The 57,671-nt window shown below is 39.4% G+C and carries 51 protein-coding genes (2 of these 51 cut by a window edge); 27 read left to right on the forward strand and 24 right to left on the reverse strand.

The window, feature by feature from the left end; all coding sequences use genetic code 11:
• The 3 genes from MusilaSJ_RS04960 to MusilaSJ_RS04970 all read left to right on the forward strand — a co-directional run.
• On the forward strand, positions 1-790 hold the 3' portion of the coding sequence (locus MusilaSJ_RS04960; RefSeq protein ID WP_274988948.1) for an MBL fold metallo-hydrolase. Its footprint begins 14 nt before the window's first position; the window shows 790 of its 804 coding nt (coding positions 15-804); its start codon lies beyond the left edge, outside the window; it ends in the stop codon at positions 788-790.
• A 207-nt stretch (positions 791-997) separates the two neighbouring features.
• A complete protein-coding gene (locus MusilaSJ_RS04965) occupies positions 998-2,614 on the forward strand; it encodes a carboxylesterase/lipase family protein (RefSeq protein WP_274988949.1) in 1,617 nt (538 codons plus the stop codon).
• Positions 2,615-2,618: 4 nt separating this feature from the next.
• On the forward strand, positions 2,619-3,482 hold the full coding sequence (locus MusilaSJ_RS04970; protein ID WP_274988950.1) for an alpha/beta hydrolase: 864 nt from the start codon (positions 2,619-2,621) through the stop codon (positions 3,480-3,482).
• Between the two features lie 65 nt (positions 3,483-3,547).
• Here the strand turns inward: MusilaSJ_RS04970 and MusilaSJ_RS04975 are convergent, their stop codons facing one another.
• From MusilaSJ_RS04975 to MusilaSJ_RS05000, 6 genes are all read right to left on the reverse strand, one after another.
• Entirely contained in the window at positions 3,548-4,315 is a 768-nt protein-coding gene (locus tag MusilaSJ_RS04975; RefSeq protein WP_274988951.1) for a hypothetical protein, read from the reverse strand.
• Positions 4,316-4,825: 510 nt separating this feature from the next.
• On the reverse strand, positions 4,826-6,202 hold the full coding sequence (locus MusilaSJ_RS04980; RefSeq protein WP_274988952.1) for an OmpA family protein: 1,377 nt from the start codon (positions 6,200-6,202) through the stop codon (positions 4,826-4,828).
• 309 nt (positions 6,203-6,511) lie between these two features.
• The gene (locus MusilaSJ_RS04985; protein WP_274988953.1) at positions 6,512-7,351 is read right to left on the reverse strand and encodes a maleylpyruvate isomerase N-terminal domain-containing protein; all 840 of its coding nucleotides are present in this window, start codon (positions 7,349-7,351) and stop codon (positions 6,512-6,514) included.
• Positions 7,352-7,378: 27 nt separating this feature from the next.
• A complete protein-coding gene (locus MusilaSJ_RS04990) occupies positions 7,379-7,807 on the reverse strand; it encodes an OsmC family protein (protein ID WP_274988954.1) in 429 nt (142 codons plus the stop codon).
• A 91-nt stretch (positions 7,808-7,898) separates the two neighbouring features.
• Positions 7,899-8,315 (reverse strand): DUF3052 domain-containing protein, encoded by a 417-nt coding sequence (locus MusilaSJ_RS04995; RefSeq protein WP_274988955.1) that lies wholly within the window; start codon positions 8,313-8,315, stop codon positions 7,899-7,901.
• Positions 8,315-8,749: a DinB family protein gene (locus tag MusilaSJ_RS05000; RefSeq protein ID WP_274988956.1), complete on the reverse strand. Its 435-nt coding sequence runs from the start codon at positions 8,747-8,749 to the stop codon at positions 8,315-8,317. Before MusilaSJ_RS05000 ends, MusilaSJ_RS04995 begins: the two co-directional genes overlap by 1 nt.
• 83 nt (positions 8,750-8,832) lie before the next feature.
• Between MusilaSJ_RS05000 and MusilaSJ_RS05005 the strand changes: the two genes are divergently transcribed.
• The 3 genes from MusilaSJ_RS05005 (at position 8,833) to MusilaSJ_RS05015 (ending at position 11,112) form a co-directional block, all read left to right on the forward strand.
• Entirely contained in the window at positions 8,833-10,080 is a 1,248-nt protein-coding gene (locus tag MusilaSJ_RS05005; RefSeq protein WP_274988957.1) for a spore maturation protein, read from the forward strand.
• 71 nt (positions 10,081-10,151) lie between these two features.
• A complete protein-coding gene (locus tag MusilaSJ_RS05010) occupies positions 10,152-10,571 on the forward strand; it encodes a hypothetical protein (protein ID WP_274988958.1) in 420 nt (139 codons plus the stop codon).
• 127 nt (positions 10,572-10,698) lie between these two features.
• Positions 10,699-11,112, forward strand: a complete 414-nt coding sequence (locus MusilaSJ_RS05015) for an OsmC family protein (protein ID WP_274988959.1) — start codon at positions 10,699-10,701, stop codon at positions 11,110-11,112.
• Positions 11,113-11,332: 220 nt separating this feature from the next.
• Here MusilaSJ_RS05015 and MusilaSJ_RS05020 read toward each other — a convergent pair whose 3' ends face one another.
• Positions 11,333-11,950 carry a TetR/AcrR family transcriptional regulator gene (locus MusilaSJ_RS05020; RefSeq protein WP_274988960.1) on the reverse strand — a complete coding sequence of 206 codons (618 nt, stop codon included), beginning with the start codon at positions 11,948-11,950 and terminating at the stop codon, positions 11,333-11,335.
• 178 nt (positions 11,951-12,128) lie between these two features.
• On the opposite strand from MusilaSJ_RS05020, the gene MusilaSJ_RS05025 reads away from it, so the two are divergent.
• Entirely contained in the window at positions 12,129-13,256 is a 1,128-nt protein-coding gene (locus MusilaSJ_RS05025; protein WP_274988961.1) for a mechanosensitive ion channel family protein, read from the forward strand.
• Here the strand turns inward: MusilaSJ_RS05025 and MusilaSJ_RS05030 are convergent.
• The 5 genes from MusilaSJ_RS05030 to MusilaSJ_RS05050 all read right to left on the reverse strand — a co-directional run bounded on the left by MusilaSJ_RS05030 (position 13,235) and on the right by MusilaSJ_RS05050 (position 20,493).
• The gene (locus MusilaSJ_RS05030; protein WP_274988962.1) at positions 13,235-13,738 is read right to left on the reverse strand and encodes a DUF4126 family protein; all 504 of its coding nucleotides are present in this window, start codon (positions 13,736-13,738) and stop codon (positions 13,235-13,237) included. The genes MusilaSJ_RS05025 and MusilaSJ_RS05030 overlap by 22 nt on opposite strands.
• Before the next feature lie 128 nt (positions 13,739-13,866).
• Positions 13,867-17,289, reverse strand: a complete 3,423-nt coding sequence (locus MusilaSJ_RS05035; RefSeq protein ID WP_274988963.1) for an efflux RND transporter permease subunit — start codon at positions 17,287-17,289, stop codon at positions 13,867-13,869.
• A gap of 25 nt (positions 17,290-17,314) precedes the next feature.
• Positions 17,315-18,418, reverse strand: a complete 1,104-nt coding sequence (locus MusilaSJ_RS05040; protein ID WP_274988964.1) for an efflux RND transporter periplasmic adaptor subunit — start codon at positions 18,416-18,418, stop codon at positions 17,315-17,317.
• A gap of 33 nt (positions 18,419-18,451) precedes the next feature.
• Positions 18,452-19,801, reverse strand: a complete 1,350-nt coding sequence (locus MusilaSJ_RS05045; RefSeq protein WP_274988965.1) for a TolC family protein — start codon at positions 19,799-19,801, stop codon at positions 18,452-18,454.
• An 80-nt stretch (positions 19,802-19,881) separates the two neighbouring features.
• Positions 19,882-20,493, reverse strand: coding sequence for a TetR/AcrR family transcriptional regulator (locus MusilaSJ_RS05050; RefSeq protein ID WP_274988966.1), 612 nt, complete (start codon positions 20,491-20,493; stop codon positions 19,882-19,884).
• A gap of 205 nt (positions 20,494-20,698) precedes the next feature.
• Here MusilaSJ_RS05050 and purB point away from each other — a divergent pair, with 205 nt between their 5' ends.
• Both purB and MusilaSJ_RS05060 read left to right on the forward strand, forming a co-directional pair.
• Entirely contained in the window at positions 20,699-22,042 is a 1,344-nt protein-coding gene (gene purB, locus MusilaSJ_RS05055; RefSeq protein ID WP_274988967.1) for an adenylosuccinate lyase, read from the forward strand.
• A gap of 185 nt (positions 22,043-22,227) precedes the next feature.
• Entirely contained in the window at positions 22,228-22,779 is a 552-nt protein-coding gene (locus MusilaSJ_RS05060; RefSeq protein ID WP_188831840.1) for a NifU family protein, read from the forward strand.
• Between the two features lie 208 nt (positions 22,780-22,987).
• Here MusilaSJ_RS05060 and MusilaSJ_RS05065 read toward each other — a convergent pair whose 3' ends face one another.
• From MusilaSJ_RS05065 to MusilaSJ_RS05085, 5 genes are all read right to left on the reverse strand, one after another.
• Positions 22,988-23,779: an inositol monophosphatase family protein gene (locus tag MusilaSJ_RS05065; RefSeq protein ID WP_274988968.1), complete on the reverse strand. Its 792-nt coding sequence runs from the start codon at positions 23,777-23,779 to the stop codon at positions 22,988-22,990.
• Positions 23,745-24,233: a GtrA family protein gene (locus MusilaSJ_RS05070; RefSeq protein WP_090525262.1), complete on the reverse strand. Its 489-nt coding sequence runs from the start codon at positions 24,231-24,233 to the stop codon at positions 23,745-23,747. The genes MusilaSJ_RS05065 and MusilaSJ_RS05070 overlap by 35 nt, the downstream gene beginning before the upstream one ends.
• Complete coding sequence (locus MusilaSJ_RS05075) at positions 24,226-25,395, reverse strand: prolipoprotein diacylglyceryl transferase (RefSeq protein WP_274988969.1); 1,170 nt, start codon at positions 25,393-25,395, stop codon at positions 24,226-24,228. The genes MusilaSJ_RS05070 and MusilaSJ_RS05075 overlap by 8 nt, the downstream gene beginning before the upstream one ends.
• A gap of 27 nt (positions 25,396-25,422) precedes the next feature.
• Entirely contained in the window at positions 25,423-26,742 is a 1,320-nt protein-coding gene (gene mtaB, locus MusilaSJ_RS05080; RefSeq protein ID WP_274988970.1) for a tRNA (N(6)-L-threonylcarbamoyladenosine(37)-C(2))-methylthiotransferase MtaB, read from the reverse strand.
• 202 nt (positions 26,743-26,944) lie between these two features.
• Positions 26,945-27,130 carry a hypothetical protein gene (locus MusilaSJ_RS05085; protein WP_274988971.1) on the reverse strand — a complete coding sequence of 62 codons (186 nt, stop codon included), beginning with the start codon at positions 27,128-27,130 and terminating at the stop codon, positions 26,945-26,947.
• Between the two features lie 115 nt (positions 27,131-27,245).
• Here MusilaSJ_RS05085 and MusilaSJ_RS05090 point away from each other — a divergent pair, with 115 nt between their 5' ends.
• Both MusilaSJ_RS05090 and MusilaSJ_RS05095 read left to right on the forward strand, forming a co-directional pair.
• Positions 27,246-27,854 (forward strand): hypothetical protein, encoded by a 609-nt coding sequence (locus tag MusilaSJ_RS05090; RefSeq protein WP_274988972.1) that lies wholly within the window; start codon positions 27,246-27,248, stop codon positions 27,852-27,854.
• A gap of 3 nt (positions 27,855-27,857) precedes the next feature.
• Positions 27,858-28,964: a hypothetical protein gene (locus MusilaSJ_RS05095; RefSeq protein WP_274988973.1), complete on the forward strand. Its 1,107-nt coding sequence runs from the start codon at positions 27,858-27,860 to the stop codon at positions 28,962-28,964.
• 549 nt (positions 28,965-29,513) lie between these two features.
• Here the strand turns inward: MusilaSJ_RS05095 and MusilaSJ_RS05100 are convergent.
• On the reverse strand, positions 29,514-30,242 hold the full coding sequence (locus MusilaSJ_RS05100; RefSeq protein WP_274988974.1) for a (Fe-S)-binding protein: 729 nt from the start codon (positions 30,240-30,242) through the stop codon (positions 29,514-29,516).
• A 13-nt stretch (positions 30,243-30,255) separates the two neighbouring features.
• Positions 30,256-31,578 (reverse strand): MFS transporter, encoded by a 1,323-nt coding sequence (locus MusilaSJ_RS05105; protein WP_274988975.1) that lies wholly within the window; start codon positions 31,576-31,578, stop codon positions 30,256-30,258.
• 236 nt (positions 31,579-31,814) lie between these two features.
• On the opposite strand from MusilaSJ_RS05105, the gene MusilaSJ_RS05110 reads away from it, so the two are divergent.
• Positions 31,815-32,855 (forward strand): KilA-N domain-containing protein, encoded by a 1,041-nt coding sequence (locus MusilaSJ_RS05110; RefSeq protein ID WP_274988976.1) that lies wholly within the window; start codon positions 31,815-31,817, stop codon positions 32,853-32,855.
• A 106-nt stretch (positions 32,856-32,961) separates the two neighbouring features.
• Here MusilaSJ_RS05110 and MusilaSJ_RS05115 read toward each other — a convergent pair whose 3' ends face one another.
• The 5 genes from MusilaSJ_RS05115 to MusilaSJ_RS05135 form a co-directional block, all read right to left on the reverse strand.
• Entirely contained in the window at positions 32,962-33,486 is a 525-nt protein-coding gene (locus MusilaSJ_RS05115; protein ID WP_274988977.1) for a DinB family protein, read from the reverse strand.
• Between the two features lie 86 nt (positions 33,487-33,572).
• Positions 33,573-33,917 carry a hypothetical protein gene (locus MusilaSJ_RS05120; protein ID WP_274988978.1) on the reverse strand — a complete coding sequence of 115 codons (345 nt, stop codon included), beginning with the start codon at positions 33,915-33,917 and terminating at the stop codon, positions 33,573-33,575.
• A 47-nt stretch (positions 33,918-33,964) separates the two neighbouring features.
• Positions 33,965-35,293: an MFS transporter gene (locus tag MusilaSJ_RS05125; RefSeq protein WP_274988979.1), complete on the reverse strand. Its 1,329-nt coding sequence runs from the start codon at positions 35,291-35,293 to the stop codon at positions 33,965-33,967.
• A gap of 203 nt (positions 35,294-35,496) precedes the next feature.
• On the reverse strand, positions 35,497-37,236 hold the full coding sequence (locus tag MusilaSJ_RS05130; RefSeq protein WP_274988980.1) for a thiamine pyrophosphate-dependent enzyme: 1,740 nt from the start codon (positions 37,234-37,236) through the stop codon (positions 35,497-35,499).
• 290 nt (positions 37,237-37,526) lie between these two features.
• Positions 37,527-38,261, reverse strand: a complete 735-nt coding sequence (locus tag MusilaSJ_RS05135; protein ID WP_274988981.1) for a helix-turn-helix domain-containing protein — start codon at positions 38,259-38,261, stop codon at positions 37,527-37,529.
• Between the two features lie 277 nt (positions 38,262-38,538).
• Between MusilaSJ_RS05135 and MusilaSJ_RS05140 the strand changes: the two genes are divergently transcribed.
• From MusilaSJ_RS05140 to MusilaSJ_RS05210, 15 genes are all read left to right on the forward strand, one after another.
• Entirely contained in the window at positions 38,539-39,969 is a 1,431-nt protein-coding gene (locus MusilaSJ_RS05140) for a DUF3500 domain-containing protein (RefSeq protein ID WP_274988982.1), read from the forward strand.
• A gap of 17 nt (positions 39,970-39,986) precedes the next feature.
• Positions 39,987-41,333, forward strand: coding sequence for a HupE/UreJ family protein (locus tag MusilaSJ_RS05145; RefSeq protein ID WP_274988983.1), 1,347 nt, complete (start codon positions 39,987-39,989; stop codon positions 41,331-41,333).
• Between the two features lie 478 nt (positions 41,334-41,811).
• Positions 41,812-43,485, forward strand: a complete 1,674-nt coding sequence (locus tag MusilaSJ_RS05150; RefSeq protein WP_274988984.1) for a capsule assembly Wzi family protein — start codon at positions 41,812-41,814, stop codon at positions 43,483-43,485.
• A gap of 159 nt (positions 43,486-43,644) precedes the next feature.
• Entirely contained in the window at positions 43,645-46,128 is a 2,484-nt protein-coding gene (locus MusilaSJ_RS05155; RefSeq protein ID WP_274988985.1) for an SLBB domain-containing protein, read from the forward strand.
• A gap of 37 nt (positions 46,129-46,165) precedes the next feature.
• Entirely contained in the window at positions 46,166-47,251 is a 1,086-nt protein-coding gene (locus MusilaSJ_RS05160) for a GumC domain-containing protein (RefSeq protein WP_274988986.1), read from the forward strand.
• Positions 47,252-47,303: 52 nt separating this feature from the next.
• Positions 47,304-48,644 (forward strand): MATE family efflux transporter, encoded by a 1,341-nt coding sequence (locus MusilaSJ_RS05165; protein WP_274988987.1) that lies wholly within the window; start codon positions 47,304-47,306, stop codon positions 48,642-48,644.
• A 10-nt stretch (positions 48,645-48,654) separates the two neighbouring features.
• Positions 48,655-49,230, forward strand: coding sequence for an acyltransferase (locus MusilaSJ_RS05170; RefSeq protein WP_274988988.1), 576 nt, complete (start codon positions 48,655-48,657; stop codon positions 49,228-49,230).
• A complete protein-coding gene (locus MusilaSJ_RS05175; RefSeq protein ID WP_274988989.1) occupies positions 49,217-50,422 on the forward strand; it encodes a glycosyltransferase family protein in 1,206 nt (401 codons plus the stop codon). Before MusilaSJ_RS05170 ends, MusilaSJ_RS05175 begins: the two co-directional genes overlap by 14 nt.
• The gene (locus tag MusilaSJ_RS05180) at positions 50,412-51,395 is read left to right on the forward strand and encodes a glycosyltransferase family 4 protein (protein ID WP_274988990.1); all 984 of its coding nucleotides are present in this window, start codon (positions 50,412-50,414) and stop codon (positions 51,393-51,395) included. The genes MusilaSJ_RS05175 and MusilaSJ_RS05180 overlap by 11 nt, the downstream gene beginning before the upstream one ends.
• 33 nt (positions 51,396-51,428) lie before the next feature.
• Positions 51,429-52,190: a glycosyltransferase family 2 protein gene (locus MusilaSJ_RS05185; protein ID WP_274988991.1), complete on the forward strand. Its 762-nt coding sequence runs from the start codon at positions 51,429-51,431 to the stop codon at positions 52,188-52,190.
• 544 nt (positions 52,191-52,734) lie between these two features.
• Entirely contained in the window at positions 52,735-53,427 is a 693-nt protein-coding gene (locus tag MusilaSJ_RS05190) for an O-antigen ligase family protein (RefSeq protein WP_274988992.1), read from the forward strand.
• A gap of 37 nt (positions 53,428-53,464) precedes the next feature.
• Positions 53,465-54,091 carry an LbetaH domain-containing protein gene (locus MusilaSJ_RS05195; protein ID WP_274988993.1) on the forward strand — a complete coding sequence of 209 codons (627 nt, stop codon included), beginning with the start codon at positions 53,465-53,467 and terminating at the stop codon, positions 54,089-54,091.
• Entirely contained in the window at positions 54,073-55,185 is a 1,113-nt protein-coding gene (locus MusilaSJ_RS05200; protein WP_274988994.1) for a glycosyltransferase, read from the forward strand. The genes MusilaSJ_RS05195 and MusilaSJ_RS05200 overlap by 19 nt, the downstream gene beginning before the upstream one ends.
• Positions 55,186-55,256: 71 nt before the next feature.
• Positions 55,257-56,177, forward strand: coding sequence for a glycosyltransferase family 2 protein (locus tag MusilaSJ_RS05205; RefSeq protein ID WP_274988995.1), 921 nt, complete (start codon positions 55,257-55,259; stop codon positions 56,175-56,177).
• A 304-nt stretch (positions 56,178-56,481) separates the two neighbouring features.
• On the forward strand, positions 56,482-57,671 hold the 5' portion of the coding sequence (locus MusilaSJ_RS05210) for a sugar transferase (protein ID WP_274988996.1). The gene runs 154 nt beyond the window's last position; only the first 1,190 of its 1,344 coding nucleotides appear in the window; it begins with the start codon at positions 56,482-56,484; its stop codon lies off the right edge, out of view.

The following is a 57,671-nucleotide window of genomic DNA, read 5'->3' on the forward strand; positions in this document are numbered from 1 at the left end:
CATATGCAGCACATGCGGCACCCAGTTTTTAGCCAATCCCGGCGTGCCGGAGTTTTGCCCGATCTGTACAGATGACCGCCAGTATGTTCCTGAAAGCGGCCAGTTATGGACGGAAACAATTGAACTTAAAAACCGCAACATAAAAATAACCCAGTTAAATGAGCAATTATACGCCCTGAAAATAACACCTGAATTTGCCATAGCTCAAAGGGCGTTATTGCTTGTTTCACCCAACGGCAATATTTTGTGGGATTGCATTCCCTATTTGGATAAACCTACAATTGATTTTATAAACAACCTTGGTGGCTTAAAGGCCATAGCATTTTCACATCCTCACTATTACAGCAACATGAATGACTGGGCGTCCGAATTTGACTGCCCCATTTACATCCACCAAAATGATGCAGAATGGGTACCATTTAAAACCCGGCACACCCGGCTGTGGGATGGTAATAGCATGCAACTTTGGGACGGGATCAACATAGTACACATCGGCGGACATTTTGCCGGTAGTTGTGTACTGCATGTTCCGGAACTAACCACCAAGGGCGCCATGCTTTGCGGCGATACTTTTAATATAGGCAGGAGCAAGCAGCATATCGCTATCATGTACAGCTATCCTAATATAATCATGCTGCCGCGCGATGAATTTGAAAAGGCTTACAAAAAAGCATCCCATATTGATTTTGATACCATTTACGGCGCATTTGAAAACCAGGATATTGAGGGCAATGCAAAGGAAATATTTGAAACTTCGATGCAGCGGTACAAGGATAGCTATGCATTATAATTATAAAAACTAACTCCGTTTTAGCTGATTTTTTTTAAAGTAAAAAGTATGATATAGTTGTATTTGGCGAATCCATTGTGTTATATTTACACAATAGCTATTGCCAGTGGATAAAGATCCTCGCCAATTATTGGTAATTAACTATCTTTCAATTCCGGAAGCCAGTTTCGGATCGCGAAGTGTAAACCAATTTAACCAAATACAATTATGAAAAAAAACAGTACCCTCATGCTGCTTTTACTCATTTGCTTTTTACCCGTAACGGCGTTTTGCCAAAGCAACAACGAACCGGTTGTTGCCGGGAGCGGTATTGCTGTAACATCAACCGAAAGCGGAAAAGTAAAAGGCTATCTTCACAATGGCATTTTTACATTTAAAGGTATCCCCTACGCCAAAGCCGATCGCTTTATGGCGCCCGAAAAACCTGCGCCATGGACAGATGTACGCAGTTCAAAAACTTACGGTCCGGTATGTCCTACCGATCCAACCACAACTGTTAACGACGAATTTGAATTTGCCTTTCAGCATGATCTGGGTTATTCAAATGAACACTGCCAGTCGCTCAATGTATGGACACAGAAACTGAACGATGGCAAAAAACGCCCGGTAATGGTTTGGCTGCATGGCGGCGGCTTTACTGCCGGCTCATCAATTGAGCTTCCGTCATATGATGGTGAAAACCTGGCTAAAAAAGGCGATGTGGTGTTGGTATCGGTAAATCACAGGTTAAACATTTTGGGTTTTCTTGATCTTTCGGCCTATGGCGATAAATATAAAAGTTCTGCAAACGCGGGCCTGCTTGATTTGAAATTGGCCCTGGAATGGGTAAAACAAAATATAACCCAGTTTGGCGGCGATCCTGATAATGTGACCATCTTTGGACAGTCGGGCGGCGGCGGTAAGGTTACCTGTTTGATGAACGCGCCGTCAGTAAAAGGTTTATTTAAAAACGCCATTGTTGAAAGCGGCAGCTATATTACCAATTTTAACGAAAAACCGGTTACCCAAAAAGTTGCCGCTGCATTATTGGAAGAACTTCACCTGCAGCCTTCACAGGTTGATTCCCTTCAAAAACTGCCTTATGATGTATTAAATGAGGCGGGAAAAAAAGCCATGCGTAGGGTTTCGGCCGATTTGAAAAAAGAGGGCAAAACCATGAACGGCTGGGGGCCTGCTTTAGACGGCGATTTTCTTCCTTATCAACCATCAGACCCGGCAGCTAAAGAACTATCGAAAAATATCCCGCTGCTGGTAGGTACTACCAAAAACGAATTCGCTCCATTTATACCTGGCCCTAAAAGCCAAACTATGGATGAGTTAAAGGCCAGTCTCCAAAAGAAGTATGGCGATAAAACAGATGCTTACATCGCCGCCGCGCAAAAAGCATATCCCACAATTTCAAAACCATCAGAATATACCGATATTGAATTTAACTTCCGCTCATTAGCTATTAAACAAGCCAATGAAAAGGCTGTTAGCGGTGCTGCCCCTGTGTATATGTACTTGTTTACCTGGCAATCGCCCGTAAATGGAGGCATGTATAAAGCTATGCACTGTATGGATATTGCTTTCCAGTTTAACAATATAGCGCGCTGCCAGGAAATGACCGGCGGCGGTAAGGAAGCATATGCCCTTGCCGATAAAATAAGCAGCGCTTGGATAAATTTTGCCAAAACCGGCACCCCCAATACATCGTCGTTACCTAAATGGCCTGCATACACTGCCGAAAATGGTGCAACTATGATACTGGATAACCAATGCACAGTTAAAAACCACCCTGATGATGAATTATTAAAAATAGTAGCCTCAGCACCAAAACCATAAGTAAATGAGAAGAGTAGTTTTAATATTTACCCTGCTGTTTTGCAGTGCCTGCGTTTTTGCAGCTAAAGTTGATACGGTGCAGATCCCAAGCGTGGCAATGAACAAAACTTATAAAGCGGCTATTGCATTCCCTAAAACATATGGAAAAAGCAAAGCCAATTTTCCGGTGTTGTACTTGCTGCACGGAGGCTATGGCCATTTTGATGACTGGCTGCTGAAAACACCGGATAAATCGTTGGTAAAAGACCTTGCTGACCAATACAACATCATTATTGTAATGCCTGAAGGTGAAATCTTTAGTTATTATGTTGATAGCCCGATTGATCCTAACAGCAAATTTGAAACTTATATCATTAAAGAAGTCATTCCTTTTATCGATAGCAAATACCGCACCGTTAATGATAAAAAAGGCAGGTTTATCACCGGCTTATCTATGGGAGGATTTGGCTCGTTGTATCTTTCAACCAGGCATCCGGAACTTTTTGCAGCAGCGGGGAGTATGAGCGGAGCCCTCGACCCAAATATGACCACCTGGAAACTTCCTCCCGATAGGTTTGAGATGCTTACCAAAATGCTTGATAAGATTTGGGGGCCTATGACGCCCGATACTTACCTGCAATATTCCGTTGTGAACATGGCCGATCAGATCCGAAAAAACGGATTGCCATTGGTTATTAATATCGGAGTTGATGACTTTTTGCTTGAGCCCAACCGTGAATTACACCGCAGATTAGTTTATAACCATACCCCACATGATTATTCCGAACAGCCAGGAGGCCATACCTGGGAATTTTGGCAAAACGCGTTGCCGGGGCATTTATTGTTTTTCAGCAAAATACTGAAAACAAATGGTGTTTATGTTTTATAAAAAGCTAAGTTGAATATATAAAGGGAAGATCGATCACAGTATCTTCCCTTTATATTGTGCTATTTTTAGCATGGAAAGATAAGCGCCGGTAGGTGGGCATGTTCTTCATTCTCCATATTCTCCCAATCCCACAGCCCGTTTAATTGAGAGCTGCGATTGCTCAATACAAAAAAATCAACCCGCATTATATTGGCCAGCACATCAACGGTTTTCATGATATCCCGCTCTTTAATATTCACAAGGTTCAGTCTTGAACCAGAGAACAATTGCCTGAACACAGCATCAGCATAATCACTATGCATGTGGGGTAATCCCAATTCAGTTATATTAAAAAGCGATGCCTTTACACCCATTGCTTCACTCATTTTATTTAAAAAACTTACAATATCCTTTTGGGCATAACGAAGATCGGCAAGGTATCCCATATTTGTAATATTGAATGACGCACCTTCCGGAACGGCCAGCAAGGGGCAGCACGAATGATTTAAAACAGGCACAAGCTGTTCATTAATTTCTTTTGCGGTTCCGCTAACCCCTTTGATAATTAAACCTATATCATATTTAGCTGTAATTGCGTGGAGCGACATCCCCAAAGTATCCAGATAGTTAAGGAAAACTATATTTTCGGTGCCTTTATTTTGATCTTTAAAACTAAAATCCTCATTATCAAATATATCCTGCATGATAGTATCAGATAACTGGACACTCATCGGTTCGGGTACCGTGTTCATAACAATTACTTTGGTTTTTAATTTATTGCCTAAATTACTGGCGTAAGTAAGTGCATAATTGCTTTCTTTTCTGAGATTGTGAACTACCAGGATTGCTTTCATAGCTAATTTATATAATAATGAGATGTATGATTTGAACAAGTGATAACAAGAGCTGTTTCTTAATTTGTAATTAAAAAAGTCATAAAAAAGTCAGTTTGACACGCTCATGAGTTGCTGGCTGTATATAAACTTTAACCTTTAACTGAAAAGCGGATATTATTCACCACCTGTTGCAATAAACGGTTATGTTAGGTAATCTTTAAAATGACTTTGTTTTAATTTACACTGATATTAAATAACGTTGCTTATTGATGTCACGGATAAATAAAAACAGATCAATTTGCAATAAAAATGACCGCTCATGCTAAACACTTGATCACTATTGACGATTTCCTGGTAGCACCACCATTACCCGCTCCTGCTATAGGAAATTAAACAGGATGATGGTATTGGCGAACTGATCAAAATCCTGGCTATTCAAACAATCACCTGGTTTGGTTGCTAAATATGAAAGCAAAAAAGCCACTCAATTGAGCAGCTTTTTACTTATATAAGGTTTAACAACCTTTGTTAATACAAGGTAAATTCAACCCTGCGATTAGCCTGACGGCCTGCAGCTGTTTTGTTTGTAGCTATTGGCTGTGTTTGACCATAGCCGGTTGCTTCAATACGCGATGGATTTGCACCTTTGCTTGCGAGGTATGATTTAACCGATTCAGCACGATCTTTTGATAAACGCATGTTTAAATCAGCCGAACCTGTGTTGTCAGTATGGCCAGCAAGTTTTAGGCTAAAGTTTTTATCAACCAATAACTGTGCTACCCTATCCAAACTTGGATATGAATGCGCACGAATGGTAGCTTTACCCAAATCAAACTCAAGATTTTTGATAGCGTCTTTAACCACTTTCTTATCTTCTTCGGTAACATACACTACTGGTTTAGCCAAAGGACAGCCTGAACCATCAACCTTTTGCCCCGCAGGTGTATTAGGGCATTTATCGTTTACGTCCACAACACCGTCACCGTCGCTGTCGGTAGTTAATTTGGCGAGGTTGGCGTTGGTTGTTGCAAGGTCGCTGGCCAGCTGCGCGTTTTTAGCTTTTTCAGCGTCTATCTGTTGCTGTAATTCGGCACGGGTACGCTGGTTTTCCCATTGGTACTCTGTACGCATTGATGACACCGGGTTATGGGTTGCCATCTGGTGTTTTTTCTTGCTGCCAAGGGCAAATTCCAAACCAATATGCGCGTATGAAAACCTGTCATCACCCGCGCCCTGGTTGTATCCGTCAAGATTATCGGCCTGTACAAAGTTAACCTGGTAACCTAAATCAAGGTTTATACCCGGTGCAAGATCAAATTTCAAACCTAAGCCAACGGGGATAAACAATTCATTGATGTGGCCATTATCGGTTTTCTTAAAATTTTCCTGTTGACCGCCAACCGGGGTGATCCTTGGTGTGAAGTTCATATTACCAACGCCCGCGGTTAAGTAAGGCTGAATAAACGGCTTTTCATGACGCCAGTTGATGTTAGCCAACGTAATGTTAGCGCTTAAAGCTGCCGACCAGTTAAATTTAGTAGAGTATGAATCATAAGGAGAAGTACCTATTGCGTTGGGCTGACTGTTTGATGAAGTTAATTTACCGCGAAGGAAGTCGGCTTGCAAGCCTAAAGATGGCAATATTTGTTTTTTAATGTACCCGCCGTAGCCAAACTGTTCGGTTGGGCTGGTAAAATCCTGTCTGTTGTTGCGTCCAAATATGGTAAAAGGGGTTAACAAACCGCCATGTACACCTATTGACCAGGTGCGCAGTTCACCACCACCCGAAAAGGGTCTCACGTAATCTTTTGCTGTAGCTGAGGTATCTGTCGACTGAGCGAATAATTTACCGCTAATCATAACTCCTGTAAGAAGCAATGAGGCTTTTTTTAAATTTGTTTTCATATTTATATGTTTAATTATACGTTTAACATTCAAGTAAAACGTACACTGGTTAATCCAACATTGATGCCATCAATATTTATCAAACCAGAAAGCTCATTGCCAAAAGGCAGGCTACTTAAACAAAAAAAGCATATGAAATTTGATATAAAATGCTGATTAACTAAGTCAAATACTTATGTTTTTATAACGCGATTAAGGTTGCTTTAAACAAGCAATCACAGTCAAATTCTTAATTTTTTGTATAAATTGGTTAATGAGTTAAAAAGAATACAGTTTGTACACTTAAAGAGTAAATAAACAAAATGGTTGTTAAGCCATCACAGCAACCATATTAAACAAATTTTCGCCCAGGTTAATATCGCCGCTGATTTTAGATGCTCCCAACGCTGTTTGCGGATTGATCCCTTTAGTAAAAACCTTCCAGGCAATATCAGGCGATAAAGTCACTATAGTATCCGGCACAGATCCGGCATTTTTGGTGAGTGTCCAGCCCTCAGCCATTTTAAGCAGGTACCAGTTACCTCCGGCTTCGCCAGTTACAATAATTTGAATTAACACACCGGTGTTTGCGTTGACCGTACGATATGCATGCGGCAGTCCGCACATAAAGGTATCGATGCAGGGATAAAACAATTCGGCAGTTAGGATACCTTGTTTGCCAACCGCTTCGCGGATCTGTTGTTGATGATGAAACTTTTCGGTGTATTCGCGGGCTATGTGAAACCAGTTAACGGATTCATCTTCACCTGCCCAGGCTACTGAAAATGGTGCAGGTGCAAACAAATCAGCAGCAGCCATTATTTTGCTGTATTGTTTGCCTGTAGTTTCTAAAAGGTCGGTAAGCAACTGCGGGCTTACACGCCTCATTGCATTTACCCAGGTAGCATTTAATCCATTCAAAAAATCAACTAAATCGCTATAGCTATTAATGGGATTTGAAGAGGGATCGCCGGCAAATTGGTGAGAGGAAGAAACGACGCGTATGTTACCATCAAGCAAATGAGCGGCAATATCCTTTACCGTCCAAAGTTTTGCTAATGTAGGCCTGTTCCAGTCGTCGGCTGATAAAGACTTAAGCAGTTCTATTAGCTTTTGGTCTAAAAGGGGGAACAGGTGAACTGTTTTAATAGATACTTCCTGTTCCGCCATTTGATATTTTACTGGGTAATAAATATATTATTCAGCAGGATGAACAATTACTTTCCACTTAATTTCGGCACCGGCTTTTGCAAGTGTTGCAGCAACTGAACAGTATTTGTTAATAGAAAGTTCGGCAGCACGCACAGCTTTATCCTCATCAACATTGCCATAAATATGAAATTCAATATCCACATCCTTCCATAACGAAGGTTCTTTACCGGCTTCACGTTCGCCATTAACAACCATTTTATAGTCGGTTATTTCCTGGCGCTGTTTTTTCAGGATACTGATCACATCAATTGCCGAGCAACCGGCCAGGCCCATTAAAAGCATTTGCATTGGGCGGACGCCAAAATCCTGGCCGCCACTTTCCGGACTACTGTCCATTTTTACGGTGTGCCCGTTAGCGTCAACAGCTTCAAAGCCAAAATCGCCATGTACACGTTTTAATTCAATCTGAGCCATATTATCAGGTATTATTGTGCTAAGTTATACAATTAAGCGCTTATGCTAAAACGCAGTGCCGTTTGTTTAACTGGTTTTAACTAAAAATGACCTATACCACATATTTCCTGTTTTTAACGGGGATCACCAGCTTCAAACCCGACCACACTTCATCAACCGCGCAAACCTTGATATCAACCAACCCCATTTGCAAAGCAAAGTTCCTGATCAAATCTTCTGTAATATCAGTAACTACTTTTGAAGCCTTTTTTGGCCAGGAAACCCAGAGCATGCCATCCTGTTTTATTTGTTTCATCAGTTCGGGCAGCTTAATCCGGTATTCATCCGCGCTTTTACTAAAAAAATGGATCACATCATTTTCAAATGAAATATCATCTGTAAAATAAACATCAGGAGACATGTCGCTAAACAGATCCAGGTAATAATCAGGTGCGTTAACAAGCAACAGCTTCCCACCTGCTTTTATGCCGAGTTTTTTTGCCAGGGGCGTAGCTGAATAACCTGCCATTACAAAATATTTTTAAGGTGATGGAGCATGTGATCAACATAATCGGCAGCAAGCCATTCAACAGTTTGCAGGTTAGGCTCCTGTTTGCTGTTGTCACAACTCGCGCTTAACCTGCCGGTCGGATAATTTGTTAAAACCCGTACAATTTGAAGGTTTAATAATACCCAAAGATCTATTAGTTGTTCAGCATCAGCATCCTGGTACCGGGCGGCGGCGACCCATTCAACCTGTTCATAGGTAAGCTTGAAGTTTTCTTCATAAGTACAGCGTACAAAGCGTTGAAGGTTAATTTGTGCGCTATCAATCAAATGGCCGATCACCTCTTTTTTTGACCATTTAGCGGGCGATGCTTTATAGGCCCAGTCAATATCGCGGCCTTTTAACTGCCGTACGTTTTGAATAGTTTCGGTTAATTTATTGATAGTGTTATTCATAAATCGGTTGGTTGCATTGGTAGTAATATCAGCATTTCATATTAAACTACAAAAGCACTAACTTCAAAGCCTTAAACATTACTATGGCGCTTAACTATATCTGGATAGCTTTTTTTGTAATTGCATTTGTAGTTTCACTCATAAAATTAGTTTTTTTTGGCGATACAGAAGCCTTCAAATTATTGGTTGAAGGGTTATTTAATTCTTCAAAATCGTCAGTGATGGATATCGCTTTGCCACTGATTGGCTCTATGGCATTCTGGCTCGGCATTCTGAACATTGGCGAAAAAGCAGGGGCAATTAATTTTTTATCAAGGATAGTGAGGCCGTTCTTTAGCCGCTTGTTCCCGGATGTGCCGAAAGATCACCCTGCCACAGGCCATATGATGATGAACTTTTCGGCCAATTTAATGGGCCTCGATAATGCAGCTACACCGCTCGGTTTAAAAGCGATGGGCAGCCTGCAGGAGCTTAATCCCGACAAGGAAAGAGCATCAAACGCCCAGATCATGTTCCTGGTGCTGCATACATCCGGCTTGCAGTTATTACCTGTTACCATTATAGCGCAAAGGGCAATCCTCAACTCCAAAGATCCTGCTGAAGTATTTTTACCCTGCATTATCGCAACATACGTAGCTACAGTAGCGGGACTTATAGCAGTGGCTATCAAACAAAAGATCAATCTTTTTGACAGGGTAATTATTGGCTGGCTTGGCGGCGTTACTACATTTATATTACTGGTAGTATGGTATTTTACCACCCAGCTAACCAAAGAGCAGATCAGTATGGTATCATCTGTTATCAGTAATGTGATGTTGTTTACCATACCGGTAATATTTATTGTGGGAGGGCTTGTAAAGAAGGTAAACGTATTTGAAGTTTTTGTAGAAGGTGCCAAGGGAGGTTTTGAAACATCTGTTAAAATAATCCCTTACCTGGTAGCTATGTTGGTTGGGATCAGCGTGTTCAGGAATTGCGGCGCGTTGGATTATATGAATGAAGGGTTACGCTGGGTCTGCGTTCAGTTTAATTTAGATACTCGCTTTGTAGATGCTATGCCTGTGGCTTATCTTAAACCATTAAGCGGTTCGGGCTCAAAAGGCATGATGATAACGGTAATGCAAAATTTTGGTGTTGACAAATTTGCCGGACGGCTTGCCGGGATCTTTAACGGTTCGGCTGATACCACTTTTTACATCGTTGCTTTATACTTTGGTTCGGTAGGTATTAAAAAGTCACGTTACGCTATCCCGGCCGGGCTTATAGCCGATTTGGCCGGCGTTATTGCGGCGATTTTTATTGCTTATTTATTCTTTGGCCATCAGCCATAATTTCTACTTAAAAAGAGGGCCAGCTTATTCATCAATTAAATTGCTACTTTTATTGCACCCTTTTTAAACTAATGACTCAAACTTATCTTAAAGAAAAGCAGCTTAAAAAAAAGCGCGCTATGAAAGGCGTATATGCCATTATCATCGCTGGTATAGTATTTATTTTTATTATGGTAAAATTTGCCATATCCGGTGGTGTTACGGAGGTACTTTCGTTTAGCAAAATGCCTAATGCCGATGACGCCTATAAAATTGCGAAGGAATTTGTAATCCCAACCATACGTTCGGGAAATATCTCCTTTCCCGATGATAGATATCAGTTTGGCAAAAAGGCCGACTCTGTTTTTATTATCAAATCATATGTTCTTTCAACAGATAGCCAGGGAGAAACAAACCGTACTAATTTTGAAGTGATCCTGAAATATAACGGCGGCCCCAAATTTCTGAAAAAGAACTGGAACCTGGTTGATATTAACGAAACACCCGAATAACAAAGTCAGAAGTATTAAATCGGAAGTTGAAAGTCGGGTTTTCGCTTTTCTTAACTTAGCATTATGACTTTGGGCTAAAGAGTAAGCGTAAATTTACCAATGCTACTACATCATCATTATATGCCTTATGGAAGAAACCGGAATTGAGTTAATAGAAACAGCTACTGCATTTATAGGACTCACTCAATATCAAACAGTAGTTAACAGCGGTGGGCATGGCCTTATAACCGATGAACCCCTTGAAGCTGAAGGCAGCAATACAGGCATGAGCCCATTTAGCTTATTACTGGCGAGCCTTGCAAGCTGCACTGTGATCACCCTGCGCATGTACATTAACCGTAAAACCTGGCCTATTGAGGAAATTAAAGCCGATGTTGAAATGTTTAAGACTTTAAGCGGTACACGTATTGAAACTAAAATCAGCTTTAAAGGCGAAGTAAATAACGAACAAAGAGATCGGTTATTAAAAATAGCAAATGCATGCCCGGTACATAAAATATTGACCGGCAATATTGCTATCAGTACAAATATCAACCCATAAAAAAGCCCGCACAGCAAAAGCTATGCAGGCTAAATCACTCTAAAACAATCACCTCTTAAAAAAGAAGTATTTTATAAATAACTTAAACAGGGAGGTAATCACCTGGCTATTAAATTATTTGCAGGTACAAATGTACCCATAAATAACAGCCACAATATTCAACAGCCAATTCATTTGACGGCTAACTGACAGTATGGGGTATTTATACTTTAAGATGACTTTAGTACATCAATCCTTTGATAAAAATATCAAGCAGGAGGAGTTTTTTATGGTGAATTTCTTCCAGGTGCTCCTTACGCGGAAAGTTGGTTTTCTTTTGAGATATAGCCCCAACCCTGATGCCGTGCAAGGCATCCATCAATACATCAACAACTTCTTCAGGATTTTCTACAGGCTTAATGGCTCCTTTTCCAACTTCCGACTTAATAGCATTGCTCAACAGGTTTAGTTCGGCACTATGCACTTCACTAACTATTTGCCAGATGGTTTCGGGGAGGTTTTGTTCGTTAAGCCTGAAAAAATCAAAAAAGTTATAATTGTTTACTATAAACTCATGATGGGTATTTACCTGGAAGGTGAAAGCTTCTTTTAAATTGGTAAATGTATTTAGCCTGTTTTCAAGTGTTTTAAGATAATCAGTAGCAAGCTTACGCATTACAGCAATGTACAACTGGCTTTTATCCGGAAAATAATAATAAAGCAGGGCCTTTGACATAGAAAGATCGCCGGCTATTTCGTTCATGGTAGTTTTTGAATAACCGTAATGTAAAAAGCGCTGGTGCGAGGCCTCTAAAATTTTTTCTCTTTTAATATCCTGCTGGTCATTCACTGCTGCCATGTGCTCGTTAAGTTTTATTTAAACAGGTAAACAAAAAGTCAACACAATCGATTTCCTGACTTTTTTAACAAAACTATCAAAAATTCATTAAACATGTGTAACCGCACCCGGTACAGTGGCATTTGCTAAAACAATTTTACATTCCAACTATTTTACTGTAGAAAACATTTGCCTTGCTATGAATATTGAAAACAGCTTATCCCCCGACCTGCTTACATTTTCACAGCGCATACCATCATTTGCCTGGAACCTGATCATCGCGCTGGTAGCGGTACTTGTTGGCCTGATTATAAAATTCATAATAACCCGGCTGTTTAAATTTTATGCAAAAAAAACAGATGCATCCTACTCAATCTTAAGATCGATACTGGTTAACCTCGGGCCGGCCGTGGCTTACTTCATTCCGTTGTTTCTATTCAATATACTTTCGCCATTAATGCGAATGAATCCGGTTTATTACAGGCCTCTTGATAAAACTTTTGAAATTTTACTTACCATATCTTTCGCAGGACTGCTTGTACGTTCGGTACGAATCCTGGAAGATTATATCTATCATACTTACGACCTTAATAAAGTGGATAACCTGAAGGAGCGTAAGGTACGTACCCAGATCCAGTTTATACGTAAGATCATTGTGGTGACAATTATCTTTTTAACAATTGCCATTATATTGCTCAGCTTTGAAAGTATGCGTAAGATAGGTACCGGTTTACTTACCGGTGTTGGTATAGGCGGTATCATAGTTGGCTTCGCAGCGCAAAGCTCATTAGGTAATTTGCTGGCCGGCTTTCAGATAGCTTTTACACAGCCTATTCGTATTGATGATGTTTTAGTTGTGGAGGGCGAATGGGGCCGCGTGGAAGAGATCACCCTTACTTATGTGGTTTTAAAGATCTGGGACGAACGGAGGCTGATACTCCCCATCAATTATTTTATTCAAAAACCCTTTCAGAACTGGACGCGGACATCGGCAGATATACTGGGCACTGTATTCTTATATATGGACCATACCGCCCCTATTAATGCCATACGCGAAGAATTTGAACGCCTGATAGTTAAATCAAACTTATGGGATAAGCGGGTTAAAGTAGTGCAGGTAACCGATGTTAAAGAACATACTATCGAGATAAGGGTGCTAATGAGCTCCCGCACCTCATCGGACGCATTTGACCTCCGCTGTTATATTCGTGAAAACCTGGTAACCTTTATTCAAAAGAACTATCCTGACAGCCTGCCCCGGTCGCGTAATGAGATCAGCAACCTGGGCGAACTTGAAAAATATGTTCAGCCTGCAACCGGGGCATAGGTTAGCTTACTTAAGCCAAAGCCCGATCCTATTACCAAAGCGTCTTCAATTGCGCCAATTACCGGGTCGGCAATATGATTTGCCTTAACTGTGTGTTTTCGCAAGAAGTAGCTCCCGTAAGTTGCTGCTATTGCCGCTATCCCTCCTATCACCGCTCCGGTTAATGTTTTACCTCCAACAGCTTTATAAATACTGGCGCCGACCAGAGCGCCTGATAAGCACCTTGCTGCTACCCCGGCGGGCTCTATACGATTTGGAGTGGAGGGTAATTTATCCGCAATGAGTTCAGTAACTGATAAGATCTTTAAAACAGTAGCTGCGGTTGTTGATTGCATGAACCTTAACGGAGATTTTTCCAGTTGCTTTGACGGACGATGACTTAATATATGCGTGATTACAACAGGGGCAGATAAGGTACGCATACCGGCTAACGTACCAAGGCCTATCACAGGCCAAAGCGGTTTTGATGTTTTAAGTTTCATGGTTGTGATAAATGTTTGCCTAAAGAACCATAAATACATTATTATGTTTCATTTAGAGCGGTCATTAGTAACACAAACAGCCGCAATCTTTCGACAGCGGCTGTTTGTTACTGATGGCTCTTTATTTTTTAGACAGCTTCTGTTTCTAATACCTCAACATGTTTAGCTTCAACCGATTTTTTGCCGTACAATCTTGCTTTCAGGTTATAGCGGATCAGGTATAAACATGGTACAAGGATCAGGGTAATAATGGTAGCGAAACCTAAACCAAAGATCATTGTCCAGGCCAGCGGCCCCCAGAAAGCAACGTTATCACCACCAAAGTGGATATGCGGTTCAAAGTGAGTGAACAAGCCTACGAAATCGATATTGAAACCAACTGCCAAAGGTATTAAGCCTAAAATAGCAGCAGTTGCGGTTAACAATACAGGTGTCATACGGGTATGACCAGCTTCAACTACTGCGTCATGGATGCTTACCCCCTGCTCCAACAGCATATCGGTAAACTCAACCAATAAGATCCCGTTACGAACAACCACACCTGCTAATGCGATGATACCGATACCTGTCATTACAATAGACATTGTCATGCCGAATACGGTAACGCCCAGCAATACACCAATAATACTAAAGAGGATCTCGCTGATGATAATAAGCGTTTTGCCAATTGAGTTAAACTGGATCATTAAAATAATGAGAATAAGCCCGAATGACACACCAAGTGCAGAAAGCAGGAAAGTCATGGCTTCCATTTGGTCTTCCTGGCCACCACCCTGGCGTATAATTACATTATCCGGTTTTTTGAAATTGTTTATCGCCTTTAAAATATTAGCGTTAACCTCGTTTGGATTATTAGGCTTGATAACATTTGAGCCAAGTGTTAATACCCGGCGTTGCTGCTTACGTTTGATATTGCTATACGTTGTTGTATAGCGAACATCAGTAAAGGCAGAAATCGGCACCTGGCGTATAGCACCATTCATCGCCATATCACGGTAGGTGATCTTCAGGTTTTTGATCTCGTCAATATTACTACGCTGACTTGGCAATGTTCTTACCATAATTTTATAATCATCTTCGCGTGTATTGCGAAAGTCGGCCGCTTTCCAACCATAAATAGCGGTAAACAGGTTTTGATTGATTTGCTGAGAAGATACCCCTTCTCGGTTGGCACGTTCACGATCTACGTCAAACACAATTTCCGGTTTATCACTTTGTACGTCGGCAATCAGGTTTTCAATACCTGCAATGTTTTGTTTAGCCAGGTAGCTTTTAAGCCTGTTACCGGTAGCCACCAGTGTATCCAGGTTATCGCCTACAATTTCAATGCTGATGTCCTTTTGTACCGGCGGACCGCTATTTTCTTGCGTAACAGCTATTTTTGCCCCTGGAATTCCCTGTACTGCCGCGCGAATATTGGCCAATACTTTTTTTGTATCCTTACCGTTACGCTTACCAAACTCTACAAACGCTACAGTAACCTTACCTTTATTTTCATAATCGCCCTGATCTTCATCAGTAGGATCGGTAACGCCTTTTGTTACGTTTGAAATAACTGACGACACAATATCTTTGTCGGGTTCAACTACCTGGGCAACGCGCTTTTCTATCTGTTTAGTTACTTCGTTGGTATAAGCCTGATCGGTACCGATAGGTAAAGTAATGTACACATAAGCAAAGTTAGGATCGCCCGATGGGAAAAACTCTGGTGTTTTACCCCGCACAGCCATCAGAAAAATTGCAAAAATAAATAAGCCTATAGTACCTGCCAAAACGGTTATTGGTCGGTGTACGGCACGTTCAAGCCATTTGGCATACCAGTTTTGAAATTTAGGCCAGGCATTTTTCTGAAACCTATCGATAACACGCAACAGAAAGAAATGGTTAATCAGGTATAATACCATGATCAACACCATCAGGTTACCAAAGCCCACGTTAATCAAATAACCGATAACTGTAGCAATCGCCAAAAATATCATGGCGCGTTTTGTCGGTCTGTCAAATTTCGGGTTATCATGTTCACCATCATGGTGAGGCCTCATAAAATCAACCGCGAATACGGGATTAATGATATAAGCAACTACCAGCGATGCCAGTAAGGTAATGATTAATGTGATTGGCAGGAAGAACATGAAATGCCCGATCAAACTGTTCCAGAAAGCCAGCGGCACAAAAGGAGCCAAAGTGGTCATGGTACCCGAAAATACAGGAAGGAACACTTCTCCTGCAGCCATTTTAGCTGCCTCCTTAATAGGCACCTTTCCATTTGCAAAAATACGGTGTGTGTTTTCGATAACCACGATGGCGTCATCCACCACAATACCCAATGCCAGCAGGAACGAAAATAACACGATCATATTAAGCGTAAAGCCAATTGCGGGCATCACAAGGAACGCGATAAAACACGACAATGGTACCGACAATGCTACGAAAATGGCATTGGTTGTGCCCATAAAGAACATCAGGATAACGGTAACCAGCAAGAAGCCAATAACGATGGTGTTAATCAAGTCGTTAAGCGTTGTACGCGTTTTATCTGATTGATCGCCTGTAACAACAATATCCAGGCCTTTAGGGAATACTGTTCTCTGTTTTAGTTTAATCAGCTCATTGATTTTATCAGAAGCCTCAATCAGGTTTTCTCCGGCCCTCTTACTAACGTTGAGGGTAATTACATTTTTGAAGTTAGGATTATCATTGGTTTTCAATCTTGCGTAACTTTCCTGTTCTAAAAATGAATCTTTAACCTCGGCAATATCCCTCAAATAAACAGCCTGCCCTTTTGGGTTACGGATCACCATGGCAGCTACCTCATCGGCATTTTTGAAATCCTGCTTAATGTCGATAGTCCTGCGAACGCCATCAGTTTTAGCGGTACCCGTTGACGATAAAATATTTTCGTAACCAATAGCCGTACTAATATCTGGCAAGCTGAGTTGTGCGGCAGCCATCTTGTTCATATCAACATTAACCTGAATTTCAGGTGTTAAAGCGCCAACTTCATCAACTTTTGAAATCTCCTTGTAACTTTCAATTTCATCTTTTAATATATCAGCATATTCCTTTAGCTTTTTCAGGTCATAATTACCAGATATATTGATATATAAAATTGGAAGATCCGCAACATTGATATCCGAAACAACGGGATCGGTATAATTATTATCATTTTGCGGGAGATCCTTCTTAGCTTGGTCAATCTTGTCCTTTACATCTATTTTTGCATCCTTGATATCAATATTGGCTTGAAACTCAGCTGTGATAATAGAAACGTTCTGAACCGAGTTTGAGGTTACTTTCTTTAATCCCTTTAAAGATTTCAGTTGCTTTTCAATCTGGCGTGTTACCAGGTTCTCAATATTTTGGGGAGACTGACCAGCAAAGGTTGTAGTTATAAACACCTTTGATTGTGCTATGTCCGGAAAGTTTTCCTTTGGTAAACGGTTATAACTTATCAAGCCAAGCGCAGTGATCAGGAACATGAGCACATAGATGGCTGTCTTGTTATCAATGGCCCAGCTTGAAGGGCCAAATTCTTTTTTTACATCTTTCATAATGAACAGATCAAATGATTAATAACTAATTGGCCGACTGAACAACTTTGATCTTATCGCCGTCTTCTATTTCAGTTGCACCTTCAACAACCAGTTGGTCACCGGCTTTTAAGCCTGATAATATCTCTGTTTGACCACCATAGGTAACACCCGATTTTACGTTTACCTGTTTTGCTATACCATTCTGATTAACAAAAACATGATCGCCGTTTTCTGATTTCTGTATAGCTTTAACCGGCACTGCTATGGTATTTGTTTTTGAATAATCAGCAATTTTTAAAATTGCGGTCATATTAGGGCGAAGTGTGCTGCGCTGGGGTAATTTGACCTCCACACCGAAACTACGCGATGTTGGGTCGATAGCTTTAGCAGCAAAAGTCACCTTGGTAACCAACGAGTCCTTCGCATCCGGAATTAATATTTTAACATCGTTACCGGTATTTACGCTACTTGCATATGATTCGGGGACATCGGCCTTAACTTTTAAAACGTCGGCATTCACAATACGGATCCCTGTTTGCCCCGGCGTGGCACCCTGCCCCAGTTTCAGGTCCATTTGATCTACGGTACCAGAAATTGGCGAGATGATGCGATATAAACCCGATTGCCTTTTTAATGAAGCCAAAGCTTTCTGATTACTTTGCAATGCGGTTTGAGCTTGCAGATATTGTACTTCGGTGCCAATTTTCTGATCCCAAAGGTTTTTTTGACGATCAAACAGCTGTTGGCTCAGGTTAACCTGTGCTTCGGCTTGTGCTATATTTTGTTGCATAACACTGTTATCCAGCTGTGCTAACACCTGGCCTTTAGTTACATGCTGCCCGGGTTTTACATAAATAGCGGTAATAATCGCCTGTGCCTGCGGATAGGCCGTAACATTATCCTGAGCATCAATTTTACCCTGAATTTGGACGTAGTTAGTAAAACTTCCGTTTTTCACTTCAGTAACGCTTACGTCAGTTGTTTTAGCCGAATCGGTAGTACCCATTTCAGCCTGCAGCTTCGCTATTTTTGAATTGAGATCCGATTGTTGCTTTTGCAGATCGGCCAGTTCGGCCTTTTTATCTTTGGGTTTACTTGAGCAGGCAGCCAGTAAAACCAGGAAAGGTATGTATATGAATTTTTTCATTTTCATTGTTATATAGTGAGTTTAGTGTTGTTGTTATTTAATTCGTCCGTAAGCTTTGTCAAGGTCAACTTTGCTAACCAGGGCATCATAAAGGCCCTGGATATATTTGTTATCGGCATCTTCAAGCGATGTTTGAGCCTGTGTAACCTCAATGCTTGAGCCTACTCCCTGCTGATACTTCACTTTTGATACACGCAGTACTTCCTGTGCAAGCGCCTGGTTACGTTTTTGATTATTAAGAGATTGTAAGCCATTAATGTATGACACAGTTGCCACCTTTGCATCAAGGTTTATCGTATTTTTAAGGTTTACGAGGTCGTTTGTTGATTTTTGCACCTCAATTTTTGCCTGTCTTACCTGGTTTAACCTTTGCCCGCCACTGAAAATAGGAACGTTGAGCGTTAAACCGATATAACTTGAAGGAAAAACCTGGCTATAAAGCTTATTAAAATTGTTATTCTGATATGATGCCGCATAGCTGCCATTCGCACTTAGTGTCGGCAAATAAGTTGTTTTTTTGTTTTGCAGATCCAGCTCATTTAGTTTTTTCTGAGTCTCCTGCAGGGAGTACTCTATACGAGAGTGGTAAAAGCCCGTATCTACCGACATTTCTGCAACGTTATTATCAAGACTAACGTCGCTTAGCTTATCTTTCAACACAAGGTTTTCATCAACAGGCATTCCCATCTGAAACTTCAGCATTTGATAGTTCAAAGCCAATGAACGTACAACGTTTTCGCGGTTAGTTATTAAATTATTGTATTGCACAGTAATGCGGTCTACATCAATTTTTTCAACAAAGCCTTGCTTATTTTGTGCTACGGTTTGGTCAACCTGCTGTTTTAACTGGGTTATATTAGCATCGTATAGTTTAATTTGTTCGTCGCTAACCAAAACCTGATAATATGCTTTGGTGACAGCAACGTTGGCTTCAATTTTTGAGCGGGTATAATTACGCTGTGAAAGCTCACGATATGTTCTTGAAGCCTTTAAACCAACAAGATAACTCCCGTTAAAAAGGATCTGGTTTAAACTAACACCAAGGTTTGATTGGTACTTTACACCAAATTTAACCGGCACAAAGGTACCAGGGGCTCCAAAAAACTCACCCGGTAATAACGTGGTTGGTATTTTAAGATAATCCTGGAATGAGGCTGAGCCGCTGATTTGGGGTAAGCCAATGCCGGTTGTTTCTTTAACCTTATACTCCGCACTTTTGATATCGAGACCCGAGTTCACAACTGCGCTTTGGTGCTCGTAAGCATAATTGACACAATCCTGAACTGTAAAGTTATAGGTTTGTCCATTTGGCGTTGCCTCCTGCGCGTAGCTTTTAAAGGCTATGGCACAAAATACAGTTGCCGTAAAAAATAGATATTTCATTATATATATTGTGGTTGAGTGATTTACTTAAACTGATACAAATTTCTTTTAGCTATTGACAACCTTGTGTCAGCAGCCGGTTATTCATTATTAATATTTTTATATTCGTTAAGCAGCTTGTAGCCCTCAAGCGTACAAATGCCATAGTTAAAATGATCTAAAAACTGAACTTGTACCTTCCAGGGGCTAAATTCAGTTACCGGGAATATTGAAGTGTTAAAACCCAACTCCACCTGGTTAACCCGCATCCGTGCCATTATCTTTACGTCAATATCCTTACGAATGTAACCCTGCCCCATACCTTTAGTTAAAAGTTCTTCCATTTTTTGGATCAGTACCCCTGCTTTAAACTTTTGAAAGTCGTCCCAGGCTTCAGAATGATATTTTTGCAGATCATGAATAACAATCGGGTTGATCCTTGAAAATATCTCTTCTGAGCATTTGGTCATGTTGATCATCTCTTCAATCACATTAGCTGATTTACTGATAATCTCATTCATTTGATCCTCATCTTCCTTCAGTTTCTTTTTTGTAAGGGCAACAACTAATTCATTTTTGTCCCTGAAAAATTGATAGATCGTTTTTTTTGACATGCCAAGGTGCCTGGCTATATCATCCATCGTGATACTTTTAATCCCCGCCGTTAAAAACAGGTCTTCAGCACCTTTTATAATTCTTTCTATTTGACTCATTGACTTTCCGGGTCAAAACTAAGGAAACATTTTTTGAATAAAAAGTTTCCATTCATTTTTACTTTTTCATTACAAATACTTGTTCATTTTTTTAAATCAATTAGTTATTGCTTGTTAACCAGTGGTTTATTTGCAAAGCTTTTAATCTGCCAATGGCACATCAAAAATGATTACCTTTGCAAAAAATTATCACCACTCTTTTAATATGACGCTTACTCCACTTTCAGCGATCTCGCCTATTGATGGCCGTTATAGACACACCACCGCCGAACTTGCCGGATACTTTTCAGAATATGCACTTATCAAGTATCGTGTGTTTGTTGAAATCGAATACTTCATCGCACTTGTTGAATATCCACTACCTCAGTTACAATCATTTGATAAAAATCTATCAGAAAAGTTACGCGATATTTACAGGAATTTTTCGGAAGATGACGCAGAGAGTATCAAAGTGATTGAAAAAACGACAAATCATGATGTTAAAGCCGTTGAATATTTCATTAAAAAAGAGTTTGATAAATTAGGTTTGGAGCCTTACAAAGAGTTTATTCACTTTGGCCTTACTTCTCAGGACATCAACAACACTGCTATTCCCTATACCTTTAAGCTTGCTCTGAATAACAGCTACTACCCTGCCATTAATACCTTGATTAGTATCCTGAAAGCATTTGCTGCCGAGTGGGAAAATGTTCCGTTATTGGCGCATACGCATGGCCAGCCAGCTTCTCCAACCCGGTTAGGCAAAGAGATCCTGGTATTTGTTGAACGTTTGGAAGCCCAGCTTGAGTTACTAAAGCCTATTCCAAATTCAGCCAAGTTTGGTGGTGCTACCGGTAATTTTAACGCTCACTTTATCGCCTATCCTGATAAGGACTGGAAATCATTCGGTAATCATTTTGTGAACGAAGTATTGGGTTTAAAACGCTCGCAGTTTACTACCCAAATTGAGCACTACGATAATTTTGCCGCACAATGTGATGCTTTGAAACGCATTAATAATATCCTGATTGATCTTGACCGTGATATGTGGACTTACATATCCATGAACTACTTTAAGCAAAAGATCAAAGCGGGCGAAGTTGGTTCATCGGCTATGCCGCATAAAGTTAACCCTATCGACTTTGAAAACTCAGAAGGTAATCTGGGTATCGCCAATGCTTTATTTGAACACCTTGCAGCCAAGTTGCCGATTTCGAGGTTACAGCGCGACCTTACCGACTCGACCGTGCTAAGGAATATCGGTGTGCCTTTTGCGCATACATTGATCGCCATTAAATCAACCGTAAGGGGATTAAATAAATTGCTGCTGAATACTGATGCTATCAATGCCGATTTGGAAGCTAACTGGCCGGTTGTTGCAGAAGCTATCCAAACCATATTAAGGCGCGAAGGCTATCCTAATCCATATGAAGCCCTTAAAGACCTTACCCGTACCAATCAGCAAATCAACGCCAGCACAATAGCCGAGTTTGTTGATACGTTAAATGTAAGTAACGCCATTAAGGATGAGATTAAAAAGATAACACCATCGAATTATACAGGGATCTGAGTTAGATGTGCAAATTTCAGATGTGTAGATTCATAAATAATAAATCATCAATAGATCAAAACATCATTTGCACATCTGCACATTTGAAATCGAAAATCATCCGCATGTCATAACAAAGTTTAGGGTAGCTTTTAATAAAAAAGGTAGTTAAATTTGTTAATTAGATTGAATAAAAACACGAAACGATGAACATCAACGTATATACCGAATTAACGCCTAACCCGGCAACTATGAAATTCATAGTTAATAAACTGCTTATTAATGGCAGTGTTGACTTCCCTACTAAGGAAAGTGCCGAACATTCACCCTTTGCAAAGGAGCTTTATAAGTTTTCGTTTGTAAACGGCGTTTTCTTTGCCAGCAATTTTGTTACCATTACCAAAACGGAAGGCAGCGACTGGGCAGATGTTGAGCCGATAATGAAAGAGTTTGTTAAAGGCGCCGTTGAATCAGAGTTAAAGATCCAGTTAGAGGAAGAAGCCGAAGCCGGAAACTTTGAAGGCACTGAAACTGAAGTTAAAATTCAGCAGATCCTGCATGACTACGTTCGCCCGGCTGTTGAGCAGGACGGCGGCGCTATTTCTTACCGCTCATTTAACGAGGGTGTTGTAACTGTTGAACTTCGCGGTTCATGCAGCGGTTGTCCGTCATCAACGGTGACCCTTAAAGCCGGTATCGAAAACCTGCTTAAACGTATGGTTCCTGAAGTTACTGAAGTGGTTTCTGAAGCGTTATAATATTTGAGAATTGGGGTTCGAGCCCCAGTTGCTTACCCAAAAGCCTTTCATGAAAATGAGGGGCTTTTGCCTTTTATTCATTAACCACACATTACTTGCTATTAGCTCGAAGAGTCACGAGTAGCCCGCGTTTTAGTCTCATCCTTCATACTCGCGCCAGAGTAAAAGAATTTCCCGTCTAAAAATCGGTGAAATCGCAAAGATAAAACTACTTAAAATACTTCCCAATCACCTGCAACATCTCCTCCGTTATCTTCCCATTGGTTGCCAATAACTCACGGGTGTCCAACACTTCAGGGCCACCTTTAAAATTGACCACTTCTCCCCCGGCTTGTTTTACAATCACTATACCGGCGGCAACATCCCAGGCGTTGAGGTTATACTCATAAAAAGCATCAAAACGACCACAGGCGGTATAAGCCAGGTCAACGGCGGCAGAACCCAAGCGGCGTAAGCCATGACTGCTGCGCATCAGTTCTGTAAACAATTCGATATAGGCAGCCTGCTTGGTAAAATCGTAATATGGGAACCCGGTTGCCAATAAGCTGGTGCCTATTGTTTTGTTTTTACTTACGCTGATCTCTTTACCGTTCAGGTATGCAGGTGCATCCTTCCAGGCGTAAAAGCATTCGTCAAGGTTTATTTCATATACCACGCCGGCTATCAGCTCATCGTATTCTTTTAAAGCAATACTTACTGAAAAAGCGGGTACTCCATGAATGAAATTGGTAGTACCATCCAGAGGGTCAATGATCCAGTTGTAACGCTCGCCAATTTTGGTGGTTGTCTTTTCTTCGGTGATGAACCCTGCTTCAGGCAAAATCTTGCTCAGGCCTTTTACTATAGTTTCTTCGGCGGTTTTATCAACGTAGGATACCATATCGTTGAGGCCTTTATATTCTATCTTATCAGGATCAAATGCTTTACGTTCCTGCCTGATGAAATCACCCGCCTGTTTTGAAACTTCAATTACCTGGTTTATGATGTTCGCTGTTTGCATGGTTACGTTTTAATGATAAGCTAAATGAAAAAACTTTATGGATAAAAAAGCTGGCGAAGAACAAGCTTAATGCAGCCGAGATCCGTGCTACTGTAGGGTTAAAGCTGCAAGTTTGGATCAATATTTTTACAACTGATAAGTTGGCGAAGAAACCGATTATAGCCACCGTTACAAAGCGAAAAAACTGCTTGCGCGGCGCGGATTTAGATTCATTGAACACCATGTAACGGGTAATTAAAAAATTAACTACAACTCCCATAAAAAACGATAATGCCAATGATACGGTATAGTTACGAACGGTAAGCCCGAATATCCTATAAGTATGCTGTATTAGCAGGTTGTGGTAAAAAAGATAAAACGCCGAAACATCCACCAAAAAACCGGCACCGGCCGAAACTACAAATCTGAATACCTGGTTATGGATTAAACTGCCTTTTGATTTGTTATCAGCCATTTGTTGTGCCCAGCGCTTTCTTTTCTTTGTTTAATCCGGTTACAATAAGTGTAATACCACCTAAAACCATGATCACAGAGATCATTTCGGCCTGGGTAAATGAAACACCCGCAACAACATACTTTGTATTAACCCTGATGAGCTCAATAAAGAAACGCTCAACACCTGCTAATATCATGTATATACCAAACAAAACGCCCGGAGCTTTAAAAATGTGCCTTATTTTCCACAATACAAAGAACAGTAATAAACAAATTACAGATTCATAAAATGAAGTTGGATAAACCGGATATTGCAGTTCATGACAAAATTTGCCCATGCAATTTACCATTTGCACACCTTCGTCGTTCACGTTGTGCGGAAATTTAAAGCTCCACATCCAATCAGGTGCCCAGCTTAACCAATGAGGCTTTGGCGCCAGATTAACTATACCCCAATCACCATCACCACTCATCTGGCAGCCGATACGGCCTAATGCATAAGCCAGCATCATGCCCGGGCCGCCGATATCAAGCATATCCAGCGGTTTAATGCCGTGTTTGTTAGCAATATAGAGTACTGCCGCGCCACCGCAGATCAGACCACCGTAAAAGGTAAATCCGCTGGTACCTATCAGCATACCAACCGGATCTTTCATGAAATCGCCCCAGTTTTCAAGCCCATTGAAGAGTTTAGCGCCCGCAAAACCGAATACCGCTGCCCAAAGCAATATACTGCCCAGCAATTCATGTGGATGTGCGTCAACGTCTTTGGTTACCGGCTTGTCGAGCTTTTGTTTTTGTGCTTCATACCAGGCCCAGTAAGCAAACGCTGCTGCTCCAAGGATCCCACCTATCCAGTTGCCTCGCAGGGATAACAAAAACTCCTGCGGGTTATCTATAAGAGCCTGGTAATTGAGAATACAGTCAACAATTTTATAGCCTAATATGAAGCCAAAAACACCATTTCCCGCAAGCTCGGCATTTGAAGCCGGCAACCCGATAGTAACCCGTTTTTTAAAAGTATGGATAACACCCAACGCTTCTTTACGTTTAAACTCCTGGCCAAACGCCCAGTAAGCGCCTACAAAAGCTATCGCTACAAAAAAGCCAAAGGTTTGTATAGGCAAAGGAAGATTAAAACCAAAAAGGTATTTCAGTAACGATGTAAGCGTTGGAAACATAGGTTATATTTTAGGCGAATATAGAATTTAATGCACAAATATTTCTTCGCCTTCTGTTATTTCAACATCACCATCAGGTGAAATATTTGTTAGGTGCACCGTTTTTAATTCGTTCACCAGTACAGGATCATACTTGGTGCGTACTTTCACATAGTTACGGGTAAAGCCGTGCATAAAGCCATCTTTGATATCACCCTCAAATAAAACTTCCTGGTTTTTACCGAGCTGGCTTTCATAAAAAGCACGGCGCTTTTTGTCTGACAGGATATGCAGCATTTTACTCCTTTCCCCGCGTGCAGAGCCGGGGACCGCGCCAGTCATCTGGGCTGCCAGGGTATTTTCCCTTTCCGAATAAGTAAATACGTGCAGGTATGATATATTAAGTTCGTTGAGGAAGTTATAGGTATCGATAAAATCCTCCCTTGTTTCGCCGGGAAAACCAACGATCACGTCTACACCGATGCAGCAATCGGGCATCAGCTCTTTTATTTTGGCAACGCGGTTAACGTAAAGGTCGCGCTTGTAACGGCGGCGCATCAGCCCCAGGATCTTATCCGAACCTGATTGCAGCGGGATATGAAAATGTGGCACGAAACGTTTTGAAGCAGCTACAAAAGCAATGATCTCGTCGGTAAGCAGGTTAGGCTCGATAGATGAGATCCTGAAACGGTCGATACCTTCTACCTCATCAAGGGCCTTAACCAAATCAAAAAACTTGTCTTCGCGTTTACCGTTCCGGATCCCGAAATCGCCAAGGTTTACGCCGGTAAGCACAATTTCTTTTACACCCGACTCAGCAATTTGCTTTGCCTGCGCTACAACATTTTCAATGGTATCGCTCCTGCTGGCGCCGCGGGCCAGTGGAATGGTACAAAACGTACAGGAATAATCGCAGCCATCCTGCACTTTCAGGAAAGTACGGGTACGGTCGCCAAAAGAATATGCGGGTACAAACTCATTAGCTTCAGACACGGGCTGATTAAGCACCAGCGCCTTTGGCCTTTTGGTTAAATCGGTAATGTGATCAACAATCTGGAATTTTTCGGCAGCGCCAAGTACCATATCTACGCCAGGGATTTCGGCAATTTCCTGTGGTTTTAGCTGTGCGTAGCAACCTACTATGGTTACGTAGGCATTAGGTGAAATTTTAAGCGCCTCTTTAACAATCTTCTTACACTTTTTATCGGCATTGTCAGTTACCGAGCAGGTATTGATCACAAAAACATCCGGTGTTTCGGTAAAATTTACCGTATCATAACCGGCCTGGTTAAACAGCCGACCAATGGATGAGGTCTCTGAATAATTCAGCTTGCAGCCTAAAGTGTAAAAAGCGACTTTCTTGTTCATTTCAATCGGCAAAGATAATGTTTTTTAAAGAAATGCCTATTTCAGCAATTTCACTTCAAGGTAAAAAGTAATTGTAAAATTATGGGTGTCCCAAAATCGCCATTCCCCAAATAAAATTGATTTCGCTTTCGCCGCGTTTTTAAAATGTCCCACTTTTTGAGAGTGAAACGCAAAACATGCTTTTTATGAAACATATTGATAATCAAATCTTTAACATTTCACCTGAAACATCGATAAATATTTGATTATCAATAACTAAAACTTTAAGGAGTATAAATTCATCACTTAAGGACTTACTTTTATTTTCGGCTTTTTTTGATGTTTTTTTGAGTTTTTTTGAACCTGCAGAGCGTCTTGCCAATACCCACTGACAAAACAGTGCCACCATCGTTGCTTTAGTTTTTCTATAAACAAGAGCCTCTTTATAAGCTCGGTATTTTCATAATCCTGGTAATTTACCTATTTTCACTGCGGATAAACGTAAACCCTAAACCACCCATACCATGATCATATACGGCACCAAAGCGAAACTATTAAAAGCTGAAATAACAAGCGACATCTGCCCAAACTGCAATACAACCAACAGTATCCAGATGAATGTATTTCAACGCTGGGCGCATATTTTCTGGATCCCGTTTTTCCCGATAGGTAAAACAGGCGTATCCCAATGCCTCCATTGCAGGCAGGTTTTGAAGCTTAAGGAAATGCCCGCCTCGCTCAAATTAAGCTATGATAATATAAAATCTCAAACTACAATACCTGTGTGGACATTTGCAGGCTGTTTCCTGATCGTTATCGGTTCGATATTTTTTTATATCAGCGAAAAGCAGAAAGCAAAAAAAGTAAACCAATGGGTTTTATCGCCTCAAAAAAACGATGTGTTTCACATCAAACTTAAAAACGATCACTATACCCTTTACAAGGTGAATAAGGTTTCCGGCGATTCTGTTTACCTGGCCTTAAACAAATATGAATCGGACCGTGAAGAGGGCCTTGATGATATCGCGGCAAAGGGTGATACCGCCTATGATAACGCCCAGCAAGGTATTGCCAAGCCGTTCCTTGTGGAAATGGCCAAAGAAGGAGCTATCCTGGATATTGAGCGCAAATAAGCTATGAATACCACACCCCGCTCCTATTGGTTTGCCAAGTTCCTTGAATGCCTGTATCTGCTCGTAGCTATCTACGATTGTTTAATGATGATGTGGGGCGCTTTGCTTTATAAACTGTTTAGTTCTTTTGGTGACCTGTCCTTCGCAATGACTTTCACCTGGATCATTATTGGAATATGCATCCTTTCGGTGATTTATTCCATTTATTGGCATCAAAAAAGTAAAAAGGAAGGATTTAATTCAGGAATAAGGCACGCGTTTCTGCGGGGCGTTATGCGGTACTTCCTTGCCTTCCAAGTGTCGGCTTATGGCTTTGCCAAGATCCTGAAAACGCAGTTTGGACACGTTTACATGAGGGATAACACGCCTGTAGGCAAGTTAAACGGCTTCGACCTCACCTGGAATTATTTTGGGCACTCCTATTCTTTCGCGGTTATACTCGGTTTACTTCAGATTGGTGGCGCCATCATGCTTTTATTCAGGCGTACTACCTTGCTGGGCACCTGCATATTATTACCCATAATGTTAAACATTGTACTAATCAATGCTTTTTATAATATAGCCGTGGGGGCATTTATGAACTCAATCATTATAACTACCGGATTGTTATACCTTTTACTACTACGATGGCCGGATATTAAACCTGTTTTATTTAAAGACGTAACTATACCGCCCTTAAGGCTAAGTTTTGCAAAACCAGTTTTAAAACTTTTAGTAATCGGTCTTGCGTTTTATAGTATTTACCGTTATGTAGCAGCCGTTCCCCCATCGGCCTTTGCAGGAAAATGGAAAATAGATGAGCTTATCAGGAACGGCAAACCCGTGGGTAAAAACGAATGGATGAACGGTGCGCAAAACTGGTGCTACGTTTATATAGAAGACGGCGGCCGGATTGCATTTTGTGCCAACCCTTATGTTTTTGAGGCTAACCGCGCATGGTTTGGTCAATACATATACCAGACAGGCGAAAAAACGTTCGACATTGTTTTTGACGGAGGTACAAAACGAGATACAACAAAGGTAAAGATCAGCAACTACAACGGTAAACAAATGCAATGGGATACCAAAGTATATGATGATACCTTGAAGTTGAAACTAATCAAAGAATAGCTGTTTCTTTGAAACTATTTAAAAACGATTAAATGAGACTACTATATCCGCCACGTCATTGCGAGTAACCATCAGGGAAGCCCTGAAAAAAACGTAATGACATGTAAAATATATTTTAGCGGTGTTGCGCGTGGGCCGCGTTAGGGATTGCAGTGTAAAGCCCGGAGCGCGTAGTAGGATTGCGGGCAGGAAAGGCGAGGACTTGCAACGGAAAGCCCGGGCCGCAGGCAACGCCCATGTTATAAAATTCATCAAAAAAAATATACTTAATAATCAACAACTTACAATCACGTCATTAAAAGTGTTTAAATCCGGAGGCCTCTGATGGTGAAATGGCAAAAGAGGGTCCGTCAGTCTGAGCCTGTCGAAGACTCGCGCGCAGAGGCCTACCCACCATGCTTCGACAGGCTCAGCATGACACCCGTTTTAAGTTGTCATGGGTAGGCACGAAGCAATCCCTGACTGTACAGGGCGGATTTGCTTAGCGGATCTGCCTCTTGGGGATTGCTTCGTGCCTCGCAATGACGGCTTTATATATTTTTAAACAGCTTACACATTCCCCCAACCCAAAGCCAGTACATCGGCAATATGCATGGTTTGAATAGGTAAATTATTTTTATCAATATATCCCTGCATGTGCATCAAGCATGAGGTATCGGTTGAGATAATGTATTCGGCACCAACATCAAGGGCATTATTAACCTTTTGCTGCGCCATCGCGGTCGAAATGCCATCAAACTTAACGGCGAAGGTGCCTCCAAAACCGCAGCAGGTTTCACCGTCTTTCAGGTCAAGCAGTTCGAGACCAAGCACCTTGGAGAGCAGCTGGCGGGGCTCGTCTTTTATCTTACACTCGCGCAGGCCGGCGCAGCTATCGTGATAAACAGCCTTGCCATCAAGCTCGGCGCCGAAATAATCAAACTCCAGGATATTTACCAAAAAGTCTGATAGTTCGTAGATATTTCCTTGAATGGCCCTGCATTTATTGTGTACAGCCGTATTGGTAAACAGATCGTTATAATAATTTTTTACCATGCCTGTACATGAAGCTGAGGGCGAAACAATAACACTGTCTTCCGAAAAATCACTTAAAAACTTGCTTCCCACCTCTTTAGCATCATCCCAAAAACCGGCATTAAAAGCCGGCTGACCGCAACAGGTTTGTGCCGGGTTATAACTAACCTTACAGCCTGCTTTTTCCAGCACTTTTACGGTATTAAAAGCTGTAGCGGGAAACAACTGATCTATAAAACACGGTATGAACAACTCAACCTTCATCGGCGCAAATTAGTTAACGGGCGCTAAAATCCGAATTTTTATTAATGTTTTGTTCGGTACGCAGTAAAGAAAACAATAAAATTAAGCCAATTATGAAAAATACGCCCAGTACTAAAACCGAATTTCGCGGGCTTCCTGTTATTTCTTCAAAAAAACCAAAGCTAAATACCCCGCCTACTATGGCTAATTTTTCGGTAACGTCATAAAAGCTAAAAAAGGAGGCCGTATCGGGAATATTTTCGGGCAGGTATTTTGAATAGGTTGAGCGTGACATAGACTGGATGCCGCCCATCACCAAACCAACCACTACTGCTATGATGTAAAACTGTGTTTGTGTATAGGTAAAATAGGCTCCTACACAAACCGCGATCCACAGGATCACCACACTAATTAAAATCCTTACGTTACCATATTTACCCGACAGGCGCGACATCAGTGTTGCTCCGAAAATAGCTACCAATTGAATAATTAAAATGATAGTGATCAACTGCGGAGTTTCCATTTTAAGCTCTTTAGCAGCAAAACCGGTTGCCACCAGCATAATAGTTTGCACACCCATAGAATAGAAAAAGAACGACGGCAAAAACCTTTTTAGCAGCGGCATTTGTTTCACCTTTTTCCAAACGTGCCCCAATTCAATAAAACCGCCTTTTATAATATGATGGTTATGGCTTTGCGCATTCGGGCTGCCCTTAGGCAATACGCTGAACGGGATCATAGCAAAACCTATCCACCATAAGCCTACCAGCAAAAACGACAATCGGGGCGCGAAGGTTTTGTCAACAATACCAAACCACTCCCCTTTCAGCACAAATAAAAAACAAATAAGCTGAAGCAGTACACTGCCGATGTAGCCATAGGTGAAACCTTTGGCACTTACATTATCCTGCATGTCAACAGTGGCGATTTCGGGCAGGTATGAATTGTAAAACACAAAACCACCGCTGTAACCAATAGCTGCCAGGGCAAAGCAGATCACCCCCATTTCCAAATGATCTTTATCAAAATTGAACAACGCGCAGCAAGCGGCCGAACCAAGCAGGGTAAAAAACATCATGAAGATCTTCTTATTGCCTTTATAGTCGGCTATTGATGACAATATGGGCAGCAGCAATACCATCACCAGGTAAGCGGCCGATAAAGCATAATCTGAAAGTGCTGTATTTACAAAGCTTTTTCCAAAAAAGTTGACCCTATCGCCGTTGGCATGGTTAGTTGTGATGGCTACATAGTATGCCGGAAAAATGGTTGAAGTGATGACAAGGTTATACGCTGAGTTGGCCCAATCAAAGAAAGCCCAGGCGCGGATGGTTTTTTTGGTGTTTTTATTTTCCATTTGCTCACTAAATGTATGCAAATTTTAGAAACTGCAAAAAAGTCTCTCATTGTATCAACAAACAAGTCGATAATAAAATTGGAATAACTCGTGCTCTATAATATATGTTTTCAACAAACTATTATTAAATGAAATATTCAATTAATTTTATGCTTAATAAGTATTTGTTTGAGTTTCTCGGTTTCCTTCCTGAAGTTCTCTCATCGATGCTTTGTTAATCTAAAATAAATATCAAAATGAGTGAGCAAAAAGATTTAGTTATTAATTATCAAGGTTCTTCGATCAGCCTATTTTCAGATGACCGAGATGATTACATTAGTTTAACAGATATTTATAAAGCGTGGAATAAATATAGCAAGTCTATAAATGCTTGGCTTAAAACAAAACAAACACTTGAATTTTTAAATGTCTGGGAGAAGAAAAATAATTTAAAGTACCAGGAGACTCAATTGAGTCAAGCAATGAAAATTGCAAGAGAAAGGAATGGCCTATCGGCACAAGAGTGGATACGACTAACTAATGCGACTGGAATTTTCACTCGTAGCGGAGAAAGGGCAGGAACTTATGCTCATAAAGATATTGCAATTAGATTTAGTGCTTGGTTAAGCCCTGAGTTTGAGATGTTTTTAATTGATGAAATTAAAAGATTAAAAACTTTAGAAGAACAAAAGAACAACTTTCAATTACTAACTCATGATGAAGTACTTAGCTTGGTTAAACTAAAGGAAATATTTAAATACGTAGCTCATCAAGCACTTGTTGAGGATGCGCATCGTGATGTTTTTTCAGCACAAAGCAGTGCCAAGAATACATTAGCTGAATTTCATCGTTTTAGAAATGATATTTTGGACATTGCTCCCTCAACTATTGACGACCGGATAAAACAGTATTGTCTAAAACATGAAATTCCTCTAACTAATAAAATGCTAACGAAAACTAAAAGGGAAAAAATCTTAATGCTTGACAGTTACGATGCTGTTAAACATGCTGTATGGGACTTTCTGAGTATCAATGGCGAGGTAAATGCCTTGAGTTTAGCAGATTTGGTAAGCAATATGATGAGGATTGAAAAGGGAGAGATTTATAGAAAAAATGAAGATGACTTATTTAGACAAAAAGAAAACCTTGGCGAGTTTAACGATTTTGAAGAAATAATCAAAGAGCATCCAAAAGTAAAGACGGCGCGCGAGGTGCTTCATTACAGACAGCTTTCTCATGGCAAGAGCAGGTCTTCCTCAATAGGAAATCTTGCTGGACTAATGGGTAAATCTAATTGACAAACCGATTTTAATATATTGGCATAAAGGCGTTTAAATAGACTATCTATCCCAAATGAAGAGCAAGTGTCATCATATTAAACAACACTTACCCTTCAAATACTTTTTAGCTCCTGTCATAAAACGCAGGCGGTTCGATACCTAAAGTGCGAAGGTAAACATAGCCCTGGCCGCGGTGATGGATCTCGTTATCAATAACGTACTGTAAAATATAATTGACTAATCCTTCGTATTGGCCAAATGCCAATACTGTTTCCTGGAAACGCTCGGGCGTAATCTGGGCCCAATAGATTTTGATTTCCTCAGTGGCCTCATCCCAAAGTTGCAGCAGTTCTGCCTTTGTAGTTGCTGCTATTTTACCTGTATGGTGATCCAGACCTGCAATTGGTGTCCAGTTATCTGTTACAACACCTCTTACACAAGGCCCGCCCATACTAATAAACTCTTTAACCATATCGGCAAAGGGGCGCATACCACCTATCGAATAATTAAATAAGGCATCCTCCGGAAAAGCGTCGATAACCCTGCGGGTTACCCGGCGCTGGCCAAGCCAGCTTTGTAAAAGTTGATCGGGTGTATAAACAGATGCTGCTGCAGTTTCTGTTGACTGTTGATTTGTGTTAGTTTCCATTGCTTTGATGTTTTGTTTTTGATTACAATACAAAGTAACCAAACCATGGTGACAGCCCTATGTCAGCAGGAAAAAAGAAAAACTAACTAATTTGTATTTTGAATAAACTCCACCACCTGTTGCTGTTCATAATTCGATAAAGTGCCTTCCGAGTAGTGCCATTTAGAAGTAACATCGCCCTCAAAGCGGATCTGCCCCAAATAATCCGGGTTCTTTTTATCATCAAGCAAGGGTTTGCTCTCGCCAATTTCAGGGGCTATTTCCTGTACTTCAAAAAGGATGGCCTCACCATCGGCACCGCCTTTATAAAGTTTGTACAAACCGGTTGAATTTAATTCATGATTTGTTGATTGATGCAGCACCGGCTCAATAATGATATTTCTTTGCGTACCGTTATCGCCGGTAACGTTGTGGTTTACTGTGTGGATCATGGCTTATGTTTTTATTTATTGATAGTACAAGCCTGCCGCCAAATTGTTTAGGCTTCTACTTCAACACGCTGTTTGCGGAGTTTATTTTCTGTAAACATCAGCACGATGAGCATAATAAGCCCCAACACAAAAAAGCCGTCAAGGGCAAGTGTCGAGTCGCGCATTTCATTAGTTACAGCCTCTACAAATCCAAAACAAAACAGGCCAACCACTATCGAAAGCTTTTCGGTAACATCATAAAAACTGAAATAGGAAGCCGTATCCGGGATATTTTCGGGCAAATATTTGGAGTAGGTTGAACGCGACAAGGATTGTACCCCTCCCATTACAATACCAATGATCACCGCGGCCACATAAAACTGGGTAGAATTGGTGATAAAGTAAGCATACAAACAAATGGCCGACCAGATTGCCACCAAACCTACCAGCGTACGCACATTCCCGAATTTCTCCGATGATTTGGAGGCGATCAATGCACCCGGTACAGCAACAACCTGGATAATAAGCACTATTGAGATGAGGGCGGCATCGGGCATATGTAATTCCTTGGCCGCAAAGTTTGCCGCAACCAGCATAATGGTTTGTACGCCTACCGAGTAAAGGAAAAACGACACCAGGAAGCGTTTGAGAAGCGGCATTTTGCGCACTTTGCCAAAAACCTTTGCCAGTTCTTTAAAGCCGCCGGTAAGCACGTTATAACTATGCTTGCCCGCATTGGGCTGCCCTTTCGGCAACATGCGGAACGGGATAATGGAAAAACCTATCCACCATACAAAAACCATCAGGAATGAGATCCGGGCCGGCAGCCAGTCGTCGGTGATGCCGAACCAATTAGGTTCAAGCACTACGATAAAGCAAAGTACCTGCACCACAATACTGCCTACATATCCATAAATAAAACCTTTGGCACTTACAGCGTCCTGCCTATCGGGCGTGGCTATTTGGGGGAGATAAGAGTTATAAAACACAAAACCACCGCAATAACCTATAGAAGCCAATCCAAAGCAAAGCATCGGAATTTCCAATCCACTGCCGGGCTTAAAGAAAAACAAGCCTGCACAAGCCAAACTACCCAACCAGGTAAATAATTGCAGGTATGATTTTTTATTGCCCCGGTAATCGGCTATGGAAGTGAGGATGGGCAAAATTGCAGCAACTATGAGATAGGATAATCCAAGAATATAATTTGATAAAACCGTATTAACATACCTGTGCCCCAAAAAGGTTACCATTTGGGTATTTTTTGAATTGAACTTGGTAACCTCCACAAAATACGCGGGGAATATGGTAGAGGTTATTACGATGTTATATGACTGATTGGCCCAGTCAAACATGCACCAGGCCCAAATGGTTTTCTTGTTATTTTTTGCTTCCATTACGGGCTTAAAAGTAGGGAAATTTGGTTGAGTTACATATCGGGAAATCGCTTTTAAAATAGTTGTATTAATCAAAAACATGTGAATAAAGAATTTCACACGAATTTTTGCTAATTAAAACGAATCACACGAATTTTCACAAAAAAGCTATTCGTGCAATTCGTTTTAATTGTGTTGAATTTGCAAGGTATTCGTGCAATAATTTAATCAAATATTTCAGGCAGATGCTTATAATTACCTTTTACGGTAGCCAACACCTCATCAAATTTCCCGCCAAGCATCATTTTGGTCATGGAGACGGCCATTCCTTTAACCATTTTAAGTTCGATATGCGGCGGCATGGCAAGGGCAGTTCCATCGGTATAAACATTTACTAAAACTGGTCCTGTGTGTGCAAAAGCCTCAGCGATTCCTTGTTCAAGGTCCTGCGGGTCATTGATAGTAATCCCCTTTATACCCATCGATTCGGCCACCATAGTAAAATCAGGATTGTGCATGTCAACCTCGAAATCGGGCAGGCCCATTACTTCCATTTCCAGCTTTACCATGCCAAGGCTCCTGTTATTAAATACAATGATCTTTATAGGCAGATTATATTGTTTAATAGTGGCTAAATCTCCCAACAACATAGAAATCCCTCCATCACCACACATGGCTACCACCTGCCTTTCGGGACAGGCCAGCGCCGCGCCGATAGCATGCGGCATAGCATTGGCCATAGATCCATGAACAAACGACCCGATCATCGAACGCCGCCCATTAGCGCTGATATGCCTGGCACTCCAAACATTACACATCCCGGTATCGCAGGTAAAAATGGCATCAACAGAAGCATATTCGTCTACAATAGCGGCTAAAGCTTCGGGATGAATAGCATCATGTTCACCAAAATCCTTAATATAGGCTTGCTGCTGTTCTTTTACTTTAGCATGTACATGCAATTGTGCATCTAAAAAGCTGCTGTCGGTTTTTTCTTTAATTAGGGGGATCAATGCTTTAACGGTAGATTTTATATCGCCATAAAGCCCCAGCGTTAGTTTTGCCCGGCGACCAAGGTTTTCGGGCTTGATGTCAATCTGCACTATCTTTTTATCCTGTGGATAGAAAGGCGTATAAGGAAAATCGGTTCCAAGGAGGATAACCAGGTCGCTTTCATGCATGCTATGATAGGCAGCAGGTAACCCAAGCAGGCCGGTCATGCCTACCTCGTATGGGTTATCATGTTCCAAAAACATTTTGCCACGAAACGAATAACCAACCGGCGCCTTGATCAGTGCCGCCAGTTCAACCACTTCATCATGAGCATCGGCACAGCCTATCCCGCCAAAAATGCAAACTTTGGGGTGGCGATTGATCAAATCGGCCAGTTTTACTAATTCTTCCCATACCGGGGTGATGTTGGCCTTGCAAAAAAAGTTATTTACCGATGAGTCGATTTCAACAGCATCCTCCCCTGCCACATCGCCCGGTAAACCCAATACGCCAACACCTTTGCGCTGAATAGCGGTTTGGATAGCGGCCTGTGCCATTCGAGGCACTTGCTTATTGTTGGCAGCCACCTGGTTATAATAACTGCAATCGTCAAAAAGCTTGATAACATTGGTTTCCTGGAAGTAGTTACTGCCAAACTCTTTAGTAGCACAGGTAGACGCAATGGCTAAAACAGGTGCTCCTGACCGGTGAGCATCATAAAGGCCATTCACCAGGTGCACATGCCCGGGACCACTGCTTCCTGCACAACAGGCAAGTCCGCTCAGTTGCGCATCGGCCGAAGCTGCAAAAGCGCCTGCTTCTTCATTGCGTACGTGGATCCATTTTAATTCGGGCGTTCTGCGTACAGCATCATTAAGTTCGTTTAAACTATCGCCGGTAATGGCGTAAATACGTTTGATGCCGGCCTGTATCAGCATTTCTACAAGCTGCTCGGCTACTTTTTTTGACATGTTTGGGTTGTTTAGCGTTAGTGATGTTGTATTTTCTTATCCATAACACCAAACACGTGCCATTTGTTGAAATTATAAAAGCTTAAAGCAGAATGCACAAAGCTTAAAGCCAATTAATTGGTTATCAATATTGTTTAATTGATTTATGTAAAATTTATTAACAGGATCTATATAACAGTTAAAATATTTATAATAAAGCACTTGTTTGAACTTTTTGATATACCGTTATTTTACGATGATTATTGATATATCGCGAGGCTTAGCTATCTATGCTTATCGCAATCGGTTCCCTATCTCACTCTTTTCCAGACTTCATCATAACCGTTTCCTTTTAGGTACAGTAAAGAATCTTTAAGCCGGTAATTGAATGTTCCTATTTTCCCGTTCATATATTGGGCATACCCTGGTCCACCAATGGCTTCAATCAATACGGAATAAGTTTTATTTTGAGTGTCTAAGGTATATGACCCGGAAAATGCTGCGTAAATTTGCTTTTTTGAATACTGTATATCAGTAACCATAAACCTATCACCGGTAATTGTCTGATACCTGATTTGCCCCGGCTGGCCCCCATAGGTAGTATCAGGAACGCCATTGTTCATGATTTGCCAGGTACCAAGCAAAGCTTTTTTGTCATTAACTACCCTCCTGGAACTCAAACAAGCCGAAAATATTACTGCACAAAAGGTTAAAAAGATGACAGATAAAATTGTTAGTTTTTTCATTGCGTTTGTTTTTAGGTTAAATAAATCGAGTGTGTAACTACAGGCTTTACGGATCATATCGCGAATCTGATCCGTTGTTTTACCTGACCGCTCAGCAGTACCGGGCAATGAGTTGTAAACTTCGTGACCAAGGGCAGCGAAGATTAGTTTTACCGTATAACTTCTTGGCGTTACTTCTCCTGCTTCTATTCTTTGAAGCGTACGCACATTTAAATTACACTTTTCAACAAGTTCCTCCTGTGTTAATCCCCTGGCTTTTCTAAGTTTTGCAATCTTTTTGCCTAAGTCTGGTTGCTGCATGATTATGTAAAATTCTGACGCAATGTTATAATTAACACTACCAATATACAATAAATACGGGCGTATTTATTGCCGACATTAACCCGACATTACAATAGTTTGCATAGTACTAAACCTGTATTTATAAATGCCTCATCCCGCATTTTACATAAAATACTCCCCTGTTAGTGCCCGTTCACCATCATATAAGCCCTGTTTATCGATAATATTTATTGCCCGGAAAAATTGAGGATACTTTCGATCAAAAAAAAAACGAAACATTAAACACCCTTTGATCATGAAAAAGTTAATACTCTTATCCGGCGCAGGCTTGCTGATAACAGTTTGCATCCTGGTAGCATGTAAAAAAAGCAGCGAACAAACAACGACTACCACAACCACTACAACTACCACCACCACGGCTTCAGTTTCGGCTTTAACCTGTGGTTCGGCAGTAGTATCATCAACAGCAACTGTTAATACCGTATTTAGCGGCAGCGCTACAATACCGTATACAGGTGGCAACGGCGCTGCTTACACTGCAGGTACGGCTATTTCCTCAACAGGAGTTACCGGTCTTACGGCAACTTTGGCGGCAGGTACATTAGCAAGCGGGGCGGGTAACATCACATACGCCATTGCCGGTACGCCAACATCAACCGGCACCGCTTCATTTTCTATTACCTTTGGCGGGCAAACATGCAGTTTTACTGTCACTGTAGATGCTGCAAGCACCTCAACCGGCTGCTCTACCTCAACAACCATTGCATCAAAAGTAGTTTGCTTAGCCAACGCGTTTTTAGCAACGCTGACAACCGCTCAACAAGCCTCAGTGGTGCTGACCTTAAATAAAACCAACGCTTTGAGATGGTCAAATCTGCCCTGTGGTCTCTCCTGCAGAAATGGTTTAGCTTTCAGCAGCCTGACCAGTACACAATTAGCAGCTGCAAAAGCCGTAGCAGCAGCAGCCATGGGTACAACAACCGGAGAGGGCTATGACGAATTTACTCAAATCCTGGCGGCCGACGACTACCTGGGAACAATGGCCTCGGGTTATTCTTCAGGCAACTATATAATCGCGTTTTTAGGTACGCCCACTACTACCGGCAAGTGGATGCTGCAATTTGGTGGCCACCACTACGCACAAAACATCACTTATGATGCAGGGGTTGTTACCAGCATTACGCCCTTACACCAGGGTGTTGAGCCAAAAGGTTCATTTACCACGGGCGGTACAACCTATACAGGGCCAATAGAATCTGAACATACTGCTATGCAAAATATGCTGGGATCGTTTACAAGTTCTGAATTAGCATCTGCTAAAATTTCCGGCTCGTTTTCTGATTGCCTGATGGTTCCGGGGTCTACTACCAATACAATGCCAACTACCAAACAAGGCGTTCAGGTAAGTACCTTAAGTACAGCGGCCCAGGCTAAAGTTTTAGCGGCGATGATGCCATGGATCAATGATCTTGATGCTACTTCGGCAGCGGCCTTTACCACCATTTATCAAAACGAATTGGCTAATACTTATGTGTGTTATGCCAGCAATACTTCAGGTGTTGCGGGTTCCGCGAGTTCATTTTTAACAACCAATACAGATTATGTCAGGATAGATGGGCCAAGTGTTTGGATAGAGTTTATATGCCAAACTGGTGTGGTAATCAGCAACCAGATACATTATCACACTGTGATGAGGGATCATAACCGTGACTACATAGGTCTATAACAAATTATAAAGAAATTATGCATTACATACTTTCAATGAACAACCGCCGGTTAAGCAGCTGGCGGCTGTTTATTTTTGGAATTTTCTTCGCTGTTACAGCATTAAGGCCAACCGTTTCCGGCGCACATCAAACACCAAATACGCTTGTTTTTTTAGATGCAAGTCCCAACAGGGTTGCACTGGAACTCCAAATGCCACTATCAGAACTGGAACTTGCCTTTGGTAACGATATATCTAAAAATCCGGAAACACTTATTGAAAGATTTGGTCCGCAGTTAAAAGAATATCTCAAAGCACACATACATGCCTATCTGAAAAAAACAGCCCCATGGGAGGTTGAAATAGAATCACTGAAAATGGATAAGGGGAAATATATTGAAAATGGTATGGATTATTGGGAGGTAATTGCCCACGTTGGTATCACCCCTCAACCTGGCGAAAGTGCCCGGAAGTTTATGCTTGATTATGATGTGATCATGCATCAGGTTATTAACCACGCCGCCCTTGTCTCCATCCGTAGCGATTGGGAAGCTGGAAATTTAAATGGCCCTTCCGCCGATGCAATGGTCATCAGCCGGAGTATGAAAGATAATGTAATATATCCCCTGGAAATAAATTTGCAGCCGGGAAGCTGGTTTAAAGGTTTCAAAAGTATGCTTGCATTAGGTATGCAGCATATTAAAGAAGGTACTGATCATTTACTTTTTTTGATTGTATTGTTATTGCCGGCCACACTTTTAATAAATGGCGGACAGTGGGGGCAATTTGGCGGCACAAAATACAGTGTCCTCAGATTATTGAAAATTGTTACTTCGTTTACAATCGGCCACTCCATTACTTTGCTGATCGGAGCTTTAGGCTGGTTAAGGTTACCGGCACAGCCGGTAGAAATATTAATTGCATTTTCTATTCTGGTTTCTGCAGTTCATGCTGTAAAACCAATTTTTCCGGGTAAAGAAATGTATGTGGCGGCGGGTTTCGGTTTAATACATGGTTTAGCATTTGCAGCCATATTGGCTAACCTTAAATTGAATGCAGGTACTATGGCGCTAAGTATTTTAGGCTTTAACCTGGGCATTGAAGCCATGCAGCTTTTTGTTGTATTAATTACCATTCCATGGTTAATTTTGTTAAGCCAAACACTGCTTTACCAATATGTCAGGATTGGGGGCGCTATCATCTCCGGTATAGTTGCCATCGCGTGGATTCTGGAACGTGTTACCCAAACGCCTAATTTTGTTTCAGCATTTGTAAATAAAATTGCAGAACAAGCTCCCTGGGCAATCGTGATACTGGCGGTTTTAGCATTGGTAAGTGTTTTGCTAAAAAGCCGGGGCTCCCATTCGCCGCGGTTAAATTCTTAAATTATACAAAAAAACAAAAACTGAAACCGACTATAGCAGCAGTATTATTCCTGCTGATCTGAAGCCAGATCCGCAATCAGAAACAAAAAAGCCGTTTTTTGAAGAAACGGCTTTTTTGTTAAGCCCGCGGTATATGCATCAAAGCAGCCTGCAGCAAGATATCAAAGTATTGATTTTAATACGTTATTTTCAGCGCACGAACCACAGCTTAAGCAGTAATTTTTATTAATTAAACGTCATTGTAATGTTTTAACAGAATTAATCGTATTGGTAATCAAATTGTATTTTTTTTATTAAACTTTAAAAAAGGTTTTGAAATTTCAAAAAAAAGCCGATAATTGCCATCGAAATATCAGAAAACTCGAACTATTGATTAAAGACTGGCATCTGTGTACTGATGCCCCGATTAATATTAACAGAAAGATATTTTAATATTACCATTTGGTTAATTTATTAGTTTCCTAAACCTTTCTTTTTGATGAGCATCCGTATAACTATCCGATCCTTATATATTTTAATTTTACTATCCTTAACTGCTTCATTAAAAGGCTATAGTCAAACTGTAACCGTTGGAAGCTATGCTGAGGAGCTATTACGCAGGGAGCAGGTAGCAGGAAATACAGACAGTATATCATCATTTGTTATCAGGCCTTTAACCTCAACTGTTGCTGGTCCTGCGCTTCAGTCATTAATTTCGAGCCATGAGTATCTAAAATTCAATTTCATGGGCATGCCATCGGGTTTACGCATCCTTCCGTTTAACTGGTTAAACGAATACAACGTAAACCGTCCTTATGGCTACAATAATTCGTCATTGTATCCAAATGCAGGCTATCAAAGCATGCTAAGCGGCGGCTTTTTGTTAAAAGCCGGAATTCTCAACGTACAGATAAAACCTGAGCTGGTTTACGCGCAAAATAAAAACTTTTCAACTTTTGCCGATGTACAAGCCCGAAACAATTCGCCGGCACTCATGGGTGCTTACTTTAGCCAAATCAATGGTATTGATGCGCCCGAACGATTTGGTATATCTTCTTTAAAACACCTTTATCCCGGGCAATCAAAAATTACATTGGCGTATAAAAGCATAGAAGCCGGCGTATCTACAGAAAATTTGTGGTGGGGACCAGGAATAAGAAATTCAATCATGATGAGCAACTCGGCCCCTGGCTTTTTCCATTGGACCTTCAATTCAACCAAACCGGTTAAAACACTGGTTGGCTCATTTGAGTGGCAGATCATAGGAGGCAACCTAAAACAATCGGGCTTTGCACCGGACGACGTAAGCAAACTTACATACGGCAGCAATTTATATGTCCCCAAGCCTAAAGTTACGAGGTATATTTCGGCCTACAGTGTCAACTGGCAGCCTAAATGGTTAAAGGGCTTATATCTTGGCGCTTCTGCTTACGACTATCTTGACAAAGACTCTCTTTATCATAATAAAAACATTATCCGCAAAATAATTCCCGTTATTACCGGCTCTTCACTTAAGGCTAATGACATCAACAACGGACAAAACGGCGACCAACAGGATTTTGCTTACGCACTCAATATCAGGCAGCTGCTACCTTTATACAAAGCTGAAATTTACTTTGAATGGGCTCGCAATGACCGCACGGGAAGTATTTCTGACTTTTTACAGGAACCCGAACATTCATCAGCATATACCTTTGGCGGACGCAAATTGTTTGAACTTAGCCGGGGAGGCTTTATCCAAATTAAATCGGAAATAACACAGCTGCAAAGGGCTCCAACCTATTTGCTGCGTGACGAACCTTCATGGTATATCCATTCGCAAAGCCCGAGAGACGGTTATACCAATTATGGCAGATACATAGGTGCGGGAATCGGGCCGGGCGGTAACAGTTTTATCTTTGATATAAGTTACCTCAAAAACTACAACTCATATGGCCTTATGCTGGAAAGGCAGTTACATAACAATGACCTGTATTACCAGGCCTTTGCCGGCAAGGGTACTTTTAACCTGCATTGGGTAGATCTTGCAGGTACATTCTATGCTAATCATAAATTTAAAAACTACCTGCTCTCGGCCGAAGCTACCCCTGTTTACACATTGAATTATGAATACAGAAATGGCTCGAGTTTCAATTTACATGCCAGGATTAACTTTACTTATTTTTTTAATTAATGAACAATTTTAGCCCCAATTTTTAGTTTATCGATCAACACACCAGTTATACTACAAATTAAAAAAATTACTTTACCCCCTGAAATGGGAAATTGGTTTACTTTTGCAGAAAATAATATCATTTATTGGGGTACTATTTTACTCTGATAACTTTCACATATGAACAGACTTCGCTTTCTTATATTTTTAATTGCTATACTCAGTTTCGGAGCAGTTGCTCATGTTGCCGCCCAAACCAATTTACAAAACATTTCCTCAATTAATGTCGACGATATTTCAGATCAGCAACTGATTCAGTTGTTACAGCAAGCTCAAAAATCAGGATTAACCGATGCTGAGTTACTGCAGCAAGCTCAAAGTCGGGGAATGTCAGCCGCGCAGGTTCAAAAGTTAGAACTTCGTATAAAAAAATTAAGGGCTAAAAACAATGAATCATCCAATACCCAATCCGATTCAACACTAACACAGCAAGGCAGACAACTTAATTATAAACCAGATACTACAGATACCCTTTACACCAATAAAGACTTATTTGAAAGTTTAAAGCCCAAGATTTTTGGTGCCGATATTTTTAAAAATAAAAACAGTTCATTTGAACCCAACCTTAAACTGGCTACCCCGCTAAATTATATTGTTGGGCCTAATGACCAGCTTAATATTAATGTTTACGGCAGCTCGTTGGTGAATTGGAAACTTGAAGTATCCCCCGAAGGAAATATAAACATTCCGGGGGTTGGCATTTTAAATGTTGGCAGTAAAACTATCGAACAAGCTACGGCCTTGATAAAAAGCAGGCTTGTAGCTAACAACTATGCGGTTGGCCGCGGTACAAACGTACAGGTTACCCTCGGTAATATCCGCAGTATCCAGGTAATTATCATAGGGCAGGTGGCTAAACCAGGCACTTATACCCTGCCCTCGCTCGCTACCGTTTTTAATGCATTATATATGGCAGGAGGCCCTAACGATAATGGTAGCTTAAGGCAGATAGAGGTTATCAGGAATAACCGTATTATCAGGCACCTTGATGTTTATGATTTCCTGTTAAAAGGCGATCAGAAAAACAACATTACCCTGCAGGATCAGGACATTGTGCGCGTACCAACGTACCGTACCAGGGTGCAGCTTGTTGGTGAGATTAAAATACCTGCCTTGTTTGAAGTTTTACCGGGGGAAAGCCTGGATAACATTATAACGTATGCCGGTGGTTTTACCGATAGCGCATATACAGCGAGGATTAAAGTATCGCAGGTAAGTGATCAGCAGCGCAAAATAACGGATGTATTGGAAGCCGATTATAAAAACTACATTCCGTTAAGGGGCGATAAGTATACTATTGAATCTATTATATACAGGTTTGAAAACCGGGTTGTAATAAAAGGAGCGGTTTTTCGGCCCGGTGATTATGAACTACAAAGCGGGTTAACACTGCTGCAGTTAATTGACAAAGCTGCAGGATTAAAAGAAGACGCTTTTACCGAACGGGGTACAATTACCCGCCTAAAGCCGGATAACAGCACCGAAATAATAGGATTTAATGTGAAGGACGTTATCAACAAATCAGTAAATATTCCGTTGCAGCGTGAAGATATTGTTAACATCTCATCCATATTTGATTTAAGGGATAAATACACCGTTACTATTAATGGCAATGTAAGAAAACCAGGGAAGTTTGCTTTTTCAGAAAACATGAAAGTAGAAGACCTGATTTTAAAAGCCGGCGGTTTTGCCGAAGGCGCAAGTACAAACCGTATTGAAGTAGCCCGGAGGATAACCGATGCCGATCCTTCATCTAAAAACAGTTCAGTGTCGCAGGTTTTTAGCGTTAATATTGATGGCAAGCTGAAACCGGCAGACGCTAACTTCGTGCTTACCCCCTTTGATATTGTTTCGGTATATAGCCTGCCCGGATATGAAAAGCAAAAAACAGTAAAGGTTGAGGGCGAAGTTTTATACCCTGGCTCCTACACCATCAAAAGTAAAAACGAAAAAATATCCGACCTGATTGCCAGGGCTGGCGGACTTACCGCCTCGGCCGATGCAGCAGGCGGTTCGTTAAAACGCGATAATTTTGCAATACTGGGTATAGATAAAAACAAAGCAGATACTGCATCGGTAAATGCTGAACGCTCGGCCCGGATCAACAGGTTAAAAAGATCGTATAAAGACTCTACAAACACAACTACCGATACTACGCAGCTAAGAAATAACTATGTAGGTATTGAGTTGGATAAGATCCTGAAATCGCCAGGATCAAAAACCGACCTGCTTCTGGAAAATGGCGATGTTATAAGGGTTCCTAAACAGCAGCAGGTTGTACGTGTTAACGGACAGGTGCTTTATCCAAGTGCGGTGGTATTTGACAAATCGAAATCATTTAATGATTTTGTTTCAAATGCCGGCGGCTATGGGCCGGATGCTCTGAGACGCGGTGCATATGTGGTTTACCCTAACGGAACAGTAAAAGGCACACGCAAGTTCCTTTTCTTTAATAACCATCCTTCGGTTAAACCAGGGAGCGAAATATATGTTCCTAAAAAATCAGAAAGCAAAGGTAATACTGCTCAAACTATATTAGGCTTCACAACCGGACTCGCCTCACTGGGAGCAATTATTTTGGGGATTTTAAGTTTGAATAAATAATACTTTTTTTAATATAAAGACATATTAAAACCAACTTATGAGCAAAGAAAGCCAATACCCGGCTGTTTTGAAAGCAAATGAACTATCTTTTAATGATATAAGTATTAAAATAAAATCAGCTATTGAATATATAAAAACCAAGTGGATTACTGTTTTATTAATCTCATTATTGGGAGCAATAGTTGGCTTGGCTTATGCTATTTACAAAAAAGCAACTTACACAGCCGTTTGTACTTTCGTTTTAGAAGAGTCGGGCAAAGGTGGGGGGCTTGGACAATATGCAGGCCTGGCCAGTTTAGCCGGCATAAATGTTGGTAATGGAGGTTCTGATGGAATATTTCAAGGCGACAACATCCTGGAGCTATACCGGTCAAGAACGATGATAGAAAAAACACTTTTATCTGAAGTAAGTATTGATGGTCAGAAACAATTGTTGATAAACAGATATATAAAAGCAAATGAACTTCGTGAGAAATGGAAAAGCAAGAAAAACACTTCCAATATTACATTTTCTGGAGACCCTGAAAAATTTAACAGAACACAAGATAGTATTATAACAGATTTAGTTGAATATTTTAATAAACGGGTTTTGACTGTGGCAAAGCCCGATAAAAAACTGAGTATTATTCGGGTAAGCGTGGTAGTTAATGATGAGTTGTTTGCCAAAGAATTTACAAATGCCTTGGTAGAAAACGTAAATACCTTTTACACGCAAACTAAAACTAAGAAAGAACATCAAAATGTGTCCATTTTACAACATCAAGCAGATAGCGTCAAAAAAGCCTTAAATGCATCAATAACTGGAGTTGCTTCTGCTCTTGATGCAGCCCCTAATGCAAATCCTTTATTAACGTCACTTAAAGTTCCATCACAAAAGAGACAAATAGATGTGCAGGCCAGTTCAGCCATTTATGCTGAAGTTGTTAAAAACCTGGAACTTGCTAAAGTTTCCTTAAGACAGGAAACTCCTTTGATACAAGTTATTGATAAACCTGTATTACCACTTACAAAGAATTTTATTGGTAAAATCAAAGGCTTAACATTAGGTTTTATATTGGGCTTTATATTTATTTTTATATTATTAATAGTTGGTTCGCTTTTCAAAAAACAAGCAGCCAAATAAATTCCACCTAATAGATTAACAATAATCATCTTTAAAACATCATTTATATCAATTGGGCCTTATAAAAACTGTATACAATCAATTTATAGTAAAAAGTTATAAAAACAATTTAGGGAAGGATGTAATTATTTCCATAATTGCCCGGGGCGTTAATACCCTGTTAAGCTTAATTCTACTTTCTTTCTCCCTCAAAGTATTATCCCCCAATGATTATGGGGTATGGTTAACGGTGTCTGCGCTGTACTCTTGGGTAACCTTATTTGATTTTGGTGCACAAAATACACTTCGTAATGTTTTGGCAATCGATCTAAGCTCAAAAAATGAGAATAATATGCGCGGAACCATTTTAACAAACTCATTTGCTTTTACCCTTCTCATAAGTGTGATATTCCTTATTTTAAGTACCGTATTATTTAATGTTTGTGATTTTTCTACACTTTTAAAAATAAAGCATGGAAACAAAACTGACATTAATAACCTTGTTTTTATATCCCTGATTATATTTGGCATCAAACTATTTTCAAATAATTATAATACTATCTTAACCGCCTTGCAAAAGGCTTACATGGCTATAGTCATTTCTGTAATTTCAAGTCTTTGTACTATTATTATTTTAGTATTAGCGTATACTTTAAAACAGGATATTTCTATTTTAAATTATGGCTTGGCAGTTTTGGTAACTGACGTTGTTTTTAGTTTTTTATTACCGATAATCTACTTAAGACAAATGAAATTCAAATACAATTTTTCATTAAGGTTATTAAACTATAATTATTTTAAAAAAAACTTATTGGGTAATAATATTAAATTCTTTATACTGTCAAGTTTAGTTGTTTTAACTTTTTTTTCTACTAATCTTTTTATCGGTATCATTCTATCATACGAAGACGTGGCAGTGTACAATCTTGTTAATAAGTACTTTAATATTATCACCCTTTTTTCAATCGTGGCCTTAAATCCCATATGGACGAAAGTGGCTATGTATTATGGCACTAACAACTACCTCGAGATCAACAGGTTACTAAAAAAAACACAATTATATTTTCTTTTCTTTATTCTGTTTGGCTTAACCTTATTGCTTTTTGACACTCGCTTTTATTCGTTTTTTGGACATGACAAAATTATAGTTGGCAGATACGTAAGTACTGTTGCCATGTTATCGATGTTACAGCTTTTTTACAACAATATATATGCTTACTTCTTAAATGGAATGAATGCTATTTTCATTCAGATTATTGGTTTTGTAATAGCTGCCATAATCATTTACCCGTGCTATTATTATTTTTGTCACTATTTACAAATGGGCGTATTGGGGGCTTTTTTAGTACAGATAATAGTTTATATCCCTAATACTGTGATGTTTCCTATCTTTTTAAAAAGGCAACTTAAATAAGTTTAGACCAATGAAAAAAATCTATAAGGATATAATATCGTTAGTTACCATGATTGTTTTGAATATGGTTGATCTAATCACTTTCGAAACGAATGGAATAAGGAATTTAAAGATATTTATATTAAAATGCCTGGGGATAACAATCTCATCTCCCTGTTTTATTGACCGTGGCTTTAGATTCATTTATCCTGGGAACATCGCCATTGGAGCTAACTGTTCATTCGGCCACTACAATAAAATCTGGGCTTTTGATAAAGTAATTATTGGTGATTACGTACAAACAGCTATTGGCCTAACCATCATAGCTGGCGGACATAATACCAGCAGTTACGAACCCTTAACAGACCAGGTAATAAAAATAGAAGGAGAAAACTGGATTGGAGCTAATGTGACTATCTTAGGCGGAGTTACAATTGGCCGAGGCGCAGTAATTGGTGCGGGTTCGGTAGTAAACAAGGATATCGCACCTTATACAATTGCTGTAGGTGTTCCCGCAAAAGTTATAAAAAAAAGAGAAAGCACAAGCCAGGTAATTTCACCTTTCGGATTTTATCAACCTAAATTTTCCGACTTTGAACAAAAATAAATTGATTTTTTTTTCTGAAAATCCAGCCCTAAAAAGTAAGGGTTCTGGTATTTCTGTTTTATTGTATAATATTTTGTTAGCTGTTAAAGGCAAAAATCTCCAACTAATTACTTTTTGTAATACTCCGGACGTTGGTGAAGAAGATATAAAAGCTGATAATTCCAGCGTAGATGTTCATGTATGTGATAAAAAATTAAAGAAGTTTTATAAGATCAAAGGAATAAACAAGTTGATTGTATCTTTTTCTTTCATTCTGAATTTAAAAAAGATCGGTCGAATTATTAACGAGCCGGGGAATATGGTGGTCACGCTTGTTGGAGTAAGTTCAGGGCCCTTGTGGAAATTCCTGATCTTGAAGCTTCTATTCCGCCGAGCTAAACACGGTCTTTATATTGTTGATGATTTACAATTGATAAACAGAAAATTACATCAAAAAATAGAGTTTTCTCTTATTAGGAAATTACTTCCGAAAGCAATCAAAAACTCAGATTTTTTGATAACGATTAGTTCGGGACTTCAAGACACTTATTTACGCCAATTTGGCAAAAAAAGTTATATTTTATTGCCTCATTTTGTAAAACGCGCTCCTTTGCCTAAACATGCACCGCGGCAGTCCTTTACATTTTTATTTACGGGGGGGCTAAGTTTTTTATATAATAAACCATTATTAGATTTATCATTTATTCTTAACGAGATAAACTTAAGTGGAAAATGTAATAAAGATTTAAAACTTCAGGTTCAAACCTATACAAATATAAATGAATACTATAGTTTAAATTTCAATCCTTTTACTACATTTTATTCCACAGTTAATAATCGCGATGAATTGATGGAAATTTATAACAATTGCCAGTGTTTTATCATACCATATTCATTTGATAAAGAAGATATACAAATTGTAAAAACATCTTTTCCTCAAAAAGTTGCCGAAATCATTCAGTATCAAAAACCAATACTTATTTATGGGCCCGAATATAGTTCGGTTACCCAGTTTTTCAGCAAAAATTCATTAGATTATGTATGTCCCGTTGAGGACAAACAGCGTTTAACTAATTTAATTTTAAAAATAGTCAATAATAACAATGACTTTAACAGTGAAAAGTATTGTGAAGCCTACAACCAGTTTTTATCTGCCGAAATGGTAAATGGGGTATTTAATAAAATTTCAGATGAATTAATTTATGAAAATTAAATTTTTGCCATATCAGCCCCATAGTTTCGCATTTGGCGGCTTCGAAATACAAATGTTATCTACATTCAATGCTATTAAACAACTTGGCATGAATGTCAGTAAACTTGATGTATGGGACAGGGACGACAACTTTGATATTTTACATTGCTGGGGCCTTGATATGGCCAACTATGAAAATGTTTACTGGGCAAAAAGAGCCAAAAAAAAGGTGGTAGTCACCGCGCTTTTAAATTATTACGAATCTAACATTCAAAAATTTAAATTCCACTTATCATCCTTTATTTATAAACAGAGGCTGGTTAAAGAAATGCTACCAAACATTGATACTGTAGTTGTAGTAAATGAAAAACAAGCAGAAGTTTGTTATAGATACTTAAAAATACCAGCCCATAAAGTTTGTATAATACCCAACGTAGTAGATGAGAAGTTTTTTAATTACAAGCCCGGAGAAAATTCAAAAAACGGTTACATATTGGCGGTAGGCAATATATGTAATCGTAAAAATCAAGTCAATTTAGCAATTAGCTGTGCTGATGATAAGATACCTTTGTTTTTGATTGGTAAGGTATTAAATGGAGAAGAAAAATATGCAGATGAATTGAATAGCATTATAAAACAAAGCGATAACATTACATGGGTAAAAGGATTAAAAGAAAACTCTGATGAACTAATCGAATATTTTGCTAATTGTACAGCATTGGCTTTACCAAGCTTTGCCGAACAACAGCCCATTGCCTTACTTGAAGGAGCCGTGTTACGCAAACCTTTAATTATTGCTGATAAAGCTTATGCGCGGCAAAAATATTACCATAACAGCCAGCTTGTTAATCCAGATTCAATTTCATCAATAAAAACCGGGCTAAAAAATGTTTTAGTTAATCCCGCAAAATATATACCGGATATTGAGCCACTCCTTGAGTGTAAAAGTATTAATGTTGCAAATGCGTATGCCAATGTCTACAATAATATTTGACAGTTTTTATCAATTGATATTATATAGTTAGTAATGAACAAACCCTTAGTTACCGTTATAACATCTTCATTTAATTCGGCGAGCACAATTGAACAAACCATTTGTAGTGTAATTAACCAAACTTATACAAATATAGAGTATATAGTTATAGACGGCGGATCTACAGATGGCACTGTAGAAATATTAAGGAAGTACGACAAAAATATAACTTATTGGGTTAGTGAACCGGATAAGGGAATCTATAATGCATGGAACAAAGGATTGAAAAGTGCAAAGGGTGATTGGATTTCGTTTTTGGGAGCAGATGATATTTATTTAAATAATGCAATAGAAAACTACGTTACCTACATTAATTATAATCAGCAAAAAGCTGAATTCGATTTCGTATCGTCGGTTATGGAATACGTAGATAAAGATCTGAATGTGTTACGCCTCGTTGGGAAACCCTGGTATTGGAGAGGGTTCAACGATACAATGGTAACTATTCATTGCGGCGCTTTGCATAACAGAAACTTCTTCGAAAAATATGGATGCTTTGATGAATCGTACAGAAGTGCCGGCGATTATGCGTTATTATTAAAAGCCGGGCAAAATTTAAAAAGCGGCTTTATAAATACAATAACAGTAAAGATGAGAGAAGGCGGCGTGAGTAGCAAAGGTCTATTTCTTTTTAAAGAGGTTTTAAAAGCAAAACGAGATTCAAAGCATGTACCAATGCTAAAAGCTTATATACGTTTTTATGTGGGTATAATGATGTTTTTTTTAAGGAAAACACGAGGTTATTTATCAAAGTAATGAGCTTTATTTTTACAAATACATAAATAAAATCAAAATACTGATTCTGAAATCATTTCCATTGAGCGCGATGAAAAATTATTTGATATATAGTACCTTGCTTGGTGTTTTTTCGGAATCACTATATATTAATATCGGATTTGACTTTAAATTTGTTTATATAATAATTTTTTGCAATTATTTTATCATAAAACAAATAAGGGGCACTCTTACGGTTCCCAAATATTGGCTTTACAGCTTGATATATATTTTTGTCGTAGGCATTGGCACTATCTTTTTATACAATAACCAATTTTCAAAAATCGTTTTTCAGGTATTTGGAATCTCATTCATGAGCATATATTTCTACAATTTTTTCCTATGTTATGAGCTCGACGTTAAAGATATTTTTTTAAAATACTGTAACATTTGCTTTATTTTATCACTAATTGGCATACCTCTATTTTTTATTTTAGTAAGTTTTGATAGTTCATACCGGCTACATAGCTTGTTGCAGGAGCCAGCACATTTTACCGGTATAGTGTTGCCAGCATATTACTATTATATGACCAATTTTGTAAAATATAGAAAAAAATTTATTGTCATAATAGTAGCTTTTTTATTGAGCATGTCTTCAATTGGTTATATAGGAATGCTGATAGGTTTTGTAATCATCAAAAAGAAGATAAATATATTTGCAACTATTACACTCACTTTCGTATCCGTATTAATAGGTTTTTTGGCTTACAATTATATCGATAATGTTAAATTCAGGGCGAACGACACTTTCGGAATATTTAATGAATTTGATGTATCCAACGTAAATTCAAGTACTTTGGCATTAGCAACCAATTCATATGTTACGTTCCAGGTTTTAAAATCAAATGTCTTTATTGGCCATGGTATTGGGTCCCACCCATTAAGCAGCAAACAATATATTTATAACATAACAGGCATTGAGGGGTATAGTGATAATGAAGAGTTAATGTTTATTAATTCAACAGATGCCGACTCATTAACACTCAGGATATTATCTGAGTTGGGCTTAATAGGCTTCATAGGCGTTTGTTATTTTATAATAAAAAACTATTGTGGATATCAGGATAATTACCAGATATCAAGAGGGATAATTTTGTATTTTTTATATAAGTTATTTAGGGAAGGTCATTACTTTCCGGCCGAGATGTACTTTTTTGTATTTATCTACTATTTTTTAAGGTTAAAATCGAATGCTGAAAGATTAGTTTTGGCATCCTAATATTCTCTCTCTTTTGTAAGTGCAAATTCTTCTCAACATGCTAAATAAAATAAAAATAGCTATTAAAACATACGGTTATAAAGGTTGCATTATTAATTCCTTCCTATATATAAACACACTGCTATTTTATAAAAACGCAAGACTTATCAGGCTACCTATCGAAATTAGAGGAAAAAAATTTATAGATTTTGGCAAAAAGCTCACTACCGGAAAAAACTGCAGAATTGAAGTAACTGTATTTGACATAGACTATTCAAAGAAGCAAAAAATTATTGAATTTGGAAATAACATTGTAATCAATAATTCTGTTCACATAGGTGCCAGATATTCAGTAAAAATTGGCAATAATGTATTAATAGCCAGTAACGTTTTTATTTCCGACCATAATCATGGCAACTATTCTGACCCTGCAGGACATAGCTCCCCTCTTACGGCGCCCAATAAAAGACCACTTTCCGGAAGTGCTGTTAATATTGAAGATGATGTGTGGATTGGTGAATTTACTGCCATTTTACCGGGAGTAAATATTGGAAAGGGCTGTATTATTGGTTCCATGTCCGTTGTAACTAAGTCTATTCCTCCTTATAGTATAGCTGTTGGCACACCTGCCAGGGTTATTAAAAAATATAATTTTGAAACACAAAAATGGGAAAAGGTAATTTAAAAAGAATTGTTGTATCTGCCGTTAACTTTAATGAGGGGGGGCCCTTAAGCGTTTTAAATGACTGTTTAGCATCATTAAACAAGATTTCCAACGAGCAAAATATTGAAGTTACTGTATTAGTTCATAAAGTGATTTTGGTAAAAGACTACGCGGAGTCTTTTAATGTAGTTGAATTTCCTCAAATTAAAACCTCCTGGATTAGAAGGGTTTACTTTGAATATTACCAGTGTAAAAAGTTGGAAAAAATATTTAAACCCGATTTATGGATCGCCTTGCATGATATAACGCCTAACGTGACGTGCAAACAAGTTGTTTATTGCCATAACCCAGCTCCTTTTTACAACATGACTGGCAACGAACTGTTTACTGACCCTACATTTTTTATGTTTTGCCTCTTTTACAAATTCTTATACAGAATAAACATAAAAAAAAACGAGTATGTAATTGTTCAACAACAATGGTTAAGGGAAGAGTTTGAGCGCAATTACAAAGTAAAAACTATTGTCGCCTATCCGGTTAATGATGCGAAAGTGGTTTTGAAAGAAGGTGTTTGCCAACCAGAAAAGAAGAAAGAAAAGTTTCTTTTTTTTTTCCCGGCTTTTCCAAGGGTGGCCAAAAACTTCCAGGCACTTTTAGAAGCAGCTTCATTGCTTTCTAAAAAGCGAACTGATTTTGATATTATACTTTCTATAACCGGCAATGAAAATAAATATGCAACGGCTCTATTTAACAAGTATCAACATATAAAAGAAATCAGATTTGAAGGAAAAAAAACGCGGGAGGAAATTTTTGGTTTGTATAATATAATAGATTGCATGGTTTTTCCATCAAAGCTTGAAACATGGGGTCTGCCTATAAGTGAATTCAAAAGTTTAAATAAACCAATGATTTTAGCAGATTTAAAATATGCTCATGAGGCTGCTGCAAACTGTCATTTTTTAAAATTTTTCAATCCCAATGACCCTATCGAACTGGCTTATTACATGGAACTTTTAATTGATGGCAAATTAACTTTTGATTCAAATAAGGTTAACGACCCTGAAATGCCCTTCTTTAATAATTGGGACAAATTAATAGAATTTTTAATTCAATAAATTGTGCTTATAGTGGCTTATGAAATCTGTTAGTCACTATAAGTATATAAGACAATCAGATTGGCAAATTTATGAAACCCCATTTTAAAATTGCATTATTAATCCCTACTCTTAACGCCGGAGACAGGTGGTTAAATACACTAAATAGCGTAAACGATCAATCATTTAATACATTTGAAAAAATAATAATCGATTCCGGCTCTTCTGATGGCACAGTTTCTTTAGCAGAACAATTCGGATTTAAAATAATCAACATCAATAAATCTGATTTTAATCATGGTAAAACCCGACAACAACTTGTTGACTTATCCGGGAATGTAGATATATGCATTTTTTTAACACAAGATGCAATATTAGCTTCCCCTGATAGCATATTAAATATTATTAAAGTTTTTAATGACGCTGAAATAGGAATGGCATATGGCCGACAGCTTCCGCATAAAAATGCCAAAATATTAGAAAGCCATGCCCGTTTATACAACTATCCAGCTACATCTCATGTTCGTTCATCCAAAGACATAGCACAAATGGGGTTCAAAGTGTTTTTTTGTTCAAATTCATTCGCGGCATATCGCCGCGAAGCTCTTTTAGCAACCGGTGGCTTTCCAACAGATTCAATTATGGGTGAGGATGCAATCGTTGCTGCTAAGATGTTAACAGCAGGGTATAAAAAGGCGTACGTTGCCAATGCAATCGTTTATCATTCTCATACATATACATTGCTACAGGAATTTAGAAGGTATTTTGATACCCGGGTTTTTCACGAGCAAAATAAATGGTTGATTGATGATTTCGGAAAACCAACCGGAGAAGGTTTTAAATTTATGCGATCTGAATTAGTTTATGTCATAAGACACAAAAAAACCATTATTCTAAATTCAATCTTTTCTTTAGCTGCAAAATGGTTGGGCTATAAAATCGGCAAATTCTATAAAGGAATGCCTAAGCAGGTTTTAAAACGATTGTCAATGCATTCATACTACTGGAAATAATTAGATTAATTGGCGTTGTACAAATTTTTCATTCGTACAATTTATCTTTAACAGTGTTTGAAATCATTATTTAATTTTAAAGAAACAATTCTATATGCTTCTTCTTTATCAACAGATATATTTAAAAATGAGCTGTTTATCCAAATTAATAATAAAACACAAAATAAAATAAAGAATAATTAGTTTTTAATTGTAGCGTTCTCGTTGAATACCCCGTAATTAAGTTTAACAAACATTGATTTTATTTAAAAACGATTCGTTTTAGTAAAATTATTATATTTGCACAACTTAACCCTGATCGCAAATGCGCTACTCTAAACTACTTCAGCCATTCACATTTTTTTGTGATTTAATCTTATTAAATATTGCACTGCAATGTGCTCACCTGTTTATATTTACGTTCTACTCGTCAGAAATACAGTCAACTGATTTTTTATTATTAGTTAACTTAACCTGGATTACCATCGCTTCGGTAACTAAAAACTACATCATAAAGAGACCCCTGATATTAAGTGACAATTTAAGCAAATTCATGTCCTCTATGGTGTACCACCTGGTAATGGTTCTGGGGATAGTTTATTTCTTTAAGCTTTATGAGGTAAGCAGAATGGTGATGTTTTGTACATATCTTTTGTTTTTTATCTTCATAGTTATCCAACGCTCTCTAATCTTTTTCACACTCGATTATATTCGTAAAAAGGGCTATAATGTTAAACATGTTATCATAATTGGCAATACAGATATCGTTAACCGGGTAAAAAAATCATTTTCAAGACATCCGGAATACGGGTATAATTTTATTACCACTATACCTGAAGAAATGATAGAAGGCTTGCCCCATGAAATATTATTTGATAAAATCCTTGAAGCCAGGCCAGATGAAGCATTTATATGCTACAAATTTATGGATCAGCTTTTATTGAATAAACTGGTTGACCTGGGCGACCAGCATTCCATTAAAATTAAACTGGTTTCAGATCTTGTACTTGATAATAGCTATGCCAGTATCGTCAATTATGAAAATCTCCCTGTAATACAGCTCTCTTCTTCTATTGAGCTCAGTCTGAAAATTATTTTTTTCAAGCGCTGTTTCGATATTATGTTTTCCCTTTTAGTAATGATCCCGGGACTTCCTGTGTTTATCGCATTAGCCATAATAACTAAATTAACTTCAAAAGGCCCGGTTTTTTATCGCCAGGAAAGAATTGGCAGAAATCATAAACCCTTCAGAATGTATAAGTTCAGAAGCATGTACGTAAATTCAGAGCAAGCCGTGCCGATGCTGTCAAAAGATAAAGATCCGCGGATTACGAAATGGGGCATATTTTTACGCAAATCCAGGCTGGATGAATTACCTCAGTTTTGGAATGTTTTAAAGGGAGACATGTCTATCGTTGGCCCAAGGCCAGAAAGGCAGTATTTTATTGAACAACTTATAGAAGAATCGCCCAACTACAAAAAGTTATTTAAACTTAAACCCGGCCTCACTTCTAT

Source organism: Mucilaginibacter sp. SJ (genome assembly GCF_028993635.1).
In the GTDB taxonomy this organism is placed as follows: Bacteria; Bacteroidota; Bacteroidia; order Sphingobacteriales; family Sphingobacteriaceae; genus Mucilaginibacter.

Excerpts from the sequence above, each read along its gene's own strand:
- MusilaSJ_RS04965 (WP_274988949.1), top strand. The coding sequence starts at position 998 with ATGAAAAAAAACAGTACCCTCATGCTGCTTTTACTCATTTGCTTTTTA.
- MusilaSJ_RS04970 (WP_274988950.1), top strand. The coding sequence starts at position 2,619 with ATGAGAAGAGTAGTTTTAATATTTACCCTGCTGTTTTGCAGTGCCTGC.
- MusilaSJ_RS04975 (WP_274988951.1), bottom strand. The coding sequence starts at position 4,315 with ATGAAAGCAATCCTGGTAGTTCACAATCTCAGAAAAGAAAGCAATTAT.
- MusilaSJ_RS04980 (WP_274988952.1), bottom strand. The coding sequence starts at position 6,202 with ATGAAAACAAATTTAAAAAAAGCCTCATTGCTTCTTACAGGAGTTATG.
- MusilaSJ_RS04985 (WP_274988953.1), bottom strand. The coding sequence starts at position 7,351 with ATGGCGGAACAGGAAGTATCTATTAAAACAGTTCACCTGTTCCCCCTT.
- MusilaSJ_RS04990 (WP_274988954.1), bottom strand. The coding sequence starts at position 7,807 with ATGGCTCAGATTGAATTAAAACGTGTACATGGCGATTTTGGCTTTGAA.
- MusilaSJ_RS04995 (WP_274988955.1), bottom strand. The coding sequence starts at position 8,315 with ATGGCAGGTTATTCAGCTACGCCCCTGGCAAAAAAACTCGGCATAAAA.
- MusilaSJ_RS05000 (WP_274988956.1), bottom strand. The coding sequence starts at position 8,749 with ATGAATAACACTATCAATAAATTAACCGAAACTATTCAAAACGTACGG.
- MusilaSJ_RS05005 (WP_274988957.1), top strand. The coding sequence starts at position 8,833 with ATGGCGCTTAACTATATCTGGATAGCTTTTTTTGTAATTGCATTTGTA.
- MusilaSJ_RS05010 (WP_274988958.1), top strand. The coding sequence starts at position 10,152 with ATGACTCAAACTTATCTTAAAGAAAAGCAGCTTAAAAAAAAGCGCGCT.
- MusilaSJ_RS05015 (WP_274988959.1), top strand. The coding sequence starts at position 10,699 with ATGGAAGAAACCGGAATTGAGTTAATAGAAACAGCTACTGCATTTATA.
- MusilaSJ_RS05020 (WP_274988960.1), bottom strand. The coding sequence starts at position 11,950 with ATGGCAGCAGTGAATGACCAGCAGGATATTAAAAGAGAAAAAATTTTA.
- MusilaSJ_RS05025 (WP_274988961.1), top strand. The coding sequence starts at position 12,129 with ATGAATATTGAAAACAGCTTATCCCCCGACCTGCTTACATTTTCACAG.
- MusilaSJ_RS05030 (WP_274988962.1), bottom strand. The coding sequence starts at position 13,738 with ATGAAACTTAAAACATCAAAACCGCTTTGGCCTGTGATAGGCCTTGGT.
- MusilaSJ_RS05035 (WP_274988963.1), bottom strand. The coding sequence starts at position 17,289 with ATGAAAGATGTAAAAAAAGAATTTGGCCCTTCAAGCTGGGCCATTGAT.
- MusilaSJ_RS05040 (WP_274988964.1), bottom strand. The coding sequence starts at position 18,418 with ATGAAAAAATTCATATACATACCTTTCCTGGTTTTACTGGCTGCCTGC.
- MusilaSJ_RS05045 (WP_274988965.1), bottom strand. The coding sequence starts at position 19,801 with ATGAAATATCTATTTTTTACGGCAACTGTATTTTGTGCCATAGCCTTT.
- MusilaSJ_RS05050 (WP_274988966.1), bottom strand. The coding sequence starts at position 20,493 with ATGAGTCAAATAGAAAGAATTATAAAAGGTGCTGAAGACCTGTTTTTA.
- purB (WP_274988967.1), top strand. The coding sequence starts at position 20,699 with ATGACGCTTACTCCACTTTCAGCGATCTCGCCTATTGATGGCCGTTAT.
- MusilaSJ_RS05060 (WP_188831840.1), top strand. The coding sequence starts at position 22,228 with ATGAACATCAACGTATATACCGAATTAACGCCTAACCCGGCAACTATG.
- MusilaSJ_RS05065 (WP_274988968.1), bottom strand. The coding sequence starts at position 23,779 with ATGCAAACAGCGAACATCATAAACCAGGTAATTGAAGTTTCAAAACAG.
- MusilaSJ_RS05070 (WP_090525262.1), bottom strand. The coding sequence starts at position 24,233 with ATGGCTGATAACAAATCAAAAGGCAGTTTAATCCATAACCAGGTATTC.
- MusilaSJ_RS05075 (WP_274988969.1), bottom strand. The coding sequence starts at position 25,395 with ATGTTTCCAACGCTTACATCGTTACTGAAATACCTTTTTGGTTTTAAT.
- mtaB (WP_274988970.1), bottom strand. The coding sequence starts at position 26,742 with ATGAACAAGAAAGTCGCTTTTTACACTTTAGGCTGCAAGCTGAATTAT.
- MusilaSJ_RS05085 (WP_274988971.1), bottom strand. The coding sequence starts at position 27,130 with ATGGTGGCACTGTTTTGTCAGTGGGTATTGGCAAGACGCTCTGCAGGT.
- MusilaSJ_RS05090 (WP_274988972.1), top strand. The coding sequence starts at position 27,246 with ATGATCATATACGGCACCAAAGCGAAACTATTAAAAGCTGAAATAACA.
- MusilaSJ_RS05095 (WP_274988973.1), top strand. The coding sequence starts at position 27,858 with ATGAATACCACACCCCGCTCCTATTGGTTTGCCAAGTTCCTTGAATGC.
- MusilaSJ_RS05100 (WP_274988974.1), bottom strand. The coding sequence starts at position 30,242 with ATGAAGGTTGAGTTGTTCATACCGTGTTTTATAGATCAGTTGTTTCCC.
- MusilaSJ_RS05105 (WP_274988975.1), bottom strand. The coding sequence starts at position 31,578 with ATGGAAAATAAAAACACCAAAAAAACCATCCGCGCCTGGGCTTTCTTT.
- MusilaSJ_RS05110 (WP_274988976.1), top strand. The coding sequence starts at position 31,815 with ATGAGTGAGCAAAAAGATTTAGTTATTAATTATCAAGGTTCTTCGATC.
- MusilaSJ_RS05115 (WP_274988977.1), bottom strand. The coding sequence starts at position 33,486 with ATGGAAACTAACACAAATCAACAGTCAACAGAAACTGCAGCAGCATCT.
- MusilaSJ_RS05120 (WP_274988978.1), bottom strand. The coding sequence starts at position 33,917 with ATGATCCACACAGTAAACCACAACGTTACCGGCGATAACGGTACGCAA.
- MusilaSJ_RS05125 (WP_274988979.1), bottom strand. The coding sequence starts at position 35,293 with ATGGAAGCAAAAAATAACAAGAAAACCATTTGGGCCTGGTGCATGTTT.
- MusilaSJ_RS05130 (WP_274988980.1), bottom strand. The coding sequence starts at position 37,236 with ATGTCAAAAAAAGTAGCCGAGCAGCTTGTAGAAATGCTGATACAGGCC.
- MusilaSJ_RS05135 (WP_274988981.1), bottom strand. The coding sequence starts at position 38,261 with ATGCAGCAACCAGACTTAGGCAAAAAGATTGCAAAACTTAGAAAAGCC.
- MusilaSJ_RS05140 (WP_274988982.1), top strand. The coding sequence starts at position 38,539 with ATGAAAAAGTTAATACTCTTATCCGGCGCAGGCTTGCTGATAACAGTT.
- MusilaSJ_RS05145 (WP_274988983.1), top strand. The coding sequence starts at position 39,987 with ATGCATTACATACTTTCAATGAACAACCGCCGGTTAAGCAGCTGGCGG.
- MusilaSJ_RS05150 (WP_274988984.1), top strand. The coding sequence starts at position 41,812 with ATGAGCATCCGTATAACTATCCGATCCTTATATATTTTAATTTTACTA.
- MusilaSJ_RS05155 (WP_274988985.1), top strand. The coding sequence starts at position 43,645 with ATGAACAGACTTCGCTTTCTTATATTTTTAATTGCTATACTCAGTTTC.
- MusilaSJ_RS05160 (WP_274988986.1), top strand. The coding sequence starts at position 46,166 with ATGAGCAAAGAAAGCCAATACCCGGCTGTTTTGAAAGCAAATGAACTA.
- MusilaSJ_RS05170 (WP_274988988.1), top strand. The coding sequence starts at position 48,655 with ATGAAAAAAATCTATAAGGATATAATATCGTTAGTTACCATGATTGTT.
- MusilaSJ_RS05180 (WP_274988990.1), top strand. The coding sequence starts at position 50,412 with ATGAAAATTAAATTTTTGCCATATCAGCCCCATAGTTTCGCATTTGGC.
- MusilaSJ_RS05185 (WP_274988991.1), top strand. The coding sequence starts at position 51,429 with ATGAACAAACCCTTAGTTACCGTTATAACATCTTCATTTAATTCGGCG.
- MusilaSJ_RS05190 (WP_274988992.1), top strand. The coding sequence starts at position 52,735 with ATGACCAATTTTGTAAAATATAGAAAAAAATTTATTGTCATAATAGTA.
- MusilaSJ_RS05195 (WP_274988993.1), top strand. The coding sequence starts at position 53,465 with ATGCTAAATAAAATAAAAATAGCTATTAAAACATACGGTTATAAAGGT.
- MusilaSJ_RS05200 (WP_274988994.1), top strand. The coding sequence starts at position 54,073 with ATGGGAAAAGGTAATTTAAAAAGAATTGTTGTATCTGCCGTTAACTTT.
- MusilaSJ_RS05205 (WP_274988995.1), top strand. The coding sequence starts at position 55,257 with ATGAAACCCCATTTTAAAATTGCATTATTAATCCCTACTCTTAACGCC.